The sequence below is a fragment of the Delftia sp. genome (assembly GCF_059499305.1).
The window spans coordinates 1-55,343 of the sequence record NZ_JCABYI010000013.1; the positions used below are offsets into that span (position 1 = coordinate 1).

At 68.3% G+C, this 55,343-nt stretch carries 52 protein-coding genes and 2 pseudogenes (1 of these 54 running past the window's edge); 24 read left to right on the plus strand and 30 right to left on the minus strand.

Annotated features, from left to right (window positions below; translation table 11 throughout):
* The 6 genes and pseudogenes from AC5I49_RS09260 to AC5I49_RS09285 all read right to left on the minus strand — a co-directional run.
* Positions 1-1,308: cache domain-containing protein (locus AC5I49_RS09260; protein ID WP_495789236.1), on the minus strand; the 1,308-nt coding region annotated here is incomplete at its 3' end.
* Between the two features lie 24 nt (positions 1,309-1,332).
* Positions 1,333-2,172: a substrate-binding periplasmic protein gene (locus AC5I49_RS09265; RefSeq protein ID WP_016450588.1), complete on the minus strand. Its 840-nt coding sequence runs from the start codon at positions 2,170-2,172 to the stop codon at positions 1,333-1,335.
* Between the two features lie 9 nt (positions 2,173-2,181).
* Entirely contained in the window at positions 2,182-2,946 is a 765-nt protein-coding gene (locus AC5I49_RS09270; RefSeq protein WP_016450587.1) for an HD-GYP domain-containing protein, read from the minus strand.
* Positions 2,946-3,317 carry a response regulator transcription factor gene (locus tag AC5I49_RS09275; RefSeq protein WP_017404901.1) on the minus strand — a complete coding sequence of 124 codons (372 nt, stop codon included), beginning with the start codon at positions 3,315-3,317 and terminating at the stop codon, positions 2,946-2,948. The genes AC5I49_RS09270 and AC5I49_RS09275 overlap by 1 nt, the downstream gene beginning before the upstream one ends.
* A gap of 211 nt (positions 3,318-3,528) precedes the next feature.
* Positions 3,529-4,779, minus strand: coding sequence for an HD-GYP domain-containing protein (locus tag AC5I49_RS09280; protein ID WP_016450585.1), 1,251 nt, complete (start codon positions 4,777-4,779; stop codon positions 3,529-3,531).
* 307 nt (positions 4,780-5,086) lie between these two features.
* Positions 5,087-5,207: pseudogene (locus AC5I49_RS09285) on the minus strand (methyl-accepting chemotaxis protein); the annotation flags it as partial.
* Between the two features lie 516 nt (positions 5,208-5,723).
* Here AC5I49_RS09285 and AC5I49_RS09290 point away from each other — a divergent pair.
* From AC5I49_RS09290 to AC5I49_RS09330, 9 genes and pseudogenes are all read left to right on the plus strand, one after another.
* Positions 5,724-6,200: a chemotaxis protein CheW gene (locus tag AC5I49_RS09290; protein ID WP_495789237.1), complete on the plus strand. Its 477-nt coding sequence runs from the start codon at positions 5,724-5,726 to the stop codon at positions 6,198-6,200.
* A gap of 69 nt (positions 6,201-6,269) precedes the next feature.
* Positions 6,270-8,030 carry a methyl-accepting chemotaxis protein gene (locus AC5I49_RS09295; protein ID WP_313284263.1) on the plus strand — a complete coding sequence of 587 codons (1,761 nt, stop codon included), beginning with the start codon at positions 6,270-6,272 and terminating at the stop codon, positions 8,028-8,030.
* 153 nt (positions 8,031-8,183) lie between these two features.
* Entirely contained in the window at positions 8,184-8,861 is a 678-nt protein-coding gene (locus AC5I49_RS09300) for a phosphoglycolate phosphatase (protein WP_034348084.1), read from the plus strand.
* 147 nt (positions 8,862-9,008) lie between these two features.
* Positions 9,009-9,338: pseudogene (gene speD, locus AC5I49_RS09305) on the plus strand (adenosylmethionine decarboxylase); the annotation flags it as partial.
* 27 nt (positions 9,339-9,365) lie between these two features.
* A complete protein-coding gene (speE, locus tag AC5I49_RS09310) occupies positions 9,366-10,304 on the plus strand; it encodes a polyamine aminopropyltransferase (RefSeq protein ID WP_392459034.1) in 939 nt (312 codons plus the stop codon).
* 244 nt (positions 10,305-10,548) lie between these two features.
* On the plus strand, positions 10,549-11,241 hold the full coding sequence (locus AC5I49_RS09315) for a hypothetical protein (RefSeq protein WP_016450790.1): 693 nt from the start codon (positions 10,549-10,551) through the stop codon (positions 11,239-11,241).
* Positions 11,242-11,411: 170 nt separating this feature from the next.
* On the plus strand, positions 11,412-11,912 hold the full coding sequence (locus AC5I49_RS09320; protein WP_495789238.1) for a hypothetical protein: 501 nt from the start codon (positions 11,412-11,414) through the stop codon (positions 11,910-11,912).
* The gene (locus tag AC5I49_RS09325; RefSeq protein WP_017407765.1) at positions 11,890-12,576 is read left to right on the plus strand and encodes a response regulator transcription factor; all 687 of its coding nucleotides are present in this window, start codon (positions 11,890-11,892) and stop codon (positions 12,574-12,576) included. The genes AC5I49_RS09320 and AC5I49_RS09325 overlap by 23 nt, the downstream gene beginning before the upstream one ends.
* A complete protein-coding gene (locus AC5I49_RS09330; protein ID WP_016450792.1) occupies positions 12,545-13,960 on the plus strand; it encodes a sensor histidine kinase in 1,416 nt (471 codons plus the stop codon). Before AC5I49_RS09325 ends, AC5I49_RS09330 begins: the two co-directional genes overlap by 32 nt.
* Here the strand turns inward: AC5I49_RS09330 and AC5I49_RS09335 are convergent.
* Entirely contained in the window at positions 13,935-14,531 is a 597-nt protein-coding gene (locus AC5I49_RS09335; RefSeq protein ID WP_012202680.1) for a chalcone isomerase family protein, read from the minus strand. The genes AC5I49_RS09330 and AC5I49_RS09335 overlap by 26 nt on opposite strands.
* A 982-nt stretch (positions 14,532-15,513) precedes the next feature.
* On the opposite strand from AC5I49_RS09335, the gene AC5I49_RS09340 reads away from it, so the two are divergent.
* Positions 15,514-15,828, plus strand: a complete 315-nt coding sequence (locus AC5I49_RS09340) for a hypothetical protein (protein ID WP_043791354.1) — start codon at positions 15,514-15,516, stop codon at positions 15,826-15,828.
* A gap of 48 nt (positions 15,829-15,876) precedes the next feature.
* On the opposite strand, the gene AC5I49_RS09345 is transcribed toward AC5I49_RS09340, so the two are convergent.
* From AC5I49_RS09345 to AC5I49_RS09355, 3 genes are read right to left on the minus strand one after another with little or no spacing between them, the layout of a single operon-like run.
* Complete coding sequence (locus AC5I49_RS09345; RefSeq protein WP_126311079.1) at positions 15,877-16,857, minus strand: CBASS cGAMP-activated phospholipase; 981 nt, start codon at positions 16,855-16,857, stop codon at positions 15,877-15,879.
* Positions 16,857-17,306 (minus strand): hypothetical protein, encoded by a 450-nt coding sequence (locus tag AC5I49_RS09350; RefSeq protein ID WP_016449524.1) that lies wholly within the window; start codon positions 17,304-17,306, stop codon positions 16,857-16,859. The genes AC5I49_RS09345 and AC5I49_RS09350 overlap by 1 nt, the downstream gene beginning before the upstream one ends.
* Positions 17,303-17,698 carry a hypothetical protein gene (locus AC5I49_RS09355; RefSeq protein WP_013804688.1) on the minus strand — a complete coding sequence of 132 codons (396 nt, stop codon included), beginning with the start codon at positions 17,696-17,698 and terminating at the stop codon, positions 17,303-17,305. Before AC5I49_RS09355 ends, AC5I49_RS09350 begins: the two co-directional genes overlap by 4 nt.
* Positions 17,699-18,055: 357 nt before the next feature.
* Here AC5I49_RS09355 and trpE point away from each other — a divergent pair, with 357 nt between their 5' ends.
* Positions 18,056-19,555: an anthranilate synthase component I gene (gene trpE, locus AC5I49_RS09360; protein WP_016449525.1), complete on the plus strand. Its 1,500-nt coding sequence runs from the start codon at positions 18,056-18,058 to the stop codon at positions 19,553-19,555.
* Entirely contained in the window at positions 19,552-19,902 is a 351-nt protein-coding gene (locus tag AC5I49_RS09365) for a chorismate mutase (RefSeq protein WP_016449526.1), read from the plus strand. Before trpE ends, AC5I49_RS09365 begins: the two co-directional genes overlap by 4 nt.
* Before the next feature lie 13 nt (positions 19,903-19,915).
* On the opposite strand, the gene AC5I49_RS09370 is transcribed toward AC5I49_RS09365, so the two are convergent.
* The 10 genes from AC5I49_RS09370 to AC5I49_RS09415 form a co-directional block, all read right to left on the minus strand.
* Positions 19,916-21,163, minus strand: a complete 1,248-nt coding sequence (locus AC5I49_RS09370; protein WP_278535311.1) for an acetate/propionate family kinase — start codon at positions 21,161-21,163, stop codon at positions 19,916-19,918.
* Positions 21,160-22,620: a bifunctional enoyl-CoA hydratase/phosphate acetyltransferase gene (locus AC5I49_RS09375; protein ID WP_495789239.1), complete on the minus strand. Its 1,461-nt coding sequence runs from the start codon at positions 22,618-22,620 to the stop codon at positions 21,160-21,162. Before AC5I49_RS09375 ends, AC5I49_RS09370 begins: the two co-directional genes overlap by 4 nt.
* A complete protein-coding gene (locus AC5I49_RS09380; protein WP_495789240.1) occupies positions 22,617-24,926 on the minus strand; it encodes a DUF3141 domain-containing protein in 2,310 nt (769 codons plus the stop codon). The genes AC5I49_RS09375 and AC5I49_RS09380 overlap by 4 nt, the downstream gene beginning before the upstream one ends.
* A 116-nt stretch (positions 24,927-25,042) precedes the next feature.
* Entirely contained in the window at positions 25,043-25,576 is a 534-nt protein-coding gene (locus tag AC5I49_RS09385) for a hypothetical protein (RefSeq protein ID WP_016453976.1), read from the minus strand.
* A 53-nt stretch (positions 25,577-25,629) separates the two neighbouring features.
* On the minus strand, positions 25,630-26,760 hold the full coding sequence (locus AC5I49_RS09390; protein WP_495789241.1) for an ABC transporter permease: 1,131 nt from the start codon (positions 26,758-26,760) through the stop codon (positions 25,630-25,632).
* A gap of 1 nt (position 26,761) precedes the next feature.
* Positions 26,762-29,518 carry a ribosome-associated ATPase/putative transporter RbbA gene (gene rbbA, locus AC5I49_RS09395; protein ID WP_495789242.1) on the minus strand — a complete coding sequence of 919 codons (2,757 nt, stop codon included), beginning with the start codon at positions 29,516-29,518 and terminating at the stop codon, positions 26,762-26,764.
* Positions 29,515-30,606: an HlyD family secretion protein gene (locus tag AC5I49_RS09400; protein WP_012202692.1), complete on the minus strand. Its 1,092-nt coding sequence runs from the start codon at positions 30,604-30,606 to the stop codon at positions 29,515-29,517. The genes rbbA and AC5I49_RS09400 overlap by 4 nt, the downstream gene beginning before the upstream one ends.
* Before the next feature lie 17 nt (positions 30,607-30,623).
* The gene (locus AC5I49_RS09405) at positions 30,624-32,099 is read right to left on the minus strand and encodes an efflux transporter outer membrane subunit (RefSeq protein WP_074923575.1); all 1,476 of its coding nucleotides are present in this window, start codon (positions 32,097-32,099) and stop codon (positions 30,624-30,626) included.
* A 33-nt stretch (positions 32,100-32,132) separates the two neighbouring features.
* A complete protein-coding gene (fabI, locus tag AC5I49_RS09410) occupies positions 32,133-32,900 on the minus strand; it encodes an enoyl-ACP reductase FabI (protein WP_016449534.1) in 768 nt (255 codons plus the stop codon).
* A gap of 15 nt (positions 32,901-32,915) precedes the next feature.
* Complete coding sequence (locus AC5I49_RS09415) at positions 32,916-33,080, minus strand: hypothetical protein (RefSeq protein ID WP_155294163.1); 165 nt, start codon at positions 33,078-33,080, stop codon at positions 32,916-32,918.
* 380 nt (positions 33,081-33,460) lie between these two features.
* Here AC5I49_RS09415 and AC5I49_RS09420 point away from each other — a divergent pair, with 380 nt between their 5' ends.
* The 8 genes from AC5I49_RS09420 to trpC all read left to right on the plus strand — a co-directional run bounded on the left by AC5I49_RS09420 (position 33,461) and on the right by trpC (position 42,673).
* Positions 33,461-34,957 (plus strand): hypothetical protein, encoded by a 1,497-nt coding sequence (locus AC5I49_RS09420; protein WP_495789243.1) that lies wholly within the window; start codon positions 33,461-33,463, stop codon positions 34,955-34,957.
* Positions 34,958-35,124: 167 nt separating this feature from the next.
* Positions 35,125-36,237: a hypothetical protein gene (locus AC5I49_RS09425; protein WP_061288985.1), complete on the plus strand. Its 1,113-nt coding sequence runs from the start codon at positions 35,125-35,127 to the stop codon at positions 36,235-36,237.
* 22 nt (positions 36,238-36,259) lie between these two features.
* The gene (locus AC5I49_RS09430; protein WP_495789244.1) at positions 36,260-37,504 is read left to right on the plus strand and encodes a toxic anion resistance protein; all 1,245 of its coding nucleotides are present in this window, start codon (positions 36,260-36,262) and stop codon (positions 37,502-37,504) included.
* Between the two features lie 2 nt (positions 37,505-37,506).
* Positions 37,507-39,117, plus strand: coding sequence for a vWA domain-containing protein (locus AC5I49_RS09435; protein ID WP_495789245.1), 1,611 nt, complete (start codon positions 37,507-37,509; stop codon positions 39,115-39,117).
* A gap of 28 nt (positions 39,118-39,145) precedes the next feature.
* The gene (locus AC5I49_RS09440) at positions 39,146-39,769 is read left to right on the plus strand and encodes a hypothetical protein (RefSeq protein ID WP_495789246.1); all 624 of its coding nucleotides are present in this window, start codon (positions 39,146-39,148) and stop codon (positions 39,767-39,769) included.
* A gap of 398 nt (positions 39,770-40,167) precedes the next feature.
* Positions 40,168-40,755: an anthranilate synthase component II gene (locus AC5I49_RS09445; RefSeq protein WP_012202700.1), complete on the plus strand. Its 588-nt coding sequence runs from the start codon at positions 40,168-40,170 to the stop codon at positions 40,753-40,755.
* Between the two features lie 29 nt (positions 40,756-40,784).
* Positions 40,785-41,819, plus strand: a complete 1,035-nt coding sequence (trpD, locus tag AC5I49_RS09450; protein WP_013804671.1) for an anthranilate phosphoribosyltransferase — start codon at positions 40,785-40,787, stop codon at positions 41,817-41,819.
* Positions 41,820-41,869: 50 nt separating this feature from the next.
* The gene (gene trpC, locus AC5I49_RS09455) at positions 41,870-42,673 is read left to right on the plus strand and encodes an indole-3-glycerol phosphate synthase TrpC (protein WP_016449540.1); all 804 of its coding nucleotides are present in this window, start codon (positions 41,870-41,872) and stop codon (positions 42,671-42,673) included.
* On the opposite strand, the gene AC5I49_RS09460 is transcribed toward trpC, so the two are convergent.
* Together AC5I49_RS09460 and AC5I49_RS09465 are read right to left on the minus strand one after the other, a co-directional pair.
* Positions 42,670-42,993, minus strand: a complete 324-nt coding sequence (locus tag AC5I49_RS09460) for a helix-turn-helix domain-containing protein (protein ID WP_016449541.1) — start codon at positions 42,991-42,993, stop codon at positions 42,670-42,672. The two genes, trpC and AC5I49_RS09460, sit on opposite strands and share 4 nt — an antisense overlap.
* 5 nt (positions 42,994-42,998) lie before the next feature.
* A complete protein-coding gene (locus AC5I49_RS09465; protein ID WP_495789247.1) occupies positions 42,999-44,327 on the minus strand; it encodes a type II toxin-antitoxin system HipA family toxin in 1,329 nt (442 codons plus the stop codon).
* A gap of 233 nt (positions 44,328-44,560) precedes the next feature.
* Between AC5I49_RS09465 and AC5I49_RS09470 the strand changes: the two genes are divergently transcribed.
* Positions 44,561-45,292 carry a uracil-DNA glycosylase gene (locus AC5I49_RS09470; protein WP_017405881.1) on the plus strand — a complete coding sequence of 244 codons (732 nt, stop codon included), beginning with the start codon at positions 44,561-44,563 and terminating at the stop codon, positions 45,290-45,292.
* On the opposite strand, the gene AC5I49_RS09475 is transcribed toward AC5I49_RS09470, so the two are convergent.
* Complete coding sequence (locus AC5I49_RS09475; protein ID WP_209799429.1) at positions 45,286-47,316, minus strand: alkyl sulfatase dimerization domain-containing protein; 2,031 nt, start codon at positions 47,314-47,316, stop codon at positions 45,286-45,288. The genes AC5I49_RS09470 and AC5I49_RS09475 overlap by 7 nt on opposite strands.
* Positions 47,317-47,405: 89 nt before the next feature.
* On the opposite strand from AC5I49_RS09475, the gene AC5I49_RS09480 reads away from it, so the two are divergent.
* The gene (locus AC5I49_RS09480) at positions 47,406-48,119 is read left to right on the plus strand and encodes a Crp/Fnr family transcriptional regulator (protein ID WP_016449545.1); all 714 of its coding nucleotides are present in this window, start codon (positions 47,406-47,408) and stop codon (positions 48,117-48,119) included.
* A 27-nt stretch (positions 48,120-48,146) separates the two neighbouring features.
* Here AC5I49_RS09480 and AC5I49_RS09485 read toward each other — a convergent pair whose 3' ends face one another.
* From AC5I49_RS09485 to AC5I49_RS09500, 4 genes are all read right to left on the minus strand, one after another.
* A complete protein-coding gene (locus AC5I49_RS09485; RefSeq protein WP_279613712.1) occupies positions 48,147-48,278 on the minus strand; it encodes a hypothetical protein in 132 nt (43 codons plus the stop codon).
* Entirely contained in the window at positions 48,268-48,816 is a 549-nt protein-coding gene (locus tag AC5I49_RS09490) for a GTP-binding protein (RefSeq protein WP_244387648.1), read from the minus strand. The genes AC5I49_RS09485 and AC5I49_RS09490 overlap by 11 nt, the downstream gene beginning before the upstream one ends.
* Positions 48,809-49,468 (minus strand): hypothetical protein, encoded by a 660-nt coding sequence (locus tag AC5I49_RS09495; protein ID WP_495789248.1) that lies wholly within the window; start codon positions 49,466-49,468, stop codon positions 48,809-48,811. Before AC5I49_RS09495 ends, AC5I49_RS09490 begins: the two co-directional genes overlap by 8 nt.
* A 471-nt stretch (positions 49,469-49,939) precedes the next feature.
* Entirely contained in the window at positions 49,940-50,860 is a 921-nt protein-coding gene (locus tag AC5I49_RS09500) for a LysR family transcriptional regulator (RefSeq protein ID WP_026062511.1), read from the minus strand.
* Between the two features lie 153 nt (positions 50,861-51,013).
* Between AC5I49_RS09500 and AC5I49_RS09505 the strand changes: the two genes are divergently transcribed.
* Together AC5I49_RS09505 and AC5I49_RS09510 are read left to right on the plus strand one after the other, a co-directional pair.
* Complete coding sequence (locus AC5I49_RS09505) at positions 51,014-52,021, plus strand: Bug family tripartite tricarboxylate transporter substrate binding protein (protein ID WP_495789249.1); 1,008 nt, start codon at positions 51,014-51,016, stop codon at positions 52,019-52,021.
* A 172-nt stretch (positions 52,022-52,193) separates the two neighbouring features.
* Positions 52,194-53,795: a gamma-glutamyltransferase family protein gene (locus tag AC5I49_RS09510; RefSeq protein WP_061289004.1), complete on the plus strand. Its 1,602-nt coding sequence runs from the start codon at positions 52,194-52,196 to the stop codon at positions 53,793-53,795.
* A gap of 22 nt (positions 53,796-53,817) precedes the next feature.
* Here the strand turns inward: AC5I49_RS09510 and AC5I49_RS09515 are convergent, their stop codons facing one another.
* The 3 genes in view from AC5I49_RS09515 to AC5I49_RS09525 are tightly spaced (each overlapping or abutting the next) and all read right to left on the minus strand, a layout consistent with a single transcriptional unit that may run on beyond the window.
* Positions 53,818-54,459 (minus strand): nucleoside/nucleotide kinase family protein, encoded by a 642-nt coding sequence (locus AC5I49_RS09515; RefSeq protein ID WP_495789250.1) that lies wholly within the window; start codon positions 54,457-54,459, stop codon positions 53,818-53,820.
* Complete coding sequence (locus AC5I49_RS09520; RefSeq protein ID WP_017405890.1) at positions 54,456-55,325, minus strand: sugar phosphate isomerase/epimerase family protein; 870 nt, start codon at positions 55,323-55,325, stop codon at positions 54,456-54,458. Before AC5I49_RS09520 ends, AC5I49_RS09515 begins: the two co-directional genes overlap by 4 nt.
* A protein-coding gene (locus AC5I49_RS09525) for an ABC transporter permease (RefSeq protein WP_495789251.1) crosses the window boundary here: on the minus strand, positions 55,322-55,343 show its 3' portion. It continues 1,016 nt past the right edge of the window; 22 of the gene's 1,038 nt are visible here — the last part of the coding sequence; its start codon lies beyond the right edge, outside the window — the gene reads right to left on this strand; it ends in the stop codon at positions 55,322-55,324. The genes AC5I49_RS09520 and AC5I49_RS09525 overlap by 4 nt, the downstream gene beginning before the upstream one ends.

The following is a 55,343-nucleotide window of genomic DNA, read 5'->3' on the forward strand; positions in this document are numbered from 1 at the left end:
GTCGCAGAGTATTTCCCGGTGGCCCGGCAGCTGGAACATGGCCTGGCAGTTGCGCAGGGCCAGCTTGGCCTGTGGGTCGAGCAGGGCATGGATCTGCGGCCTGCAGGCTTCGCGCGCGATGCCTTCCAGCGGCTGCCCCAGCGCCTCGACGCTGGGCTGCCCGGTCCATTGCTCCCAGCGTGCGTTCACGAAGGTCAGCCGGCCCTGGATGTCGGTGCGAAAGATCAGCTCCTGCACGCTGCGCATGAGCACAGCCATCTCATGCTCGCTGCGGGCCAGGCGCGCCTGGGCCTTTTCCATGGACTGCTGGGACGACTTCTGGACCCTGCGGGTCTTGAGCACCGACCCGCTCAGGCCCAGCACCAGGGCAAGAAGCGCAAGGCCGGCAACGAAGAAGGCGAATGCCTTGTCGCGCCAGCGCGCGACCACCTCCGAGTAGGGCTCCTCCACCACCAGCAGCAGAGGCCAGTTGCGCACGGTGCGAAAGGACACGACCTCATGGGAGCCGAGCATGCCGGCGCCGACGTAGGAGCCGAATTCGCTGTGCGGCAGCCATTGCCGGAACAGCGGTGTCTGCAGCACGGCGGTCGCCTGCACGCCGGTGCCCGCATTCGTGCTGGCCAGCGCCTGGCCGTCGTAGCTCAGCAGCATGGCCTCGTAGCTGAGGGACTCCAGCGTGGACTGGTAGAAGTTGGCCAAGGCATCAGGATTGATCAGGGCCACCAGCACGGCCGGTGCGCCGTTGTCGCGCTTGAATGCGAGGACCTGGGGCAGGTAGCGGACGCCCCGCGGTGTCGCATGCGGTGTCGCTGCCAGGGAGGAGAGGCTGCGGCCGGTGACCAGGCGTCCCAGCTGGACCTTGCCCGGGACCGGAGCCGATGCCCTGTCAGGCAGCAGCTTGTGCAGCTCGATCTGCAGACCGGCCTCGCCCGCTTGCGTGCTCGCCAGGATGCGTCCTTTGCCATCGAGCAGCGCCATGCTGCGCAGAACCGGCAACTGGCCGACCACTTGCGCCAAGGCCGCCTCGCGCGCTGCGCCGGGGCTGTCGGCGGACAGGATGACCGGGTTGTTGGCCAGGCTTGCCAGGGCGACCTCGCCGGTCTCGAAGGTCTTGTTCGTCTGATCCTGCAGCACACGGGCCAGCAACGCCGCCTGGGCCTTGCTCTGCTCGGCCTCGGCATGCAGCTGGCTCCAGACGAACAGCACCAGCCCGGCAAGCACGCACAGGGCAAAGGTCAGCACCAATGCCTTGAGGTGGGCGCTGCGCCTGGCCCCCAGAAAATGATGCGTGCCGGCTCGGCCAGACATGATGAAGGCGCTCCATCGGAGGGTTCAAGGCGCGACGATGGCGCTCAGCCCGTGGTTGCGCGCTGCCCGGGCCAGGCGGCCGTCTCGCCGGATGTCGGAGACGAACTGGTCCAGGCGCGCCAGCCACTGGGCGTCGGCAGGACTGGTTGCATAACCGTAGGGAAGCACGTGGAACGGCTTGGGCGGTGCGATCAACCGGGCCCAGTCGGAGCTGTCGAGCAGCCGGCGGCTGTAGGGGTAGTCGGTCATGAACACATCCACGCGCCCTGCCATGAGCTCCTTCTCGCGGGTCTGGGGCGGCTCGATGGACACGATCTGCGCATGCTTGAGCGTCTCGCGCATCACGGGCTCCATGAAGGTGCCGCGCTGCACGGCGACCTGCACGCCGGGCTGGTCGATGTCCGCCCAGGACTGCACGGCCTGATTGCTCTTGGTGGTGACGCCGTAGATGTCGCTGTTCAGATAGGGCTGCGTGAAGCGCAGCTGCTTTTGCCGCTGGGGGAGTATGCCCACGGCGAACATGGCGACATCGCAGCGCGACTCCAGCAGGTCAGGTATCAGCCTGGGAAAGGAGGAATCCACATACTGCAGCCGTACGCCCAGCTCCCTGGCCAGCTCCGCCGACAGCTCTGCATCCACGCCCGTCAGCCGGCCCGTGCGCGGGTCGCGGAAGGTGATGCCGTAGTAGTCGGGCCATATGCACACACGCAGGGCGCCCGTGGATGCAATCCGCTCCAGCACCTCGCCAGCTGCGGCAGAGCCGGACCATGGCACCAGACACAGCAGCAGTCCGGCAACGGCTGCCAGGCGGGCCAGCACGCGCCTTGGGGACGGTGCGCCGAAACATGTCGATGATGGATGCATGGCGGGCTTTCAGGGTGTGTCGATCAGATCGGTGAAGGACGGGGACTGCCGGGTCAGCGCCAGGCGCAGCGCATCCAGCTCTTCGATGTTGTCCATGAACGCGTCGACGATGCCGGGATCCAGGGCCTTGCCCCGTTCCGCCGCGATCATCTCCAGGGCCCGTGCTCGCCCGAACGCCGGCCGGTACACCCGGTCCATGGTGAGCGCGTCGAAGATATCGACGATGGAGGTGATGCGCGCCGACAGCGGGATGTCCTCGCCTGCCAATCCCTGCGGGTAGCCCTTGCCGTCGAAGCGTTCGTGGTGGCTGGCGGCGATTTCGGCCGCCATCTGGAACACCGGGATGCGCGACTGGCCCAGCAGATGCGCGCCGATCTCGGCATGCCGGTTCATGACCAGGCGCTCCTGCGCATCCAGCGGGCCCTGCTTCTTGAGGATGGTGTCCGGAATGCCGACCTTGCCGATGTCATGCATCGGGGCCGCCTTGCGCAGCAGGCTGGCGAATTCGATGCGGCAGCCCAGGCGCAGGGCCAAGGCCTCCGACAGGTAGCCGATGCGGATGATGTGCGAGCCGGTGTCGTCGTCCTTGAACTCGGCGGCCATGGCCAGGCGCAGCAGGGTCTCGTGGTGCGCGCGTGTCACTTCCTTGAGCAGATCGTTGCGCTCGCGGTACATGCGGCCGAAGTCCTGGATGAGCTGCTCCATCTGCTCCACGGCCGCAGGATCGAAGCGTCGCGATGGCTCCCGGGGGGAGGCGGTCTGGTACTGGGCCATCAGTCGATCCTCTCGAGCTTTTCGATCGTCTCCAGCAGCTTCAGGGTGCTGAAGGGCTTGACCAGGTATTCGTCGGCTCCGGCCAGCAGGCCCGCCTTGCGGTCCTCGGCGCTGCCCCGGGCCGTCAGCAGGATGACCTGCGTATGCAGCAGTTCGTAGGAGCGCTTGATGCGGCTGCACACCTCCAGGCCGTCGAGCGTGCCCGGCATCATGATGTCGAGCAGGACGATGTCGGGCCTGAGCCTCTCGGCCATCGCCCAGGCCTCGTCGCCATCGCAAGCCTCTATGACGTCAAAGTCGCTGAATTCCAGTGTCATGCGCAGCAGCTTGCGGATGTCGGCATGGTCCTCGGCGATCAGTATCTTTTGCATGGGGAGATCTTTCATGCCGCAACAAAGGTGTGGGCCGGCATGTGAATCATAAATATCAATTCAATCAAATTTTATTGAATTTATCTATCAAATCTGTTGCCAGGCCTGCACGCCCGTGGGCGCCGGATGCTGCCGCCCGCAGCGGGGCGGGTTCCGGCCCCAGGCCGGGAACAGGTCTTTTCCCCCTGTGCGGGAGCCGGCAGCCCCGCCTTTATGTGGCCCGTTCCCAGGCCGGGTCTTTCCACAGGGCATCGAGGTCGGTGAAGCCCCATTTCGCGGGGTCTTCCCGACTGGCTATCTTCTCCTGGCACCCGGGCCGGGCCAGGTCAACGGTCTCCGGTGCCATCCGCATGCCGCTGGCCGTGGAATAGAACACCTTGACCTGCGGACAGGTCAGGGACTGGCGGCCAGGGTCCACGACCACCCCCAGCCTGCCCGTTGTCAGCCGCACCAAAGAGCCCACCGGGTAGATGCCTATGCTTTTGACGAAGGCCTGGAATACGGTCTTGTCGAAGTGCCCGGCGCTCCATTCGGCCATCTTGTGCACCGCCTCGGCAGGGTCCCAGCCACGCTTGTAGGGGCGGTCCGAGGTGATGGCGTCGTAGACATCGCAGACCGCGCCCATCTTCGCGAACAGGCTGATGTCCTCGCCGCGCAGCCCGTGGGGGTAGCCTGTGCCATCCACCTTCTCATGATGGTGAAGGCAGACGTCCAGCACCACCGGATCATCGACGCCGCCGGCCAGGAGCAGCTCCAGGCCTCGCGCCGGATGCTCGCGGACCTCGGCAAACTCCCTGTCGGTCAGGCGCCCCGGCTTGTTCAGGATGGGGGCGGGGATCGCCATCTTTCCAATATCGTGCAGCAGCCCCGCATAGCCCGCCTGGCGCACCTGCTGCGGTGGCAGGTCGAGCTGGCGTGCCAGCACGATCATCAAGGCGCAGACCGCCACCGAGTGCATGTAGGTGTAGTCGTCGCTGCTCTTGAGCCGGGCGATGCTGACCAAGGCGCACGGGTTGCGGATGATCGACTCGGACACCTCGGCGACCACGGAGCGGGCCTCGTCCTGGTTGATCTCCCTGCCCATGCGCGCCTCGCGGAACATGGCGGTGATCGCCTGCCTGGACTGGCGGCAGATCCGGGCGGCCCGCTTCACCTCCTCATCGAAGGCAACGGGCCGCAGCTCGCACTCCAACTCGGCCAGTTGCGAGATCTCGGACAGTTGGGCGTCGATCACGGTGTCCACCTGCTCGCGCGAGCAAGACGGCTCGTCTTGCGCGACATCCAGGCCCTTGGCGGTATCGATCCACACTTCCTGGATGGGGGCGTGCAGGATCCTCGCCAGGTCGGCAGGGTCTTCCAGCCTGAAGCGGCTGCGCCAGAACGGATGCTCCATCCAGCTGCCGCAAAAGCTCTCCAGAAACATGCCCAGCCGCAGCTGCCGCACACTGATGCGCTTGATCATGAACAAGGGCCCCGCAACGGTTCACATGAATACGTCATCTTGCCGCCATTTCCTTGCTTCTGTACGGATCCAGGTCAGAAGGCCGCCCATTCCTCCTCCTTGACCTGCGGTTGTGCACGGGCCGGCGATACGCGTGCCTGAATGGCCGGCAGCGCTTGCCTGGGCCCCATGGCCTGGACGTTGGCGGCACGCGGCGCGGCGGGGTGGCTTGCCCCATGCTCGGGGTGCATCCTGAACGTGGAGACGATCTGCGCCAGAGAAGCGGCCTGCTGCTCCAGGCTGCCCGCAGCGGCCGAGCTTTGCTGCGTCATGGCACCGATCAGCTCCTTGATTTCGCGGGCCGCCGTACCCGAGCGCTGTGCCAGCGTGCGCACCTCGCTGGCGACCACCGCGAAGCCCCGGCCCTGCTCGCCGGCCCGCGAGGCCTCCGAGATGTCCTTCATGGCCAGCACATGGGTGGAAGGCAGCCAGTTGGTGCCCAGGTCGTTGGCATGGAACTGGACCCGGGCGATCTGCAGTGAGCCGATGGCCGCGACCGTGCTCAGCAGCAGCAGGAGCAGGGTGAAGGCAGCGATGAGCCGTGTGCGGATGGACAGAAGGCGAAGGAACATGGTGGTGGGGCTCCCGAGAGGTGGCTAGGAATTTTGATCAATATGATGCAATTGATAATTTACCAAGCTTGAGTTCATCTCGGGGGATTGAATTTATCAATTCAGTTTCGCCAGGCCATTGCTCCGGGATCTGCTGCGCCGAGCCGCCACGCAGTCCTCTACCCCCCTTGGACAAGCCGTCGCCACAGCCCGCAGCGCTTGGCGACGCGTTCCGCCTGGCTCACGTGTCGAAGCATCAACACCCCCAAAAATGTAACAACCGGTTGTGCTGTTCTTTTCTCTCTGTTAAATTTTTATCAAATTCATCAAATAAATTTGATTGGAGTGATGAAGATGCCACCTACACTGACAACCGACACCGCCAGGCAATGGCTTTCCTTCCTTGTGGACGATGAGGAGTTCGGCATCGACCTGCTGCAAGTGCAGGAGATCCGGTCCTACGAGTCGCCCATGCGCATTGCCAATGGCCCCGCCTACTTCAACGGCGTGCTGGAACTGCGCGGGGAGGTCATTCCCGTCATCGATCTGCGGCTCAGGCTGGGGCTCGCGCCCAAGCCGTACGACGCCTGCACCGTGACCATCATGCTGCGCCTGCCTGGCGGAGTGACGGGCATGGTGGTGGAGGGTGTCACCGACGTGGTGACGCTCATGCCGCAGGACCTGCGTGCCGTGCCCGCCATGGGCGGGGGCCTGGTCAATGACTGCCTGCTGGCCATGGGCGTGCTCGAGGAGCGTTCGCTGCTGCTCATCGATGCCGACAAGCTCCTGGTGACGGCCACGGCAGCCCTGCCGGACTGCGCTGTGAGCTGAGCCATTTGCTCCGGCACACCTCTTTCCCGCCTCTACGCCGCAATTTGCCAACCCAACTGGAGACGCGCCATGAATCCCCGCTTCTGGACGGTCAAGACCAAACTTTCCGTGGCTTTCACCTGCCTGGCACTTCTCACCGTAGTGGTGTCCCTGCTGGCATTGCAGGCGCTGCGCGAGGCGAACCTGAATCTCGTGCACTTCGTCGAAGGCATCAACGCCCGTGCACACCTGGCAGAGAGGGTTCGCACAGCCGTGGACCGCAGGGCGATCGCGGCGCGCAACCTGGTGCTGGTGACCTCGCCTGCAGACCTGGCGGCGGAGAAGGATGCCGTGACCTCCGCGCACACCGACGTCAACACCTCGCTGGCCGAACTCCAGGCCAAGATGGCTTTGAAGGATGTTGCGGCCGATGCACGCGATCTGGTTGCCAAGATTGTGGGCGTGGAGCAGCGCTATGGACCGGTTGCGACCGATATCGTGGCCCTGGCTCTGCAAAACCAGAAGGAGGCAGCGATCCGCAAGATGAACGAAGAGTGCCGGCCCTTGCTGGCGCAGCTGATCGAGGCCACCCGCCAGTACAGTGAACTGACCCGCATCCGTTCACAGCAGATGATCGAGGAGGCCGCGCAGGCCTACGCGCACCGCAGAAACATGCTGATCGCCGCCAGCGTCACGGCCTTTGTCCTGGCCGTGCTGATGGGGCAGCTGATAGCACGCGGCCTGACGCGCTCCCTGGGCGCAGAGCCGGCGCAACTGGGCGATGTCGCCCGGCAGATCGCCCAAGGCAATCTCAGCCCTGAACTGCTGCGCCACCAGGCCCCCGAAGGCAGCGTCCAGGCATCGCTCAATGCCATGCTCCAGAGCCTGGCCTCGGTCGTGCAGGACGTGCGCAGCAATGCCGACGGGGTGGCGGGCGGCAGCACGGAGATCGCCAACGGCAATGCCGACTTGAGCCAGCGCACGGAACAGCAGGCCAGTGCCTTGCAGGAGACTGCAGCGTCGATGGAGCAGCTGTCGACCACCGTCAAGCAAAACGCGGACAACGCCAGGCAGGTCAATCAACTCGCCCTGGGCGCAAGCCAGGTGGCCACCAAGGGCGGCGGCTCGGTGCAGGAGGTCGTCAATGCGATGCAGGACATCAGCGAAAGTTCGCGCCAGATCGGCGAAATCGTGGGCGTGATCGACGGCATCGCGTTCCAGACTAACATCCTGGCGCTCAATGCCGCAGTCGAGGCTGCGCGCGCAGGCGAGCAGGGCAAAGGCTTTGCCGTGGTGGCCGGTGAGGTGCGCAACCTGGCGCAGCGCAGCGCGCAGGCCGCCCGGGAAATCAAGCAGCTCATCGCCACCAGCACCACACGGGTCAAGCAGGGCACCGAGCTGGCCGACCAGGCTGGCGCCACCATGGCGCAGGTGCTGCAGTCCATCCAGCGCGTGACCGACCTCATGGGGGAGATCAGCAGTGCCAGCGATGAGCAAAGCGCGGGGGTGGCGCAGGTCGGCAAGGCCGTCAGCCAGATGGACCAGGTCACGCAGCAGAATGCGGCGCTGGTGGAGGAAAGCGCGGCAGCGGCGGCCAGCCTCAGAACGCAGGCACAGCAGCTGGTTCAGGCCGTGTCGATCTTCCAGCTGGGCGGCCAGGCGGCACAGCCTGCCTCGACACCGCCGCTGTCGCAGCCGACGGTGCAGGCGCGCAATCCGGCACCCGCGAAAGCGGCGCTCCCCGCCCGCCAGGCTGCCCGGCCCGTGCTGCGCCCCGTGAGCCCGGTGAGCCCTGCGCACAAGCAGGCGCAGGCGCAAGCGCAGGAGCAGGACGACTGGGTGTCGTTCTGATCAACGGCCCCTTGCGTGCCGCCGGGGGGCGCGGCCGCCGCCATGCCGGGTCTGCCAGGAGCCGCAGGGCCCAAGTCCAGGGCCCGTGCAAGTTCTGATATTTTCAGCGCTGTTCCTGCGCAGGCAGCCCCCGGTTATCGATACTCCATGGCCATGATTGCAAACCTTATTCCGTTGAACCCCACGCACCTGGATGCCGCCATCGTCGATCTCGACGGCACCATGGTCAACACCCTGGGCGACTTCGCCGAAGCCCTCAACCGCATGCTGGCGGACCTGCAACTGCCGGCCATCGCCCCGCAGGCCATAGAGAACATGGTGGGCAAGGGCTCGGAGCACCTGATCCGATCGGTGCTGGCCCATGTGGGCGCGGCCGACGTGGACGCCGCCTATGACCAGGCCTGGACACGCTACGAACACCATTACCTGCAGCTCAACGGCCAGTTCGCCGATGTCTACCCGGGCGTGCTCGAAGGCCTGCAGGCATTGCGCGCACGCGGCCTGCGGCTGGCCTGCCTGACCAACAAGCCGCTGTCCTTCGCCCGGCCGCTGCTGGAGCAAAAAGGCCTGGCACCGCTGTTCGAACAGGTCTTCGGCGGCGATTCCTTCGAGCGCAAGAAGCCCGACCCGCTGCCCCTGCTCAAGACCTGCGAGGCCCTGGGCACCTCCCCGGCACGCACGCTGATGCTGGGCGACTCCAGCAACGACGCCCAGGCCGCGCGCGCCGCGGGCTGCCCAGTGGTGCTGGTCAGCTACGGCTACAACCACGGCCAGCCCGTGCGCCAGGTCGATGCCGATGGCTTCGTCGATGCGCTGACCGAACTGGCCTGAGCCGCGCAGCCTCCAAAATTGTTGGAAAAAGAATGGGATTTGGTGATGGTTAACGCACTTTGACGGTGCGATTTATGTTTTTGCTAGAGTCGTCTGCTTTGCCATCCTGGCCGCGATCCGGCCACAGACAAGGAGGAAGCACGCGACATGCACGGACTGCACCTGACCGCCGATCTCTACCAATGCCAGGGCGACGAGCGCCATATGCTCGACGCCGATGCCATCGCCGCCCTGTGCCGCGCACAGACCGCGCAGGCCGGCCTGACCCTGGTGGAGGACCGCTGGGTCAAGTTCCCTGACTACCAGGGGCAGCCCGGCGGCGTCACCGGCACCGTGCTGCTGGCCGAATCGCACCTGGCCATACACACCTGGCCCGAGACCGGCTGCGTCACCGTCGATGTCTACGTCTGCAACTTCTCCGCCGACAACTCGGGCAAGGCCCGCGCGCTGATGGAGGGCGTGATCGCCGCCTACGCGCCGGGCCGCGTGGTGCGCCAGCATCTGATGCGCGGCGACATCGGTCCCGGCGCCCAGGCCACGGCGGCGGCCGATGAGGGCGATTGGGCGCTGGAGGCGCTCACGCCCCATGCGCGCTTTGGCTGGCGCGCCACGCGGCGCGAAACCGTGCAGACGCGCCATCAGGAGCTGGAGCTGCTGCACACGCCGCAGTTCGGCAAGGTGCTGCGACTGGATGGCCGCTTCATGACCTCCGAAGGCGAGGAATTCTTCTACCACGAGGCCCTGGTCCACCCCGCTGCCCTGGCCCACCCGGCGCCGCGCAAGGCGCTGATCCTGGGCGGCGGCGATGGCGGCGCAGCCGAGGAACTGCTCAAGCACCCGTCCATGGAGCAGGTGGTGGTGGCCGAGCTGGACGAGGCCGTGGTCCAGGCCGCGCGCACGCACCTGCAGCAGGTGCATCGGGGCGTGTTCGATGACCCGCGCCTGCAGCTGCGCATAGGCGACGGCATGGCCATGGTGGAGCGCACCGAAGAACGCTTCGACCTCGCCCTCATGGACCTCACCGACCCCGACACGCCTGCCAGCGCGCTGTACTCCGACCAGGCCCTGGCGCGCATGAAGCGCGTGCTGGCGCCGGGCGGCGCCCTGGTGCTGCACCTGGGCAGCCCCGTCTTCCATGGCGAGCAGGTGGCGCGGCTGGTGGCCAGCCTGCGCGAGCGCTTTGCCATCGTGCGCTGCTACGGCCTCTACATCCCCCTGTACGGCGCCTACTGGGGCCTGGCCGTGGCCTCCGACACGCTGGATGCGGCGGCGCTGCCCCCCGCCCAGCTGCGCCAGCGCCTGGCCGAGCGCCGCCTGCCCGACCTGCGCTACTACAACGCCGAAGTGCACCCCGCACTGTTCGCGCTGCCCAACTATTACCGCGATCTGGTGCAGCCCGCGCCCCTGGCGGCGCTGCCCCCGCGCGCGGTCCGCGTCGCCTGAGCCCAGCCCGTTCTGGCAACGGGCCGAGCCCGGCCCGCCCTGGCCGGGCTGCGGTGGCAACTGCGCGCCCGGCAGGGCAAATTTGACACAGTGCTGCAATCTGGTGGCAAGTCTGCTGTAATGAAAAACGGCGGGAAGGCCCGTGCGCCCGCCATTTTTCCGGCTTCCTGGTAAGTATTTCCGGGATATTGCGTGCTTGCAAAAACCATATCAACAGATAAAGCGCCAGACGCCCTGTATCAAAATGACTGCTTCCCTTTCAAAAACAAGAATATCCGCGTCCAAATACCATGATGATTCCTTGCTGCGGCTTTGGAATTGGGCTTTGTTGGCAGGGCTGGTATTGAGCTTTCCCCTGAGCTTTGTATTGCCGCAAAGCCTGAGCTGGGAAAATGGATTCCTGGAGAATATCCAGGCCGTGACCCTGCTGCTGGGCATGGTGGCGGCCCTGGTTGCGGCGCGGCGGCAAAAAGGCTCCTTTGCAGCGCCACTGTGGTGGATCGCCTCCCTGTTCTGGCTGGCCTTTCTGGGGCGTGAACTGGCCTGGGGCGCGGCTTTCCTGCCCAGCCTGGAGGCTGGCAAGTGGGGGCCGGTGATCAGCTCCCAGGTGCTGTGGTACCGGCCCGCCGTCAAATGGGTGGTGGGCGCCATGCTGCTGCTGTGCTGCTATTGGTTTGTGCGCCACGGTGTCTGGAACAAGGTCATCAAGCGCCTGGTGCGCGAGAAGGCGCTGCCGATATTCAGCCTGGCGACATTTGTCGCGGCCATGGTGATATCCACCAATGCGGAAGGTCATGGTTTCATTGTCCTGCAGCAATGGTTTGATTATCAGGTGATCGTGCTGGAGGAGCTGGTGGAGACATTTGGATATATGGCACTGTGGCTGGCACAGTGGGCGCTGGTCAGGTATGTTGCTGGCTGGCAGGAAGATATTTGAGCCAATATTGATCAAGCCGGCCGCCTGCATATTCCCGGTGTAATGGGGCAGATTCAGGGGCCGGTAAGTCGCCAGTAAGACGCAATCGGGGAGCATGGCCGTTTTCCCCGCAGGTTTGCCGCTCTCGCGGCGGACCGACGGAGCCTGAAACGACAGAACGTGCCATCGCAATGCAAGCCTCCATCTACCAGGACGTGATAGGTATCCAGGCGGCGGGCCAGGCGTATTCCCTGGGTTCGCGCTTCCAAGAATGCAGCCAGCACCGTGCCGTGCGGCTGGAGACGATCTTCGAGTTGCTTATCCTCAAGTTCCGCGAGGACCTGCTGCAGGCGCTGGCCGAGGAGCCTCCAGGCCCCGCACGCCACCTGCGCGCCTATATCCGCTGCGTCTGCGACCATGCCCTGTCCCGCCAGCGCGGCCAGAAGACGGCCGCACAGTTGCTGACCCGCGCAAGATTCCAGAACATATGGTTTGATTTCGTGGATGCGGCCTGCGCCGACGATCTGGTGCCCGAGGACAATGCCCTGCAATGCCGCGCCATGGTCGAGGACCTGTGGGTCATCCATGTGCTGGTCGAGCCCATGGCGCCCCAGCGCATCACCGGGATCAGGGAGCATCTGCTGTCCCTGTGCGGCAACGACGGAAACCATGAATCGCATCGCATTAATTGAGGACCATGCCAGGCTGGCCACGCTGGTCAGCCGCTCGCTGGCCAACTCCGGCATAGAGACCGATGTCTTCCACCAGATCTCCACGGCCTGGCTGGCCCTGCAGGACATCGACTACGGCGTCATCGTCATCGACCGCGGCCTGCCCGATGGCGACGGCCTGCAACTGGTGCAGCGCCTGCGCGCCGCGGGCCGCTCCACGCCCTGCCTGATGCTCACGGCCCGTGACGCGCTCAGCGACCGCGTGGGCGGCCTGGAAGCCGGTGCCGACGACTACCTGACCAAGCCCTTTCCCATGGAAGAACTGATTGCCCGCGTGCGCGCCCTGCTGCGCCGCCCGGCCCTGGTGCAGGAGCTGGCGCCGCAGCTGGGTGACATCAGCATCAACCCGCAGCAGGCCTGCATGCACTGCGCGGGCTCGGCCATCGCGCTGCCGCCGGCGGAGCTGCAGATCATGCTCAGCCTGGTGCGCAAGGCCGGCGCCACGGTGCGCCGCTCCACGCTGGAGGCGGCGGCCTGGGGCATGAGCAGCGTGGTCACGCCCAACGCCCTCGATGTGGCCCTGCACCGGCTGCGCCGCAAGCTGGCTGCGGCCGGCTCATGCATGGAAATCGTCAACATCCGGGGTCAGGGCTATGCGCTTCGCGAACCTTTGCTGGCCCGGTAGCCTGCGCTCGCGGCTGCTGGCCGTCTATGGGTTGAGCATGGTGTTCAGCGCGCTGCTGGTGGGCGCGCTGGTGATCCTCGTCGCCAAGCCCTTCGACAGCTATGCGCTGCAGCGCGGCATGGGGCATGCGGCCGAAAAGCTGGCCGAGTGGGTGAGCTTCGATGCCAAGGGCGTGCCCCAGGGGTTCAGCGAGCGTGAACTCAAGGCCTGGATGCTGACCAGCCTGGGCGAGGAAATGCAGCTGCGCATCACCGACGCCCGCGGCCGCGTGGTCTTCGCCCCCAACGGCGAAATGCAGCCGCTGACGCAGACCGGCCGGGGCTTCGACCCCGAGCTCAAGGCCTTTGCCTACGAGCGCGGCGGCGTGGTCATGCGCGCGGGCACGGCCACGCTGGTCCACGACGGCACGACGTGGCACGTGCAGATAGCCGTCAGCGACCGCATGGTGGACTGGCTGCGCGAATCGGTGGGCCTGCCCGCGCTGTGGCGGGGCATGGTGGCCATCGGCGTGGTCTTCCTGGTCGTGTTCCTGTTCTCCACGCACCGCACGCTGCAGCGCATGCTCAGGCCGCTGGGCGTGGCCGCGCAGGATGCCCAGCGCATCACTCCGCAGACGCTGGGCACGCGCCTGCAGCCCAAGGACCTGCCGCGCGAGTTCGCGCCCCTGGTCGAGGCCTTCAACCATGTGCTGGACCGGCTGCAGGCCGGCTTCAGGAACCAGCAGGAATTCCTGTCCATGGCCGCGCATGAGCTCAAGACGCCGCTGGCCCTGATGCGCGTGCAGATCGAACTGGAGCCCGAGGACCGGCGCAGCCCCGAGCTGCTCAAGGACGTGGACCACATGGCGCGCCAGGTCCAGCAGCTGCTGCACCTGGCCGAGGTCTGCGAACACCAGCGCTACCGCATGGAAGACATTGCGCCGGCCGACATCATTGGCGAGGTCTGCGACTTCATGGCCCGCGCCTCCGAAAAATGCGGCGTGCACATCCACTGCGAGGTCAAGGACGGCTCGCCTGCCTGGCGTGCCGACCGGGGCGCGCTGTTCGTGCTGCTCAAGAACCTGATCGAGAACGCCGTGCAGCACAGCCCGCAGGGCGCCACCGTCACCGTGAAGGCCTGCGGCCTGGGCTTTTCGGTGCTGGACCAGGGCCGTGGCGTGCCGCCCGAGGACCTGCCGCGCATCTTCGAGCGCTTTTGGCGCAGCAGCGAGCGGCGCGACCTGGGCGCAGGCCTGGGCCTGCCCATCTGCCTGGAGATTGCGCGCGCCCATGGCTGGACGCTCACGGCCCTGCCCGGTGCCACGGGGCTGGAGATCCAGGCGCGCTTTGCCGGGCCGGTGCAGGAGCCCGCGCAGCCGTTCAACCGCCCAGCAATGCCTTCTTGAGCTGCTCGTCGGCCGGGTGCGGGCCCAGCCAGATGCCCAGCAGCGCCTGGAAGAACTCGGGCTCCTGGAAGGGCGCGCCCTGCGCCTGGCCCTTGACGAAGACCTGGGCGCCCTGGCCCGGCACCCAGTCCACCGAGAAGTTCTCGCCCGGCAGCAGCTTCTTGTGCTGCGTGAAGATGTCGCTCATGCGCAGCACGCCGGGCACCAGGCGCGAGAAGCGGGCGCGCTCCATGTTGTCCTCGATGCCGCGCGCGAACAGCTTGCCCAGCTCGGCCGAATCGATCTCGCGCAGCATGGTCACGCTCACGCGCTTGGGGCCGGGCAGGGCCGCGATCTCCTGCAGGCTGGCGGCCGGCTTTTCCAGGTACAGGCCCGCCGTGTAGACCTTGAAGATGGCCTTGTAGCGAATGCCCGCGCCATTGAGCTGCAGCGTCTGGCCGCCCACCCCCGCCTGGGCGGGATAGGCCACGCCCGCGACGGTGCGCGGCGGCTCCTGGGCAGTGGCGGCCAGCGGCATCGCCAGCGCCATGGCCAGGGCGGCTGTCTTCATCCAGCGGGGCAAGGCGGTCATGGTGTCTCCTGCGCGGGGGCTGTGGCCCGGTTGCGGTTTGTTACGTCCGGGCGACATGTTGTGGGGATCGGGTGGGGGTGGCAACAGGGTTTTCGCTGGCCGATGGAGGGTGGCTATCATCCTGCTCGGTCCGCTTTCTTGTCGTGGGTGTATGCCCACGTTCCTGCGGTTATGGACGGGATGGGGCTACCCGCAAGGGCGTCCGCACGTCGCAATGCGTGTTCTTAACATCCCGTCCACCTGTCTGTGCGTTGCACCGCTGATTCTGTTTGCAAGCCCCTGTCGGGGCGTTTCTTTTCGAGGCCGGGTTTCGGCCCGGCGGCCGACTCACTTTCTTGTCTCGCTACAAGAAAGTGAGCAAAGAAAAGCGCCCGAATGTCCGCGACCCCTTCGCTGCGCTGCGGGGCAACCTGCGCCGGGCTGCCTGCGGGGTTCGCTGCGGAACTCGCTGCGTTCACTGCGTGAACTTCGCTCAGACAACCGCAGCGAGTCAGATGACGAAGCAGTCCTGTCCTTCGGCAGGACTGCAACCCCGCAGGCAGCCCGGCGCAGGCGCGGCCATACGGGGAGTGGGTTCGGGCCTTCGCTTCGCTCGGCCTGGAGCGCTGGGGCGTTTGCCGTCTTGAAAGCCTCTATCATTGCGGCGGCCCCCTGTTCAGGGGCTGGTGCGTAAGAACACCTGCGTGTAAAGCGGTGCGGCCTCCCCGTGAGCGAGGCCTTGTCACGTCTGAATTGTCGGATCGTGGGTGCATGCCCACGTCCCTGCGGTTACGGGCGGGATGGGGCTACCCGCAAGGGCGTCCGCACGGCTTTGCACGTGTTCTTAACATCCCGTCCACCTGTCTGTGCGTAAGAACACGGGCCGGTGGTTTTGTTCTCTCGCAAAGGAGTACGAAATCATGTACGGCATTTCCATTTTTGCCTTCCCCTCCACCCATCAAGCGCCCCATGCTGGCGCGTCTGCCGTGGGAGGGGTTGCGCCATGAGTACCGCTTCCACAACCCTGACCCCGCCTACGCCGCAGCAGTTGAGCCATGCCGTGACCGAGATCGGCCGGCTGACGCTGCAAGGCAGCAGCGAGGTGTACTCGCTGGGCCAACTGGCGCTGGCCTGGCTGGAGCGGCCCGAGGGCCATCGCAATCTGGAGGTGGTGGCCAATGCGCTGCAGGCCATTTGCGGGGCTGCGCAGCGGATGGAGGAGCTGGTGGAGGACGAGGTGAGCTACGTGCATTGCCTGCAGGAGGATCCGGCGTATCTGCGGCGGATGGCTGCGGCTTCAGCGGCGTTTGAGCGCTGATTCTCTTTGCAAGCCCTGTCGGGCCTTCGCTTCGCTTGGCCTGGGGCTTCAGCCCAGGACGTTCTTCAGCAGCGTCTTTTCCTGCTCCATGAGGGCGGCTATGCATTCGTCGCCCAGGGCCTGCAGCAGACGGGTGCTGTCGGCGTTGGCGATGTCCAGGCCCAGGCGCTTTTGCTGGGCTGCGGGCTGCGTGAAGTTCAGGCGCAGGTAGCTGCTGGTGCCCAGTTCCTGGCGGGCCGCCTTGACGGCCTGGACCTCCTGGGCGGCCATGACCAGTTCCAGCAGGGGCTTGACCAGGGTCAGCCCGCGCCGGGGCATGGCCACGGGGTCCTGGCCCTGCTGGGGGTTGGCGGTGCCTACGCTGATCATCACGATGTCGGCCGCTGGCCCCCAGAGCTGGCGGGCGGCCTGCAGGGCCAGCAGGTCGGGCGCGTTGGCGGCGAGTCCGCCGTCCACGAAGACATGGCCTGCTGCGGCGTGCGCGGGAAAGTAGGTGGGGGCGGCCGATGAGGCCAGCATGGCGTCCATCAGCGTCAGGCCCAGCCGGTCCCTGTCGGGCAGGGCGCCGCTGGCCAGCACGTGCAGCTGCGATGAATTCCAGTTCACGGCGGGCAGCAGCAGCGGCACCTGCAGTTGCCCCAGGGCGGACTGCTCCGCTTGCGGCATGGCCTCCTTGATCGCTGCGCGCAGCGGGGCGCTGTCATAGAGCGCCTTGCCCATGGCCTGGCGCAGGCCGGGCAGCCATTTGGAGGGAAAGATGGCGGGGCCGTGGTCCAGCAGCAGTTGCTTGATGCGCGCGGGCTGGCAGCCGCTGGCCAGGGCGGTGGCGATGATGGCGCCGATGGAGGTGCCGGCGAACAGGTCCACTTTCTCCAGCAGGTCGCCGTTGCCGAATTCGCGGTGGATGCGCTCCAGCACATGGGCGCTGAAGAGGCCGCGATAGCCGCCGCCCGACAGGCTCAGGACGACCCGGCGCCGGCGCAGGCCCTGGCGCACCGCGCTGGACAGGGGCGGTACGTCGAAGTCCATCACAGCGCGTGCACGGCAACGCCCCGGGCGGCGGCCTGCGTCAGGTAGAGGTTGGCGGGCTCGGTGTAGCAGACCTTGAGCAGGTCGGCCGTGGCGATGAGCAGCCGCAGGTCCTGCGCCAGCGGCGCCGTGCCCTGCGGGCCCTGGCTGTCCAGCGGCGCGAAGTTGCGCCATTCGATGAAGCGCTCCAGCACCTTGTTGTCCACGCTGGTCAGCATGGAAGCGCCTTCGGCGCGCAGATTGGCGTACAGCGCATCGAGCAGGGAGAACCACTCGTTGCGGTCGCGCAGGTCATGGAATGCCTCGGCCACGGCCGCCTTGGCGATGGCCATGGACAGGTCGCTGACGATGCAGTCCAGCGGCCGGATGGTGGAGAACCATTGCAGGGTTGCGGGCTCCTGGTTCGCCATCCACAGCAGGCAGCGGGGGCCCAGCAGGTAGCGGCTCATGGCGCGCGCCGGGCGGGTACGTCGATATCGCCGCGCGCCCCGGACATCTGCGCAGCGGACAGGTCCACGGCCTGGCGCGGCAGCGGCAGGGACCGGCAGATGTCGGCCACAGTGCGGGGGGCGCGTTCGTTGGCGGACAGAGCCACCATGTGCTCCTCGCTGACGATCACGTAGCGCTTGCGGCCCTGGGAGATGAGGGCCACCCCGTCGTGATCGGCCTGTTTGAGCACCGCGCCGTACTGCGCCTTGAAGACCGAGATCGGCATGGGCGTGGTGTTGCGCGGCATGGCCGATCCGACCTGGTGGCTCAGGTCCCGCAGGGCGCGGTTCAGCGGGTCGCGCTCGCCCTCGGGCAAGGCAGCGTCGGTGCGGGCGGAGAAATGGGACGGCATGATCGACCTTTCTGGTCAGGTTGTGCTGCCATTGTTGGTCAGGCTGACCAGGGTGTCAATTGTGGCCATGGCAGGCCCCTGCGGCGCCCCCGCAAGGGGCCGGCCCGCACTTGTACCTAGCCGCGTCTGCGCTACACTTGCCCGCTATGTTCATTCATCGCATGTTCATTGCAGGTTGTGGAGACCGGGGAGCCTGGCCCTGGCGCAAGCCTGTCCAACTGAACAGCTGAAGCACCCGGGGCGCGACCCGGCGTGCACCCGAGGCCCCACGGGCCAATCGAATGAATCGGCGCAATCCATGCGCAGCCCGCACCCACATCAGGTCTGCCAGCGCCACGCAATCCGGAGTCTTTCCCCGTGATCACCGAACTCGAATTCAAGAGCCTTGCTGCGCAGGGCTACAACCGCATCCCTCTGATGGTCGAGGCGTTTGCGGATCTCGAAACCCCCCTGTCCCTCTACCTCAAGCTGGCCCATGCGGGCGGTGACGGCAAGCACAGCTTTTTGCTGGAGTCCGTGGTGGGCGGCGAGCGCTTCGGGCGCTACAGCTTCATCGGCCTGCCTGCACGCACGCTGCTGCGCGCCAGCGGCTTCGGCGATGCGGCATGCACCGAGGTGGTGACCGATGGCCAGGTGGTGGAGACGGCCAAGGGCAATCCGCTGGATTTCATCGCTGCCTACCAAAAGCGCTTCAAGGTGGCGCTGCGCCCGGGGCTGCCGCGTTTTTGCGGCGGGCTGGCCGGCTACTTCGGCTACGACGCCGTGCGCTACATCGAGAAGAAGCTGGAAGATTCCTGCCCGCCCGATACGCTCAACTGCCCCGACATCCTGCTGCTGCAGTGCGAGGAGGTGGCGGTGATCGACAACCTGTCGGGCAAGCTGTACCTGATCGTCTATGCCAACCCCGGCGAGAGCGAGGCCTATACGCGCGCCAAGAAGCGGCTGCGGCAGCTGAAGGATCTGCTGCGCTACTCGGTCAGCGCGCCGCAGATCAAGGCCGGCGAGAGCCATCCGGCCCAGCGCAGCTTTGCCAAGGAAGACTACCTGGCGGCCGTGGAGAAGGCCAAGGAGCTGATCGCCGCGGGCGACTTCATGCAGGTGCAGGTGGGCCAGCGCATCCACAAGCGCTTCACGGCCAGCCCCTTGAGCCTGTACCGCGCGCTGCGATCGCTCAATCCCAGCCCCTACATGTACTACTACCACCTGGGCGATTTCCATGTGGTGGGCGCCAGCCCCGAGATCCTGGTGCGCCAGGAGAACACGGACGAGGGCCAGAAGGTCACCATCCGCCCGCTGGCCGGCACGCGCCCGCGCGGCGCCACGCCCGAGGCCGACAAGGCCACCGAAAAGGAGCTGGTGGCCGACCCCAAGGAACGCGCCGAGCACGTGATGCTGATCGACCTGGCGCGCAACGACATCGGCCGCATCGCCAAGACGGGAAGCGTGAAGGTGACCGAGGCATTTGCCGTGGAACGCTACAGCCACGTGATGCACATCGTCAGCAACGTGGAGGGCATTCTGCGCGACGGCATGGACAACATGGATGTGTTCAAGGCCACCTTCCCGGCCGGCACGCTGACGGGCGCGCCCAAGGTGCATGCCATGGAGATCATCGATCAGCTGGAGCCGACCAAGCGCGGCATCTACGGCGGCGCCTGCGGCTACCTGAGCTTTGCGGGCGACATGGACCTGGCCATTGCCATTCGCACGGGCGTGATCAAGGACGGCACGCTCTACGTGCAGGCCGCCGCCGGCGTGGTGGCCGATTCCGTGCCCGAGATGGAATGGAAAGAGACCGAGCACAAGGCGCGCGCACTGATGCGCGCGGCCGAGCTGGTGGAGGAAGGACTGGAATGAGCACGGACCGCGCCAAGCAGGCCATCGACCTGGTGCAGCACTGCACCGACATGCTGGATGTGCGCCGCAATGTGGATGCGCTGGACGATGTGCTGGTGCCGCTGCTGGTCACGCGCATGGGCTACATGCAGCAGGCCGCGCGCATCAAGGCCGATGCGGCCCAGGTGCGCGACGAGGGCCGCATCGAGGCCATCGTGCGCCGCGTGCGCGAGCGCACGGCCGCCGAGGGCGGCCAGCCCGACATGATGGAGGCGGTGTACCGCCACCTCATGGAGGAATGCATTGCCTACGAGCACCGCGAGTTCGCGCGGCTGCGCGAAGGCGGTGCGCAGGACGATCGTTCCTAGGGCCTGTTCACACTCATGCGGGGATCGCGTTGCCCGGCAGCCAGCGCAGCGCATGGCGCGCCGCCACCCATTCCTCGTTGGTGGGCTCCACGCCCACGGTGACGGCGCTGCCGGTGGCCGAGATCACGGCCGCATCGCGCGCATTGGCCTCGGCGTCCAGCCGCAGGCCCAGAAAACCCAGGCCCTCGCACACGCGCCGCCGTATCTCGGCGCTGTGCTCGCCCACGCCTGCGGTGAACACCAGCAGGTCCAGGCCGCCCAGCACGGCGACCAGGGCGCCGATCTCGCGCACGATGCGCCGCACGTAAAGCGCCAGCGCATCGCGCGCACGCTCGGCCTGGGCATCGGCGCCCGACTCCAGCGGCAGCAGCACGCGCGGCTCGGACGAGGTGCCCGAGACGCCCAGCAGGCCGGACTCGTGGTACAGGATGCGGCCCACTTCCTGCAGGCTGAGCTTTTCGATTTCCATCAGGTAGATCACGGCGCCGGGGTCCAGCGCGCCGGTGCGTGTGCCCATCATCAGGCCATCCAGCGCCGAGAACCCCATGGTCGTCGCCACGCTTTGCAGGCCCTGCATGGCGCACAGGCTGGCGCCGCTGCCCAGGTGGGCCACCAGGGTGCGCCCGCGCGCCAGGTCGCCATGGCGCTCGGGCAGGGCGGTGGCCATGTATTCGTAGGACAGGCCGTGGAAGCCGTAGCGGCGCAGCCCGCGTTCCCAGGCCGCATGCGGCAGGGGCAGCAGTTGCTCGACCTTGGGCAGCGTGTGGTGGAAGGCGGTGTCGAAGCAGGCCACCTGCACCAGTTCGGGCCGCTCGCGCAGCAGGATGTCCATGGCCTCCAGCGCAAAGGGCTGGTGCAGTGGCGCCAGCGGGATGAAGGCCTTGAGATCGGCCAGCACGCCGGCATCGACGCGCACGGGCTCGAAGTAGCGGCTGCCGCCGTGCACCACGCGGTGGGCGACGGCGGCCACGCGGGCGCCGTCCAGCTGCGCCAGGCGCGCTGTGATGCGCTCGCGGATCAGCTGCAGCGCGGCGCGGTAGGGGTGGGCGGCATCCAGGGCAATGGCAAAGGGCGGCACGCCGCTCTCGCCGAAGTCGGGCGCGGGCCCGCCTATGCCCTGGACCTTGCCGTTCCACAGCGGCTTGCGCGGCAGCGGGCGCTGTGCACCGTCGAAGACGGCGAACTTGATGCTGGACGAGCCGCAGTTGAGCACCACGACCAGTTCGCGGGCGGGGGAGGATGCGGTGTGGGCAGGGATCATGGCGGCGAGTTCCGGTAGCGGTGGGCCAGCAGCAGGGCGATGGCGCAGGAGGCGATGCGCGAGGCGCGGCTGTCGGCGCGGCTGGTCAGGATCACGGGCACCTTGGCGCCCATGACGATGCCGGCGCTGGCCGCCTCGCCCATGTACATGAGCTGCTTGGCCAGCATGTTGCCGCTTTCCAGGTCGGGCACGACCAGGATGTCGGCCTGGCCCGCCACGGGCGAATCGATGCCCTTGGTGCGCGCGGCGGCCATGGACACGGCGTTGTCGAAGGCCAGCGGCCCGTCGAGCACGCCGCCTGCGATCTGGCCCCGGTCGGCCATCTTGCACAGCGCGGCGGCGTCCAGCGTGGCCGGCATGTGCGGGCTCACGGTCTCCACGGCGGCCAGGATGGCGACCTTGGGCTCGGGCACGCCGATGGCATGGGCCAGGGCGATGGCATTGCGCACGATGTCGGCCTTTTGCTGCAGGTCGGGCGCGAGGTTGATGGCCGCATCGGTGACGATGAAGGGGCGCGGGTAGTGCGGCGTCTGCAGCACGAAGCAGTGGCTCACGCGGCGCTTGGTGCGCAGGCCGGCGGCGGCGGCCACGACCTCGGCCATGAGTTCGTCCGTGTGCAGGCTGCCTTTCATGATGGCCTCGACCTCGCCGCAGGCGGCCAGCTCGGCGCCGCGCGTGGCGGCGGCGTGGCTGTGCGGCACGTCCTCGATGCGCAGGCCGCCCAGGTCCAGCCCGTGCTCGGCCGCCACGGCCTCCAGCCGCGCGCGCGGGGCCACCAGCACGGGGTCTATCAGGCCTTCGCGGCGCGCGTCCAGCGCGGCCGAGAGGCTGGTCTCGTCGCAGGGATGGACCACGGCCACGCGGATGGGCGGCAGGCCGGCCACATGGGCCAGCAGGCGCTGCAGGCCGTCGCGTCCACCGGCCTCCAGGCGGATCTCGGGCAGGCTGGTGCGCTGGCGCTCGATGTGGCGCGCAGGCGCATGCACGGTGGCCTGGCCCTCGATCACGGCGGCGCCATGCTGGTTGGTGCAGGCCACGGCCAGCGTGACCTGGCGCTGCTCGGCCTGCTTGGCCAGCACTTCCACGCGCACGGTCAGCCGGTCGCCTGCGGCCAGCGGTGCCAGAAAGCGCAGCGTCTGGCCGACCAGGGTGGTGCCGGGGCCGGGCAGGCGCGTGCCCAGCACCGAGGCCAGCAGCATGCCGCCCCACATGCCGTGGGCGATCAGGGCCGTGTCGTCATCGTCGGCGCCGGCAACCGTGCCGGCACCGGCACCGGCACCAGCGCCGTCGGCCACGGCCGCGCCCGACAGGGCGGCGAACAGGCGCAGGTCCTGGGTGCTCAGCGTGCGTTCCAGGCTGGCGCTGTCGCCCACGTCCAGTTCGTCAAAGCTGTGGTTGCGCAGCAGGGCCAGGTCTTCGGGCGGCAGGGCCGCATGGGAGGCAGGGGAGAGGTTCATCGCTTCTTTCGGGTACCTGTGTGCGCGCGGCTGGCCGGTGCGCGCGGGGTGGGCCTGGCGGCCGGGGCTTCGGGTGGGGCCGCTTCCTTGGGTGCCTCCCTGGCCTGCGCCACCTCCAGCGCTTGCACGAAATGCGCCATGGCCTGCAGCAGGCGCTGGTGCTCGGCATCGCTGAGGTTGCCTCCCTGGTTGGCCAGCTCGTCCACCGTGGTCATGCCCCAGCGGATGTCGGCCGCCGGCGAGGCGGCCAGCAACTGGGTGATGGCGGCCATGGCGGCGTCGGGCTCGCGCTGCATCAGCAGGGCCTGGCGGCGCACGATGCGGCGGAACTGCGCCATGTCGGGCGGCACGCCGCCCAGGTGGTCCTGCAGCAGCCGCCAGGCGTGGCGGAAGTGGCGTTCATCGGCCTCGCCGCGTGCGCGCAGCACGTGGAACAGGGCGCGGATGACGGCCTCGTACAGCCCGCCCTGGGCCACGCTTTCGTGCAGCCGCGCCAGCTCCTGGCACATGTACTGGCAGTGCTCGGGCGATTCGCCCGGGTGCGGGCGCGGCGGGCCGTCGTCCTGGCGGCTTTGGCCGGCCAGGGCCTGCACCAGAGGCGAGCCATAGATGGCGTGGAACAGCCGCGCCTGCATGGCGTCGCGCTGGTCGCGGTAGGTGTCCAGCATATGCACCACGGCCTGCGACATGGCCTGCTGCGCCTTCAGGAAGGGGTTGTCGGGCTCGACGGGGTGGCGGTCCTCGCGCGCCTGCTCGGCGGCCTGGGCCACGGCAGGGGCCAGCGGGTGGGAGTCCGACCAGTATTCATAGCCCACGCGCAGCGGATGCATGGCCTGCAGCCAGCGCGCCGACAACGGCGTGGACAGGGCCTGCACCCAGGGCTGCACGGTGTTGCGGTACAGGGCGAGGTTGATTTCGGAGACGCGGGCGGCGGCGGCAAAGTGGCGCTCGCTTTCGGGGTCGGGCCGGACGATGTCGCGCACCTCGGCCAGGTCGCTGCGGCGGATCTTCATCAGGTAGGCGTCGTCGGTCAGGTCCTGTGCCGGCACACCGGCCGGGCGGTCGGCGATCTCGGCGCGGTAGATGCCGGCGGGCAGCAGGTCGATGATGTCGATGTGCGCCGCGAACTCGCGGTGCTCCTTGCGGCCCACGGCGCCCGAGACAAAGATGCCCAGGTGGCCGATGCTGTCATGCGTGGCGAAGACGATGGTCTGGTCGTGGGCGGCGATGTCCTCGTCATCACGGTACAGGTCGGTGATCCAGCCCAGGGCCTGGCCCGGCGGCGTGATGTTGTCGCCATGCGAGCAGAACACCACGATGGGCGAGCGGATGTTGCGCAGGTCGATGCGCACGCCGTCCGAGGTCGTCAGCTCGGCCGTGGCCAGCCGGTTGCCGATGAACAGGTTGTCCACGATGTACTGCATCTCGCGGCCTTCCAGGAAGACATGGCCGCCCCAGTACTTCTCGAAGCCCAGGTAGCGCGGCCCCTCGGTGTCCACGTCGGCATAGACCTGGTACTGCTTTTCCCACAGCGTGTTGGCGGGGTTGAGGTTCTCGAAGTTCTGCACCAGCCAGGCGCCGTCGAAGCGGCCCGCACCCAGGTCGCTGGTCAGTGCCGTCACCCAGCTGCCGCCCATGAGGCCGCCGCCGTAGCGCATGGGGTTGTCTCCGGCCCAGTACGACAGCGGCGCACCGGCCACGATGATGGGCCCGAACAGCTCGGGCCAGACGGCGGCCGTCATGAGGATCTGCCAGCCGGCCTGGCAGTTGCCGATGACGGCGGGCTTGCCCCGGCTCTCGGGGTGAAGCTCGGCGACCTTGCGCACGAATTCGGCCTCGGCGCGCATCACGTCCTCGACGGTCTGGCCGGGCACGGGATCGGGCAGGAAGCCCACGAAGTAGCAGGGATGGCCGGCCTTGAGGGCGGCGCCGATCTCGCTGTCGGGCTTGAAGCCGCCGATGCCCGGGCCGTGGCCCGCGCGCGGATCGACGACGATGAAGGGGCGCTTGGCCGGGTCGATGACCGTGCCCTCCATGGGCGCGATGCGTGCCAGCCCGTAGTTGACGGGACGCGGCAGCTCCAGACCGGACATCACGATCTCGGCCTGGAAGCTCAGCACATTGGGCACTTCCTCGGCCAGGTGGGCGCGGTACTGGTTGCCGCGCTGGCGCCGGATGTCGGCATACAGCAGCGTGCGCTGCCAGGCATCGGTGGCGTACTGTGCAGCTGCCTGGGGCAGCTTCAGCGGATCGCCCCACAGTGCCCCCACGTCCACGGTGCCGTGGCTATCGAGGTGCTCGTTCATCTGGCCCACTCCTTTAACGGGCATGTCCTGCCCCCTGCTTGCAGATTGCGTGTGAATGGCCGCCAAACGGCCCCGCGCCTGCGGGACCGTGCGGCTTGTGTCAGTCCCTGGGCTCTTCAGCCGTGGGCGGCAGCGTCCCGGGCCGTTTCGGCGGCAGCCGCTGCAATGGGCTGCTGCGCCGCATGGTCGGGCGGGGTGACGGATGGGGTCACGGACTGGGCCATGGACTGCACGGCCGAGGTCCAGCGCGCCAGCAGGTCGCTCCAGGGCACGGCCGTGTCGGCCGCGCCCTGGGCGCCGCCGCTCAGCGTGGCTGCCACCTGCTGCTGCCAGTCGTGCACGGCCTGCTGCACGCCCTGGGCCAGGGTCATCTGGCTGGCCATGGCGGTCTGGGCCAGGGCCTGGGCATGGCCCATGCGCAGGTGGGCGTGGCGCCAGAAGGCCTGGGCGGGCAGGGTGGCCAGCTCCTGCCAGCTGCTGGTCTGCTGCACGCCCTCGATCTCGTTGCCGGTCTCGGCGATGCGCTCGGGGCCGTTGCGTGCGGCATGTTCCAGCCATTGCTGGCCGCTTTCCTGCAGCAGCCGGCTCAGGTGCAGCTGCAGTTCGAGCTGGGCCTTGAGCAGATGGAGGGGAATGGTCTGTGCGCTCATATGGAACTCCTTGCTGGTTGACGTGGAAAGATGCCTTGGCGGCGGAACGAAACTCAGGCCATCTGGCCGATGGTCTTGCGAAAGCGGGCGAGCGTGAGGGCGAACAGCACGGAGCCGATGGCGGCCAGTGCGAGAAAGGGCTTCCAGACCACGTCCAGCCCCGCTCCGCGGTAGAGGATGGCCTGCGACAGCTCGACAAAGTGGGTGGTCGGCGCGGCCAGCATGATGGTCTGCACCAGCTGCGGCATGCTTTCGCGCGGCGTCATGGCGCCCGACAGCAGCTGCAGCGGCAGCAGCACGAGCACCAGCAGCATGCCGAACTGTGGCATGTTGCGCGCCAGCGTGGCAAGGAAGATCCCCAGCGACGTTGTGGCGAACAGGCACAGCGCGGCCCCTGCCAGGAACAGCGGCTGAGAGCCTTCGATGGGAACGCCCAGGGCGCCGCGCACCACGAGGTTGAGCGAGGCAAAGGCGGTGACCAGCACGACCAGTCCCATGGACCATATCTTGGCCAGCATGATCTCGGTCGGTGTCACCGGCATGACCAGCAGGTGCTCCACCGTGCCGTGTTCGCGCTCGCGGATCAGCGCCGCGCCCGTGAGGATGATGGACAGCATGGTCACGTTGTTGATGATCTGCATCAGCCCGCCGAACCAGACCTTGTCCAGCGCGGGATTGAAGCGCGCGCGCACCACCAGGTCCACGGGCAGGGCGGTGGCGCCCCGAAAGTGCCGCACGAACTCGCTGACCTCGGCCGAGACGATCTGCTGCACATAGCTGTTGCCCGTAAAGGCCTGGCTCATGCGCGTGGCGTCCACGTTCAGCTGCAGCTCGGGCGCGCGGCCCGCCAGCACGTCGCGCTGGAAGTTGGGCGGTATGTTGAGCACGAAGGTGTAGGTGCCCGAGTCCATGCCCGGGTCCATCTGCGTGCGGTCGATCATGGCCGGCGGCGCGAACTGCGGCGGATAGAAGGCGCCCGCGATGCGCTGCGACAGCGGCGAGCCGTCCTCGTCCACGATGGCGATGGGCGCGTTGTGCAGGCTCTCGGGCATGGCCGTGGCCGCCGTGTAGATGGAGACCGTGAACACATAGGCGATGAGCACCAGCAGCACGGGGTCGCGCCACAGGCTCCACAGCTCCTTGACGCCCAGCCGGTAGATGTTGGAGAAAAGGCGGGTGCGCATGTCAGCTCTCCTGCTTTCTGGTCAGCGCAATGGCCAGGCCCAGGATCGCCGGCACGGACAGCAGCAGCGGCCCGAACGAGCCGGCCAGCTCCCGAAATCCCAGCGCCTTGCTGAACACGCCGCGGCTGATGGCGATCATGTGGCTGGCCGGATAGACCTCGCCGATGGCGCGGCCCACGCCCTCCAGCGAGGACACGGGATCGACCAGGCCTGCGAACTGCGTGGTGGGGATCAGCGTGCCGATCAGCACCAGGAACATCGAGGCGATCTGGCTGCGCGTCAGCGTGGAGGCCAGCAGGCCGAAGCCCGTGGAGGCGCCGCTGAAGATCAGCGCCGCCAGGGCCAGCGTGGCAAAGCTGCCCGTCACGGGCACGCCGAACAGGGTGACGGCCATCAGGCACATCAGCAGGAAGTTCAGCATGGCCAGCACCACATAGGGCAGTTGCTTGCCCAGCAGGAATTCGGTGCGCGTGACCGGCGTGACGTAGAGGTTGGTGATGGAGCCGCTTTCCTTCTCGCGCACCACGGCCAGCGCCGTCAGCATGGCCGGCAAAAGCAGCAGCAGCAGGGGCATGACGGCCGGCACCATGGCCGGCAGGCTGCGCACGTCGGGGTTGTAGCGAAAGCGCGTCTGGATGTCGATGAGGCCGGCCGGCGCCACGCCCAGGCGCTCGCGCGCCTGCTCGGTCAGCCAGTGCTGGTGGATGCCCTGCAGGTAGCCGCGCACGGTCTCGGCGCGCGTGGGCATGGCGCCGTCGAACCAGGCGCCCACCTGCACGGAGCCGCCGCGCAGCACATCGCGCGCAAAGCCCGGGGGGATCTCGATGGCCAGGGTCAGCTCGCCGCTGCGCATGCGGCGGTCCAGTGCGTCGTAGTCGGTCAGCGGCGGCTGCTCGATGAAGTAGCGCGAGCCCGACAGGCTCATCGCATAGCTGCGGCTGATGGTGGTCTGGTCGCGGTCCAGCACGGCAAAGCGCAGGTCCTCCACGTCCAGGCTGATGCCGTAGCCCATCACGAACATCAGGATCAGCGAGCCCACCAGGGCCAGCGTGGCGCGCACCGGGTCGCGCTGCAGCTCCAGCGCTTCGCGCCAGACATAGCTGAGCATGCGCTGGGCGCTGAAATGGCGGCGGCGCGCAGCGTGCGTTTCCACGGCAGCGGGGGCGGCCGGTGCGGCCTGCTGTTCCTCGGCCGGGGCCTCGCCGCCACCGGCCTCGACCAGGTAGCCGATGAAGGCTTCCTCCAGCGTGGCCGCGCCGCGCTTGGCTACCAGGCGCGCGGGCGTGTCGCTGTCCAGCACCTTGCCCGCATGCATCATGGACATGCGGTCGCAGCGCTCGGCCTCGTTCATGAAGTGGGTGGAGATGAAGATGGTCACGCGGTCGCGCCGCGACAGCTCCACCAGCAGGCGCCAGAAGCCGTCGCGCGCCACGGGGTCCACGCCCGAGGTGGGCTCGTCCAGGATGAGCAGCTCGGGCTTGTGCACCATGGCCACGGCCAGCGACAGGCGCTGGCGCATGCCCAGCGGCAGGGCGGCCGGCAGGCTGTGCTGTGCGGCCTGCAGGTCGAAGCGCTGCAGCATCTCGGCCACGCGCGCGGGAATGTCCGCCTCGGGCACGCCGAACAGGCGCGCATGCAGCACCAGGTTCTGGTGCACGGTCAGCTCGCCGTACAGCGAGAACGCCTGGGTCATGTAGCCCACGCGGCGGCGCGTGTCGATGTCGCGCGGGTCCACGGGCTGGCCGAACAGCCAGGCCTGGCCCTCGCTGGCCGGCAGCAGGCCGGTCAGCATCTTCATGGTGGTGCTCTTGCCGCAGCCGTTGGAGCCCAGGAAGCCGAAGATCTCGCCGCGGCGGATGCGGAAGGACACATGGTCCACGGCGACGAAGTCGCCAAATCGCATGGTCAGGTCCCTGGCCTCGATGGCGATGTCGTCCTCGCCGCCCTCGGGCAGGGGGGCGATGGTCACGGGCGCATGGCCGCGCTTTTTCTCTTCGGGCAGCAGGGCGATGAAGGCCTCTTCCAGCGAGCGGCTGGCCGTGCGCTGCAGCAGCTCGGCCGGCGTGCCCGTGGCCAGCACGCGGCCCTCGTCCATGGCCACCAGCCAGTCGAAGCGCTGGGCCTCGTCCATGTAGGCCGTGGCCACCAGCACGCTCATGCCGGGGCGCTGGCGGCGGATGCGCGCGATCAGGTCCCAGAACTGGGCGCGCGCCAGCGGGTCCACGCCCGTGGTGGGCTCGTCAAGAATGAGCAGGTCGGGGTCGTGGATCAGCGCGCAGCACAGGCCCAGCTTCTGCTTCATGCCGCCCGACAGCTTGCCGGCCGGCCGCTCCAGGAATTTGCGCAGGCCCGTGGCCTGGGTGAGGTCGTCGATGCGACGGCGCCGCTCGGCCGCGTCATGGCCGAACAGGCGCGCGAAGAACTGCAGGTTCTCCTCCACCGACAGCGTGGGATAGAGGTTGCGCCCCAGGCCCTGCGGCATGTAGGCCACGCGCGGGCAGACGGCCTCGCGGTGCCGGCGCTGGGCCATGTCGCCGCCCAGCACCTCGACGCTGCCTTCCTGGATCTGGCGCGCCCCGGAGATCAGCGCCATGAGGCTGGACTTGCCCACGCCGTCCGGCCCGATCAGGCCGACCATGCGGCCTTCGGGAATGTCCAGGTCGATGCCCGCCAGAGCCTCGACCTGGCCATAGCGCTGGTGCACGCCCTTCAGGCGCACGACCCAGCCGCTGGCGTGGGGCGTCGTGCTCTGGCTCATTGCGCGGGCTGGGCTGGCAGCTTGATGGCCAGGTTGGCGGGCCACTCATGGCTGGCATCGGTGCGCAGCCAGGCCATGCCGGGCACGCCGGTCTTGACCTGTTCCAGATGGCGGCGCAGCAGCTCCGGCGGGATCTGGGCGCGCACGCGGAACATCAGCTTCTGGCGCTCGCTGGCGGTCTCCACGGTCTTGGGCGTGAACTGGGCCTGGCTGGCGACGAAGGAGACGCGGGCCGGAATCACGTACTCGGGCGCGGCGTCCAGCACCAGGCGCACCTCGCTGCCCAGGGCGATGCGGCCGGCTGCAGTTTCCGGCACGAAGAAGGTCATGTAGACATCGGACAGGTCCAGCAGGTTGAGCACGCGCCCGCCTGCGCCCAGCACCTCGCCGGGCTGGGCCACGCGCAGCTGCACGCGGCCGTCGCGCGGGGCCTTGAGCACGCCGTCGTCGATGTCGGCCTGCACGCGCGCCACCGTGGCCGTGGCCGCCTGCACCTGGGAGCGCACGCCGACCACCTGGGCCTCGGCCGCCTTCACGGCGGCCTGGGCAGCGGCGGCCTGGGCACGCGTGGCGGCCAGCGCCGCCTCGCTGCCGCGCACGCGGGCGCGGTCGTCATCGAGCTCCTGCACCGAAGAGGCACCCTCGCGCGCCAGCGTTTCCGAGCGCTTGAAGCGGCGCTGCGCGGCGTCCACCTCGGTCTCGCGCTGCACGATCAGGGCCTGGGCGGCGGCCAGGTCGCTGCGGCGCAGGGTGACCTGGGCCTCGGCCGCGGCCACGCTGTGCTCGGCCTGCTGGCGCATGGCGTCGGCTTCCTGGCGCTGGGCGCGCAGGGTGTCGATCTGCATGCGCGCCACGGGCTGGCCGGCCTGCACGAAGTCGCCCTCGCGCACCAGGATTTCCTCCACGCGGCCGGGCAGCTTGGTGGAGATGTCGATCTCGGTGGCCTCGACCCGGCCATTGCTGCCGACGAAGCCCTCGCCCGGGCCCTTGGGCGTGAAGGTCTTCCAGGCCCACCAGGCCACGAGGGCCAGGACCGCCACGGCGGCGATCGGCACGATCTTGTTCTTCAGAGAGGTGTTCTTGTCCATGGGCGGGTCCGGATGCTTCAGGAATTCGGGGGATCGGCAGGCGTGGCCGGCACGGTGGCGGGCAGCGCGGCAGGTTCCGCGCCGCTGCCGCCGCCCAGGGCGGCATACAGGCCCACCTGGCTGGACAGCAGGGCGCGCCGCGCCTGCACCAGTTGCTGGCGTGCGGCCAGCAGGTCGCGCTGGGCGTCCAGCACCTCCAGGTAGGCGGCCGAGCCGTTGTCGTAGCGCAGCTGCGCCAGCCGCGCGCGCTCGGCCTGGGCCTGCACGGCGGTGCGCTGCACGGTGATCTGTTCGGACAGCCAGCGGCGCGCGGCCAGGCCATCGGCCACCTCGCGGAAGGCGGTCTGTATGGCTTTCTCGTACTGGGCCACGGCCATGTCGCTGCGGATCTCGCCCAGCTCCAGGTTGGCGCGGCGCCGGCCGCCGTCGAAGATGGGCAGGGACACCGTGGGCACGAAGGCCCAGGCGCGGCTGCCGCCGTCGAACAGGCCGTCGAGTTCGGCGCTGGCCGTGCCCCAGCGGGCGGTGAGCGCAATGCGCGGGAAGAAGGCGGCGCGCGCCGCGCCGATCTGGGCCCGGGCCGCGCGCAGCTGGTGCTCGGCCGCGGCAATGTCGGGCCGCGCCGTGAGCAGCTCCGAGGGCAGGCCCGGCCGCAGCTCGGCCAGCACCAGGGCGTCGTCAAAGGGTGCGGCGGCGGGCAGCGGACCCGGGTGGGCGCCGACCAGCTGGGCCAGGGCGTGCAGCTGCTGCGCGCGTGCCAGCTCCAGCTGGGCCAGCAGGGCCTGCGCCTGGGTCAGCAGGGTCTGGACCTGGGCCAGCTGCAGGCGCGAGCTGGCGCCCACGGCCTCGCGGCGCGTGAAGATGCGAAAGGATTCCTGGCGCGTGGCCAGCGTCTCGCGCGCAATGGCCACGCGCTCGTCCAGCTCGCGCAGGCCCAGGTAGCCGTCGGCCACCTGGGCGATCAGCGCGGTCTGCACGGCGTGGCGGCCCGCATCGCTGGCCAGCCAGGTCTGCAGGGCCGCGTCCTTGAGGCTGCGCACGCGACCCCACAGGTCCAGCTCCCAGCTGCTGAAGCCGACCTCGGCGCGGTACTCGCCGCTGACCACGGAGCGGCCCGAGAGGTTGAGATCGCCCGGCACGCGCGCCCGTGCGGCCTGGCCGCCCACGCCAATGGCCGGGAACAGCTCGGAGCGCTGGATCTGGAAGGCCGCGCGCGCCTCTTCGGCGCGCAGCGCGGCCACGCGCAGGTCGCGGTTGTGCTCCAGCGCGGTGGCGATGAGCTGGCGCAGCACGGGGTCGGTGAAGTACTCGCGCCAGGGCAGGCCGGCGGCGGCGACACCCTGGGCGCCCGCCTGCAGATGGGCAGGCCAGGCCTCGGGCGTGGGCAGGGGCGGCGGCTCGTGCGGCGGCGCCAGGGAGGCACATCCTGCCAGGGCGGCGGCCAGTGCGGCTGCCAGCGCTGCGGCGGCGGTTCGGGGGAATGGGAGGGTCATCTGCAGTGCTGCGGGGCGCCGGTGCGGCAGCCGCTAGTTGAGGATGTGGTGGCCGCCATCGACATACAGCGTGCAGCCCGTGATGGCGCGCGCCCCGTCCGAGGCCAGGAAGGCGCACAGCGGCCCCACGTCGTCGGGCTGCAATTCGCCGGCAATGGGCGAGCGGCGCACGCTGTCGGCCACGAGTTCATCGAACGCGGCAATGCCCGAGGCCGCGCGCGTGGCGATGGGCCCGGGCGAGACGGCATTGACGCGGATGCGCGAGGGGCCGAGCTCGGCCGCCAGGTAGCGCGTGGTGGACTCCAGCGCGGCCTTGACCGGGCCCATGATTCCGTAGTGCGGCATGACCTCGCTGGCGCCCAGGTAGCTCAGTGTCATGAGGCTGCCGCCGCTGGCGGCCATCAGCGGCTCGGCCAGGTGGGCCATGCGGATGAAGGAGTGGCAGGAGATGTCCATGGCCAGCGCAAAGCCCTCGCGGGAGCTGTCCACCACGCGGCCCTGCAGGTCCTTGCGCGGGGCGTAGGCCACGGCGTGCAGCACGAAGTCCAGCCGGCCCCAGCGCACGGCGGCGGCATCGAACAGCGCGCGCATCTGCTCGTCGTCGCCCACGTCCAGCGGCATGCGCAGCTCGGCACCGATCTCGTCGAGCAGGGGCTCCACATGCGCCCGGGCCTTGTCGTTCTGCCAGGTCGCGCCGATCTCGGCGCCCGCCGCATGCATGGCCCGGGCACAGGCCCAGGCAATGCTGTCGCGGTTGGCGATGCCGACGATCAGGCCTTTTTTGCCAGCCAATAGCGTCATCTCGAATGCTCCAGATCAGAAGGTCTGCCGGGAAACAGGCCGCCTTGGGGCGGCTTCGTCAGGAATCACGGGGCATGGCGCGGCATTGCCGACATATGCGCCACGGCGAATGTTTGTATTTCCTGTGACTACGAAGCTTTTGATAGCTTGTTTTGATGCATGCAAATCAAAGGTTTGCATGCCAATATCGTCTCCTGGTCTTTTTCATTCTATCTATGTTGCACTGCAGCGACCGATTTTGGCGATGCCGTTTCGTTATATCGATGCAGTTCACTCCATAGTCTTGACTCAGGTCAAAGAGGGCTGCCTCACGGGGAGAATGCCGCTTGCCGCCGGTTGCTGTGCCCAGTAGAGCAATGGTGTCTTTTTGCGCCAACAGCCGAGCATTCCCTGTATTGGCCGGATTTCAATGAATACAAGGTATTCACACCATATTGGTGCATGGGAGGTAAAGAAAACCGGAAATCTGCCGATGGTCCGTGGACAGAGAAAATCCCCGGCCTGCAAAGGCCTGGGGCCGCCATTCAGTCAAGACAAGACCGAAGGAAGACGATCAATCCATGACCAGCATTTCATCCACCGGCGCCAGCTTTGCCGCCAGCGCAGTGGGCATGCGGCCCACGGTGTCCGTGAGGTCGTCAGCGACCACGGCAGCCGCTGCACCCGCCGACCCGGGCACGCAGGTCACGCTGGGCCAGTCCACAGGGTCCAGCGTCATCTATGCCAAGCCGCAGCCCGTGGAACTGGGGCAGTTCAGGCTGACCCGGGCCTGGGCCTCGCAAGACAGGGACGACATCAGCACCCTGATGGCGCGCAACCTGGGCCTGGGCCCGTCGGCCAGCCTGGCCGACCGCTGGCGCGGCCTGGGCGGCGCCCTGCTGTCGCGCTTTGCGGCCACGCCGTCGGACTACCAGCAGACGGTGGCGGAGTACCAGGCTCCCACGGCGGCCGACTCCGTCGCAGGCAGCGCGGATGCGCAGGCCCTGGACAAGTCCGCACTGAGCGATGTGTCCGTGGGCGCTGCCACCGTGAGCCTGAAGATCCGCACGCAATCGGGCCAGACCGTGGAGCTGCGGATTGCCACGAACGACGGCAGCGAAGCGGGCAGCAGCAGCGGGCTGCGGGTCGAGGTCAAGAGTTCCGGCACCTTGAGCCAGGCCGAGAGCGCGGCCATTGCCCAGCTGGCCGACGGGCTGGACGAAGCGCTGGAAGGCCTGGGAAAGCCGGGCAAGCCCCAGCTGGAACTGGGCAAGCTGATGGACTTCGACCGCAGCGTGCTGTCCGGCCTGGACCTGGACATCAAGAACCCCAAGCCTTCGCAGCCCCTGTCCTCGTTCAGCCTGCATGTGGGCGCCGATGGCCGATCGGTGGCGATGAAGGGCGCGGCGGGCGAGCTGGCCGTCAACCTGGAGTCCGACGCCCCCGCAGGCGCCAGCGCGTCGCAGCGCCAGTCCGCGCTGGACCAGCATCTGAAGCGCTTTGATGCCGCCGCGCAGCGCGGCCGTGCGGATGCGGCGCTGGTGGACATGTTCAAGAGTGCCTTCAGTCAGCTGCACAACGCGCAGGCGCCGGCCGCGCCGGGCGCCATCGTCGCGCTCTCCGGGCTGGAGCGTTCCGTGCAGTCCCTGCAAAGCGGCCTGGCCGATTTCCAGGCCAGCTTCAGCGGTGATTTCGAGAACACCAATGAATTCGGTGCCGTGACCGAAATCGGCCGCGCCGAGTACCAGGTGGGCCAGAAGACCACCCGGCAGTCCCGCGGCAGGGAGGGCGAGTCGATCGCCCAGGTGGTGACCGAGTCCCTGAACGCCGAATCCAAAAAGGCGCGCAACCGCAGCATGCTGGATTTGCAGTCGGGCAACTATGACCTGACCAAGGTGCAGGACAGCCGCACCATCACCACGCTGATCGAGACAGCCGGCAAGCAGGTCACCGGCGCGCTGCGCAAGACGCAAGAGCGCCAGATGCAGACGTGGGACCAGCTGGTGGAGCACCGCACCCAGCAGCACCGCGAAACGCCCGGCGGGCGCAGCTTCACTGAGCAACTCGCGTTGAGGTAGTCGCGCTGAGATAGTCGCGTTGAGGTAGTCGCGGCGCGGGCCGGGCCGCGTGTCGTCGTTGTGTCACAAAACTTCCGTATAAGAAGTTTTTTTGAACAGAACATGACAACGGCCCGCGCGTTCATGACCGAATTTCATCTTGCCGTCATCCAGGGCGGAGCCTCTCAATGAACGCGCGCCGTGCTTTGGCGGCGGGGCTGGCGGCGCTGCTGCTGGCGGCCGTGGGCGGCGGCGTCTGGTACTCGCGCACGGCCCTGGTGCAGGACCGCCAGGCGCAGCTGACGCAGCAGCAGTCCGTGACGGCACGCGGCCTGATCGGCTCCGAGAAGGAAGCCTTCTTCCAGGACGAGCGCGTGCGCGACGTGCTGGCGCGCCACGGCGTGACGGTGACGGTGCAAAAGGCCGGCTCGCGCAGCATTGCCAACAGCTACGACCCCAAGCAGTACGACTTCGGCTTTCCCTCGGGGGCGCCGGCTGCGGCCCAGCTCAAGGCGGCGGCCAGGGCCGGCACGGTCTACACGCCGTTCTACACGCCCATCGTGTTCGCCAGCTGGCGGCCCATTGCCGAGATCCTGATCGCCAACGGCGTTGCGCAAAAGCAGGGCGACTTCTTTTACGTGACCGATCTGCCGGCCCTGCTGGCCATGGCCGGCAAGGGCACGCGCTGGCGTGACCTGAAGGCCTCCGGCGCCTTTGCCACCGGCAAGGCCGTGCTGCCCGCCAGCACCGATGTGCGCAGCTCCAACAGCGCGGCCATGTACCTGGCGCTGGCCAGCTATGTGCTCAACGGCCAGCAGGTGGTGCAAAGCCCGGCCGACCTGGAGCGCGTGATGCCGCAGGTGGCGCCGCTGTTTTTGCGCCAGGGTTTCCAGGAAAGCTCGTCGGCCGGCCCCTTCGAGGACTACCTGGCCCTGGGCATGGGCAAGGCGCCGCTGCTGGTGGCCTATGAATCGCAGCTGGTGGAGTTCCTGCTGCGCCACCCGCAGCGCAGGAGCGGCGAGATGGTGATGCTCTACCCGCAGCCCACGCTGTATTCCAAGCATGTGCTCGTGCCCTACACGCCTGCGGGCGATCGCGTGGGCCAGCTGCTCGAATCCGATCCGCAGCTGCGCGCATTGGCGCAGGAATACGGCTTTCGCACCGGCGGCGACACGCACGGGCCCGAGCGCTGGGCCGGGCAGGGCGTGCAGGCGCCCGCGCAGCTGGTGGATGTGATCGAACCGCCCAGCCAGGAGTGGCTGGAGCGAATGATCGTGGACATGGAGCAGCGCTTCAAATGACCGAACGTTCCAGGAGCAACCGATGAGCAACACCCCCCAGACCACCGCTGCCAGCGCCGCCGTGGCCGTGCCTGCGCAGGAGCAGGATTTCGTGCTGGAGCCGCCCGCGCCCGCCCTGCCCGTGCCCATCGAGTCGGCCAGCGGCAAGGTCCGCCTCAAGGCCGAGGAAGTGCAGCAGCTGGACGCGCACGTGGCGCAGTTCATCGACGACATCACCGCCAACGACAGCCAGTCGCCCGCCTTCAAGGGCGCGGTCGAGCGCATCCACGGCATGGGCAACAAGGAGGTGCAGGCCGCTGCCGCCGTCTCCAACCGCATGCTAGAGCGCCCCGTCAAGACGCTGAACAACGGCCTGTTCGACCAGGGCAGCCAGATCGGCCAGGGCCTGATCGACCTGCGCCGCCAGGTGGAGGCGCTGGACCCCTCGCGCCAGGACGACCTGTTCAAGCCGCGCAAGCTGCTGGGCCTGATCCCCATGGGCAACAGGCTGGTGGACTACTTCGACAAGTTCCAGTCCAGCCAGAGCCACCTGAACGCCATCATCGACAGCCTCAAGCGCGGCAAGGACGAGCTGCTGCGCGACAACGCCGCCATCGAGCAGGAAAAGGCCAACCTGTGGGGCCTGATGGAGCGGCTGGAGAAATACATCCACATCGGCAAGAAGCTGGACGCGGCGCTGGAGGCCAAGGCGGCGCAGCTGGACGCCAGCGACCCTGAAAAGGCCCGCGTGGTGCGCGAGGACATGCTGTTCTACGCACGCCAGAAGGTCACCGACCTGCTCACCCAGATGGCGGTGAACGTGCAGGGCTACCTGGCGCTGGACCTGGTGCGCAAGAACAACCTCGAACTGGCCAAGGGCGTGGACCGCGCGACCACCACCACGGTCTCTGCCCTGCGCACGGCCGTCATCGTGGCGCAGGCGCTGGCCAACCAGAAACTGGTGCTGGACCAGATCACGGCGCTGAACACCACCACGGGCAACCTGATCGCCGGCACCAGCGAGCTGCTGCGCGAGCAAAGCGGCAAGATCCACGAGCAGGCGGCCAGCAGCACCATCGACATCGCCAGGCTGCAGCAGGCCTTCGGCAACATCTACCAGACCATGGACGCGATGGCCGACTTCAAGGTCAAGGCCCTGGCCTCCATGCAGACCACGGTGGACACGCTGTCGCAGGAGGTGGACAAGTCCCGCGCCTATCTGGAAAAGAGCCGCCGCGAGGACGTGCGCGAGGCGCTGCAGGCGCCCGCCGGCGAGGTGGTGCTGTGAGCATGTTCCGGCGCCTGGCGGCCTGGTGGCTGCTGGGCCTGGCGCTGGCCCTGGCCGGCTGCGGCAAGTCGCCCGAACCCGCGCCGCAGGCCGCCGCAAAGGCCGATGCGCCCGCCGGTCCCCAGGGTGCATTCACCGTGCTGGCCGGCTCCGAACTCAAGGACGTGGCGCCCGCGCTGGAGCAGGCCGCCACGGCGGCGGGCGTGCCGCTCAAGCTCAGCTATGCGGGCACGCTGGAGATGGTCGAGCGCATCAATGCGGGCGAGCAGTACGACGCCATCCTGCCGCCCAATGGCGCCTATCCCGCGCTGGCGCTGGCGAACAAGCCGCTGGCGCGCGAAAAGCTTTTCTACTCGCGCGTGGCCCTGGGCGTGAAGGTCCCCGTGCTGCACAAGCTGGGCTGGGACAAGGCCCCGCCCACCTGGGCCGACATCGCACGCGCTGCCACCCAGGGCCGGCTGCGCTACGGCATGACCAATCCGGCCAGTTCCAACACCGGCATGAGCGCGCTGTTCGCCGTGGCCTCGGCCGTGGCCGGCAAGACCGAGGACCTGGACGCCAGGGAGGTCAACGCCAAGGTGCTCAAGGACTTTCTGTCGGGTCAGAAGCTCACCGCCGGCAGCTCCGGCTGGCTGGCCGAGGCCTTCGAGCGCGAGCCCGGCGCCGTCGATGCGCTGGTCAACTACGAGGCCGTGATCCTGCGCCTGAACGAGAAGCTGCCCGCCGCCGACCGCCTGACCATGGTCTACCCGCGCGACGGCGTGATCTCGGCCGACTATCCGCTGATGCTGCTCAACGCCGGCCGCCGCGCCGACTATGACAAGCTGGTCGCCCAGTTCAAGGCCCCCGCCTTCCAGGGCCAGCCGCTGCGCCAGGCCCAGCTGCGCCCCGCCAGCCCCGAGGCGCAGGCCAGCCCGGCCCTGCCCACGGCGCCCGTGGTGGAGCTGAGCTTTCCGAACCGGCTGGAGGTGATCGATGCCGTGCTCTCGGCCTACCAGAGCGATCTGCGCCGTCCGGCCACCAGCATCTTCGTGCTGGACGTGAGCGGCTCCATGAAGGGTGCGCGGCTGGCGCAGATGAAGGAGGCGCTCAAGCTGCTGTCCGGCGCCGAGGCCTCGGCCGCCAGCCAGCGCTATGCCGCCTTCCAGGCGCGCGAGCGCGTGCTGCTGATTCCGTTCTCGGGTTTGGTCGGCCAGCCCGCGCGCGTGCAGTTCGCGGCGGGCGACCTGCAGGCCGCAAGCGCCCAGGTGCTGGCCTATGCCGACAGCCTGGTGGCCGACGGCGGCACGGCCATCTACGACGCACTCACGCTGGCCCAGCAGCAGGCACGCCAGGAACTGCGGGCCGATCCCGAGCGCTTCGTCAGCATCGTGCTGCTGACCGATGGCGCCAACACGGCCGGCCGCGACTGGGCCGCATTCGAGCGCGAGCAGCGCATGGCGCGCGACGGCGGCGCGCCGCTGGTGCGGGTCTTTCCCATCATCTTTGGCGAGGCGCAGTCCGGCGAAATGCAGGCCCTGGCCGCGCTGACCGGCGGGCGCGCCTTCGATGCGCGCAACACCGGCAAGAGCGGGCTGCCGCTGGTGTTCAAGGAAATCCGGGGCTACCAGTGACAGCGCCGCCACCGATCGGACCCGCCTGATGCGCCGCCTGCAGCTTTTCTTCTACGGCAACGGCAACCTCGCCGGCCTGGCGCTGGCCCTGCTGGGGCCGGTGCTGCTGTTTGCCGGCGTGATCGGCGCCGGCTGGGGCTGGATCACGCTGGGGCTGTACGTCGCGGGCCTGCTGCTGGGCTGGGCCCTGCAGCCCGCGGGCGCCAGCTTCGAGAGGGCGCTGCAGCAGCACTGGAGCGCCGAGGACATCCGCGAACGCATCGACGAACTGGTGCAAAAGGCCCGCCCGATGCTCACGCCCGAGATGCAAAAGCACCTGGACAGCGTGCGCGGCTCGGTGCACGAGGTGCTGCCCTCGCTGGCCGAAGCCGGCCCGGTCTTCAACGACGGCCTGTTCACCGTGCGCGAGACGGTGCTGCAGTACCTGCCCGCCACGCTGTCGCACTATGCGGCGCTGCCGCCGCTGTTCCGTGTCACCCAGCCCGTGCAGGACGGCAAGACGCCCAGGCAGCTGTTGACCGAGCAGCTGGTGCTGCTGGCCGGGCAGATGCAGCAGGTGGTGGCCCATGTGGCGGCCAGCGACGCGCAGGCGCTGCTGGCCAATGGCCGCTTCTTGAAGCAGAAGTTCGACCAGCCGGATTTCCTGAAGTGAGGCGCCTGCAGGGTCGTCCCGCCACGCTGCGCGGACCCTGTGTTAGCATGCTCCGCCATGCAGCCTGCTGCATTCCCGTCTTCCAGACACCTGAACTCTCGATCCAAGACAGCCATGAACGGTACGCCCGTTTCGATCATCGTTGCACAGTGGTGGCGCTTCCAATAAGGAAGCGGCACGTCGTCGCGGTTGCGTACCGCACCTTGCCGCCGTGACGGCAGCAAGGCTCACTCAGCAGATGGCTCCCCGGCACGGCGGCTCCCAGAACCCAGGAGATTGCCCAGATGCCCTCAGATTCCCCCTTCCAGACCCAGGCAGCATTGCGCGCATTCCCGCGCCAGCCTTCGCTGCGGCATGCCCGTGCCACCCGTTTTTCCCTTTGAGACCCAGGAGCCGGTATGACCAGACTGCTGATGATCGACAACTACGACAGCTTCACCTACAACATCGTCCAGTACTTCGGCGAGCTGGGTGCCGATGTCACCGTGGTGCGCAATGACGAGGCCACGCTGGACGAGGTGATCGCCCTGGTCGAGCGCGAGAAGATCGACCGCCTGGTGATCTCGCCCGGCCCCTGCTCGCCGGCCGAGGCGGGCATTTCCGTGGCGGCCATCCAGCACTTCGCGGGCCGCCTGCCCATCCTGGGCGTGTGCCTGGGCCACCAGAGCATTGGCGCGGCCTTCGGCGGCGACATCGTGCGCGCGGGCCAGCAGATGCATGGCAAGACCAGCGTCATCACCACCGACCGCAAGGGCGTGTTCGCCGACCTGCCCGAGCAGTTCACGGTCAACCGCTACCACTCGCTGGCCATCGCGCGCTCCAGCCTGCCCGAATGCCTGGAGATCACGGCCACCAGCGAGGACGGCGAGATCCAGGGCGTGCGCCACACCAGCCTGGCCATCGAGGGCGTGCAATTCCACCCCGAGAGCATCCTCACCGAGCATGGCCATGCCATGCTCAAGAATTTCCTGGAACAGAAGGCCTGAGCAGGCCGGCACCCAACCGAGACACCGCAATGACCCAGATCACCCCCCAGGAAGCGCTGCAGCGCACCATCGAGCACCGCGAAATCTTCCACGACGAGATGCTGCACCTGATGCGCCTGATCATGCGCGGCGAGCTGTCGCCCGTGATGACGGCGGCCATCGTCACCGGCCTGCGCGTGAAGAAGGAGACCATCGGCGAGATCACGGCCGCGGCCGAGGTCATGCGCGAGTTCTCCAACAAGGTCCATGTGGAGGACAAGCGCCACCTGGTGGACATCGTGGGCACGGGCGGCGACGGCGCCAACACCTTCAACATCTCCACCTGCTCCATCTTCGTGATCGCGGCGGCGGGCGGCAAGGTCAGCAAGCACGGCGGGCGCAGCGTCAGCAGCAAGAGCGGCAGCGCCGACGCCATGGAGGCGCTGGGCGTCAACATCCAGCTCAGCCCCGAGCAGATCGCGCGCAGCATCGCCGACGTGGGCATCGGCTTCATGTTCGCGCCCAACCACCACCCGGCCATGAAGAACGTGGCGCCCGTGCGCAAGGAGCTGGGCGTGCGCACCATCTTCAACATCCTGGGCCCGCTGACCAATCCGGCCAGCGCGCCCAACATCCTCATGGGCGTGTTCCACGAGGACCTGGTCGGCATCCAGGTGCGCGCGCTGCAGCGCCTGGGCGCCGAGCACGCCATCGTGGTCTATGGCCGCGACGGCCTGGACGAGATCAGCCTGGGCGCGGGCACCCTGGTGGGCGAGCTCAAGGACGGCGTGGTGCGCGAGTACGAGATCCATCCCGAGGACTTCGGCCTGCGCATGGTGGGCACGCGCGCCTTCAAGGTGGACAATCCCGAGGAATCCAAGGCCATGCTGCTGGGCGTGCTCCATGGCGAAAAGAGTGCCGCGCGCGACATCGTCTGCCTGAACGCGGGTGCCGCCCTGTATGCGGCCAACGTGGCCTCCAGCATCGAGGACGGCATGGCCCGCGCCCAGGCGGCGCTGGACAGCGGCGCTGCCCTGGCCAAGCTCAACGAACTCGTGGCCTACACGGCCCGGCTGACGGCCTGAGCCGCGCAGCCCCCATCGACCACCGAATACAAGAAACCAAGGAAAGCAACGTGTCCGACATCCTCAAGCAAATCTGCGACGTGAAAGTGCAGGAAGTGGCGGCCGCCCAGAAGCGCATGCCCTTCGCGGACATGCGCCGCGACGCCGAAAGCCGCGTGCTCACGCGCGACTTCGTGGGCGCGCTGCGCGCCAAGATCGCCGCCGGCCAGGCCGGCGTGATCGCCGAGATCAAGAAGGCCAGCCCCAGCAAGGGCGTGATCCGCGAGGACTTCATCCCCGCCGACATCGCGCAAAGCTATGCCGATGGCGACGGCAAGGGCGTCAGCGCCGCCTGCCTCTCGGTGCTGACCGACAAGCAGTTCTTCCAGGGCAGCGTGGACTATCTCAAGCAGGCGCGCGCCAGCTGCCACCTGCCCGTGCTGCGCAAGGACTTCATGGTCGATCCCTACCAGATCTACGAATCGCGGGCCATGGGCGCCGACTGCGTGCTGCTGATCGCCGCCTGCCTGGACGACGCGCAGATGGCCGAGATGGAACAGATCGCCCACAGCCTGGACATGGCCGTGCTGGTCGAGGTGCACGACGGCGCCGAGCTGGACCGCGCCCTGCGCCTCAAGACCCCGCTGGTGGGCATCAACAACCGCAACCTGCGCAGCTTCGAGGTCAGCATCCAGACCACGCTGGACCTGCAAAAGAACGTGCCCGCCGACCGCCTGCTGGTCACCGAGTCGGGCATCGGCAGCCGCGAGGACGTCAAGGCCATGCGCGATGCCGGTATCCACGGCTTCCTGGTGGGCGAGGCCTTCATGCGCGCCAAGGAGCCGGGGGAGGCGCTGGCCAAGCTGTTTGCCTAAGACGCGTCGTTGTGCGGGCCGGCCGGTGAATCCGGGGTCCGCACGATGCGCACCACCCCGAGCTTGAGCCCCAGCATGGCCAAGATGCGGTTCATGGTCTGCACGCTGCCTTCGCTGCGCTCCTGCTCGATGTCCTGCAGCGTTCTATAGGAAACGCCGCAAAGCTTGGCCATCTCGGCCGTGGTCAGCCGCATGGTCTTCTTCAGATGCCGCACGGCCTGCGGCAAAGACCATTCGGGGTGGGCCAGCACATCGTCAATAGCCTGCCTGCGCAGCTCCAGCTGCTGGGCAATGGGAATGGGGGTGAAACGCTTGTCCATGGTCTTCAGCGCAGCGCAGCGAGCTCCTGCGCACGTGCCAGGAGGGCGGGACGCAGGTGGCCGAGAACCTCGGGCTCCAGCCCTAGCGCCAGACCGTCTGCGGCGATGCGCTCCAGCGCGGGAATCATGGCCTTGAGGCCTTTCACCAGTGGATCGCGCTGCAACGGATCCGACTGCGTGCCCCGGCGTTTTCGAGGGAGCTGCGCGGCCAGCGCACAGACGCTATCCAGCACACGGCCCCAATCGGGCCGGCCGCCCTGTTCATCCCGCCAGCGGATGCGTCGGGCAATGCCGTCCGGGTGGAGATACATGGGCGCAAAGTCGTACAGGGGCGTGAGCGCGATGCGGCCGTCGAAACCGCGCTGCACGGCGGTGTTGCGCGCGTGGTTGTCCTTGTTGCCCAGGGCCAGGTTGGCAATGTCGCGTTTGATGTATTCGAGCACTTCCTGCTGCGGGTGGCTGCAGTGCCGCATCAGCTCCAGGCAGACCGTGTCATGGTCGGGCACGGCTTCGAAGCCTGGCATGCCGGTCAGCGTGGCAATGCTTTCCTGCGCCAGTCGCGTGACCGCGCCCCGGTGCACCTGCCGGTCAAACCGTCGTATGAACAGCGCACGCTGGTGCAACTCCAGCGGTGCATGCACCCGCAGTCCCAGATCGGCGGCCAGACGCATATAGGTGGCCTCATGCCTGAGGATGCAGGCCAGCTGCGGGTCGGTGCCGCGTCCGAACTTGACGATGTAGTGCTGCACCGCCTGCTCGTCCGCAAGGGTGTGGTCCAGGTACAGCAGACCATCCTGGGCGCGTGTCAGCAGCACCTTGGGCCACTCGCCTTGTATCCCGGAGGACCCGGCAACAAACAGGCCATGCGAGGCAAGGTACTCGGAGAACTCGTCGCCGCGTTGCGCAACCTCCTCGTCGGTGAACCCGCGCATGCCTCCCCCATGGTTGCCCAGCCATTGCGCCGCTTCCTTGACGCGCAGGTTTCCTATGGGGTTACCTGCCCCGGCCAGCAGCAACTGCCAGTCGGCAACCGCACCTGCCAGGGGAGATTGGCCCAGGCGTTGCAGCAGCTCGCGCCGACCAAAGCCTTGAGGCAGCATGTCGATCAGAAAGACTGGCCAATGCACCTGCTGCAGGGGCTCCAGCCCCACAGGCCAACGGGCGCAAAGGGCGCGGGCATCGGTGGCGCCCGCATGCTGGACCGCCCAGTCCACGGTATAGCCCGAGTAGGTGCTGGCCTTCCAGCCTTCTCCTTGCGGCCCGCGCAGGTCCACGCTCGCGACGTCGTGCCAGGCGCTGCAGTGGTGCAGTTGTAGAGTGCAGTTTGTGGTCATTTACACGAAATTCTAGGTAAAGCATTGGACTGACTCAAGGTTTTTCGTATGTTTTTCCGTGTAACCATTGTCTGTCTTTGGGGAACCATTGGAGGCGGACGTACCTCCCCGCCGCAGGGAAAGGTATGCTTGCCGTGATCCAACAGGCATGGCGCTTGCGCCCATGCATTTCAGCTGTACTTTATTGAGGGAGGCTGCTGCCTCGGCATGTGGCGGCGGTGCCCCCATCCGCCATGGCCCTTCAAGACGACGCAATCGCCCCGGCGCAAGCCGACCAACTCCAATCCGCCGATCCCGCCGACTGGCCCGTTGCGCCCGACTGGCAGCCCCTGGTCGAGGACTTCTTCGCGGGTGCCACGGGCCAGCAGCTGCTGACCTTTCTGCACCAGCGCCTGGAAGCCGGCGCGGTGATCTTTCCGCCCCAGCCGCTGCGCGCGCTGGAGCTGACCCCGCCCGATGAGGTGCGCGTGGTCATCCTGGGGCAGGACCCCTACCACGGCCGGGGGCAGGCCGAAGGCCTGTCGTTCTCGGTGGCGCCGGGCGTGCGCATGCCGCCCTCGCTGCAGAACATCTTCAAGGAGATGCAGCGTGACCTGGGCGTGCCCTTCCCGCCGTTCCCCAACCCGGGCGGCAGCCTGGTCAAGTGGGCCAGGAACGGCGTGCTGCTGCTCAACACCTGTCTCACGGTGGAGGAAGGCCAGGCGGCCAGCCACTCGGGCAAGGGCTGGGAGCTGCTGACCGATGCGGTGATCCGGCACATCGCCCAGGGCACGCGCCCCGTGGTCTTCATGCTCTGGGGCAGCCATGCGCAGTCCAAGCGCGCCTTCATTCCGGCCGACCGGGGGCATCTGGTGCTGACCAGCAACCATCCCTCGCCTCTGTCGGCGCTGCGCCCGCCCGTGCCCTTCATCGGCAACGGGCACTTCGGCAAGGCGCGCGACTTCCGCGCCCAGCACGGTTACTGAGCGGCCCGCTCGGGGCGTGGCTCCACGATGGGGAACACGCTGTCGAAGCGGTCCAGCATGGACATGAGCGCTGTCACCTTGGAGGCGTCGCCCTCGATGCGCAGCTGGCCGCTCTTGATGGCCTCGGCCATCGTGGTCTCCTGACCTGCAATGGCGTCCAGCGTGGCGCGCGTCAGGCGCAGGCTGGCATGGGCGGAGGGCGCAAGGCCCGGGCTCTGGGTGAGGGCGCTGTTCTCCAGGTTCAGGCTGCGCTGCTCGCCGGTGTCGGTGAAGGTCCAGTTGAGCACGATGCGCTGGCCTGCGGCCTTGCCGGCGTCCAGCCGCACGCCCAGGTAGTCGAAGAACATCTCCAGCGGCAGGCTGCGCACCAGGTCGCGCGCGGCGCTGCCGGGCCTGGGAAGTTGGGGCACGCCCTGGCGCAGCTCCGCCGCGCCCTGCAGGAAGGCGTTGCGGGCCGTGGCCGATTCCATCTGGTAGCCCAGCTGCTCATAGGCATTGGCCGCCAGACGGCGCGCGGCCTGGTTGGCCGGGTCGGCAAAGACCAGCTGCGAGGCGATCTGCGCCACCCAGCGGTATTCGCCGCGCTCGTAGTCGGCCTGCGCACGGCGCAGCACGGCGTCGGCGCCACCCATGTATTCCACGGTCTTGCGCGCCGCGGGCACGGGCGGCAGCGCCTCCAGCTGGGCCGGGTTGCCTTCGTAGTAGCCCAGGTAGTGCTGGTAGATGGCGCGGATGTTGTGGCGCAGGTGGCCGTAGAAGGCATGTGTGGCGCCGTCGCGGGCCAGGGATTCGGGCATCTTCAGCATCTCGGCGATCTCCGAGCCCACGTAGCCGTGGTTCATGAGGCGCACGGTCTGGTCGTGCAGGTATTTGTAGGTGTCGCGCTGGCTGGCCAGCATGCGCTGCAGCCGGGGCTGGCCCCAGACCGGCCAGTGGTGCTGGGCGATCAGGATCTGTGCCTGGCCGCCATAGGCGTGCAGGGCGTCGTTCAGGTGGCGTGACCAGCCCAGCGCGTCACGCACCTGGGCGCCGCGCAGCGGCAGCAGGTTGTGCTGGGTGTGCACGGCGATCTCGGCCATGTTCAGCACCTTGAGCTGGGGGTAGTACATGATCATCTCGGCCGGCGCCTCGGCCCCGGGCGTGAGCGTGAACTCGATGTCCACGCCGTCGATGCGCAGGGTCTCGCGCGGCTTGTCGATCACGCGCGTGGGCGCGATCAGCCCCATGGTGCCGGGCGCACCCGCCTTGCCCAGCCCTGCGTCCACCTGTCCCCTGGCATCGCGCGGCAGCAGCATGCCGAACTGGTAGAGCGCGCGCCGGCCCATGGCATGGCCGGCGATCACGTTCTCGCCCACGGCCTCGGCCATGAAGCCCGCCGGGGCGATGACCTGCACGCGGCCAGCATCCACCTCTTCCTGGCGCACCACGCCGCGCACGCCGCCGAAATGGTCCACATGGCTGTGCGAGTAGACGACGGCCACCACCGGCTTGCGCGGTCGGTGCTGGTAGTACAGGTCCATGGCGGCCTGGGCGGTCTCGGTGTACATCAGCGGATCGACCACGATCAGGCCCGTCTCGCCCTCGATGATGCTCATGTTCGACAGGTCCAGGCCGCGCACCTGGTAGAGCCCGTCCGTCACCTGGAACAGGCCGCTGACGCGGTTGCGCTGTGCCTGGCGCCACAGCGCGGGGTGCACGGTGTCGGGCGCCTGGTCCTGCTGCAGGAATGCATAGGCCTGCATGCCCCAGATGGGCCGGCCCTGGGCATTGCGCACCACCAGCGCATCCGCCGAGGCGATCAGGCCGCGTTGCGCGTCCTCCATGGCCTGGGCGTCGTCCTGAGGCTGCTGCGCCAGCGCAGCCTGCTGGGCCGCGCGCGTGGCCGCGCTGGCTGCCTGTGGCCGGGCCATGTCGGAGACCGGCAGGCTGCTGCCTGCGCAGGCGCTCAGCAGGGCGGCGGCCAGGCAGGCCAGCAGGCGGCAAGGGCGCGCCAGCGCGCGGGGCAGGGGGTGTGAGGCTTGCATGGGAAGGTCTCCTGGCATGTGTTCGATGTCAGCGGCGAAAATACGCAGGCCCGCCGGCTGTGTCTGTCAGCCACCCGACATCCCTTTCCATGCAAGCTTCCCTCGCCTCTTCCTACCTGCCCACGCTGCGCGCCGGCCGCTGGTTCAGCGCATTGGCGCCGCAGTTTGCCGATTTGCTGCTGGCCCTGGCCCAGCCCCGCCGCCTGGAGGCGGGCGAAGCCCTGTTCCTGCGCGGCGATGCGCTGGAGGGCGGTTTGTTCGCCGTGGTCCGCGGTAGCGTCGGTTTCTCCGGTGTGGGCGGCCAGAGCGAGCAGGCGCGCGAGGCGCTGCTCACGCGCATGGGACCAGCCACCTGGTTTGGCGAGATCGCGCTGTTCGACGGTTCGCCGCGCACCCACGATGCCCACGCCATGGAGCCCAGCGTGGTGCTGCAGGTGCCGCGCCAGCCGCTGCTGGACTGGCTGCAGCAGCACCCCGCGCACTGGCATGACCTGGGCGTGCTGATGTCGGGGCGCATGCGGGCGGCCTTTGCGGCGCTGGAGGACCTGGCCCTGATGCCCGCACCCCAGCGGCTGGCGCGCCGCCTGGTGGCCATGGCGCGTGGCTACGGCGAGCGGCTGGACGACGTGCCGGCCCGGCCGCGCCTGGATATCACGCAGGAGCAGCTGGCGCGCATGCTGTCGATCTCGCGCCAGACCACCAACGTGCTGCTGCAGGGCCTGCAGGCGCGGGGCCTCATCCGGGTGCAGCGCGGCGAGATCGAGATCCTGCAATGGCAGGCGCTGTGCGCCGAGCGGTTCTGAGCGGCGCAGCCAGTCAAGGGCTGTTGTTCAGACCACCAGCGCATTCTCCACGTCCTGCACCTTGCGGCGCGCCAGCGCGAGATTGGCCTTGTCGAGCACCAGGTAGAGAAACAGTCCCTCGCGGTGGGCGCGCGCCTTCAGGGCGGGGTCATTCTGCATGGGGGCTGTCCTGCGACAGGGCTTCGATCTTCAGCAGCAGCAACTCGATCAGTGCCACCACCTGCGCGGGCTCGCGCACATCGGCCGGCACCACCGGGCACAGCAGGCCACGCGACTGCAGGTGCAGGGCAAATCCTTCGAGGTCGGGCCGGCCATGCCGGTCCATGCGGCACACGGCCACCACGCAGGCCGTGGTGCGCAGCGTGGCGGACAGGGCATTGATGTAGGTATCCAGGTCGCCCAGCGGGTCGGGCCGGCTGTTGTCGATCAGCAGGATCACCCCCAGCGCGCCGTGCGAGAGGATGTTCCACATGAAGTCGAAGCGCTCCTGGCCCGGCGTGCCGTACAGGTACAGCTTTTCGCCGTTGTCCAGGGTGAGTTCTCCGTAGTCCATGCCGGCGGTGGTCAGGGCCTTGTCCACTGCCGCATCGGTGTTGCGCACGTCGGTGCTTACCGGCGCGATCTCGCTGACGGCGCGTATGGCGGTGGTCTTGCCCGCGCCCGCGGTTCCGCAAATCAGGATCTTCAGCTCACTCATGCACGGAGGCTCTCGTCAATTGGGCAAGCCGCTGGCGGATGCGGCCGAGAATGCCCTGGGCAGGACCCGGGGCAGCGCTGCTGCGGGGTGCCGTGGCGGTCCAGCGCAGCAGGCCGATGGCATCGAGGCGGTTCAGGAAGGCCGCGCAGATCTCTGGCGCAAGGCCCGAGCGCCGGCACAGCGCCTGCAAGGTGGTCGGCCGGCCCGTCATCAACGTGGCCAGGCGCATGTGGTGCGCGCTTGTCAGCAGCCGCTGGGGGGGCCGGCGCAGCAGCTGCACCAGCATGTCGGTCGCCGCTGCCGGGTGGGGTGCCGCCACCATGCGTTGCCCGGACGCCGTCTGGCGCACGACCAGGGCGCGCAGGCCCATGGCATTGAGGCAGTCCTCCACCGCGTCGGCGCGCAGGGGCAGGCCCAGGTAGTCCCCCGTGGGGCGGGTGCTCTGGGGCTGGCGGCCCACGCGCAGCGTCACCCGGCTGGACGGCGGCTCGTGCACGCCTTCATGCAGTACCACCAGGTCGGCCGAGGATTCCGTCCATTCCCAGCGGTGCTGCGTGCGGTGGTCCACCAGCCGCACGAAGGAGCGGAACAGCCTGGCGTCGCGGTCATCGAGGCCGCGCAGCGTGAAGGTGAGCGCGGGACGCTCATCCATGCCGCATTGCCTTCAGCAATTGCAGCCGCAGCCGCAGCCGCAACCGCAGCCGCAACCGCAATTGCAGTTGCCGTGCCTGCAGGCTCCGGCCTGCCTGTTTCCTTGTGCCCATCACGTCGCCGTTTCCTATACTGAATGCGCCGCACGGCAAAGCAAGCCGCGCATGCCAATGATTTCAAAGGAGATGCGGGCGCATCATAGGAAGCGCTTGGAGCGGGAGCGGGCAGTTCGCCAGCGTGCTTCGGAATCGTCCGATATGTATCCGGATCAGTCCTATCGCATTGCGTTCCTGCAGCGAGACTTCAGACGCTTTGAGCGGTTTTTTGGTCGCTTCCGGATTTTCGGAGCCATGGCGGCGCTGAAAAACAGGAGTTATCTGGTTGTTGTAACCAAGACCTTGGAATGCATTGCAAATTCAGCAGGCTTGCCGTGTTTTGTGTCTGGGCGTTCCATGCCAGGGGGCCAGGTGGATTACCAGGAGGTTGGCAGCCTGAGCTGCAGCATTTCCAGGAAGGACTGCGCCGCATGCGGCAGCGTGCGGCCGGCCAGGGTCTGCACCTCGATGTCGCGCAGGTCCATGCCCCGGTCGCTGAGCGCCACGGCCACCAGTGCGCCTGTGGCCACCATGTGGCGCGCGGCGATCTCGCTGGCCACGGCCACGGCGGCGCCCTGGGCTGCAAAGTTCAGCAGGGTCTTGCCGTGGTTGCTCTCCATCACCGGCATCAGCATCAGGCCCTGGCGGCTGCAGGCGGCGTCCAGCAGCTGGCGCACGGCCGTGTCGGCCGGCGTGAGCGCCAGCGGATGGCGCACCAGCTGGGCCAGCGACAGGCGCCGCGCCTGCGCCAGCGCATGGCCGGGGGCGACCAGGGCCACCAGCGGCGCGGCCACGCGGCAGGCCACGGCAATGCCTTTTTCGGGCGCGCGGCTGAAGCACAGGCCGATGTCGGCCGTGCCGCTGCGCACGGCCTCGGGCACGGCGGGCGTGGGCAGCACCATGACCTCGAAGACGATGCCGGCGTGCTCGCGCTGGAAGGCCGCGCACAGGCGCGGCAGGAACTCGTTGGCAAAGGCGTCGGAGCTTGCGATGCGCACGCGGCCGCTGCGCAGCCCCTGCAGGGCCTCGATCTCGCCCAGCGCGCGCTCGGCATCCAGGCCGGCGCGGCGCACATGGTCGGCCAGGATCTCGCCGGCCGCATTGAGCACCATGCCGCGCGGGTGGCGTTCGAACAGCGGCGTGCCCAGCAGCCCCTCCAGCGCCGCGATCTGGCGGCTGATGGCCGAGGCCGCCACATGCAGCCGCGCCGATGCCTCGGTCAGCGATCCGCATTGCGCCACTTCATGGAAGTAGCGCAGCGCGGTGTCCTGCAGGAGAAGGTGGCGGGCGTCGGGCATGTCGCCCCCATTGTCATCAATTTGCCGCAGAGGCAACGCAGGTTTGCAAATTTGCTGATGGCGGCAAAGGGGCGAGGGTTCTACGATGGCCTGTTGCGGCGTTGCAGGGAGCAGCGGCTGCAGCTGTCCAACCCTCTGACCAGGAGTGTGCCCATGAAGGCATTGCCCAGCGTTTTACTTCCACGCCGCGCCCTCGTGGCTGCGGCCTGTGCCCTGGCTGGCGCCATGGCCCTGCCCGCCGTGGCACAGGGCCAGGCGTCCTGGCCCTCGCACCCGGTGCGCCTGGTCGTGCCCTTTCCGGCCAGCGGCGCCACCGACCTCGTGGCGCGCGTGGTGGCGCAGCGCATGTCCCAGGACCTGGGCCAGCAGCTGGTCATCGACAACCGCCCCGGCGCGGGCGGCACCATCGGCACGGGCGAGGCCGCCAAGGCCTCGCCGGACGGCTACACGCTGCTGTTCACCACCAGCAGCACGCATGCCATCTCGCCGCACCTGATGACCCGTCTGGCCTACAAGGCCGACAAGGATTTCACGCCCATTGCCGAGATCGGCGGCGCGGCCAGCATCCTGCTGGTCACGCCCTCGCTGCCCGTGCGCAACGTGCAGGAGCTGATCGCCTATGCCAAGGCCCATCCGGGCGCCCTCAACTACGCCAGCAGCGGCAACGGCACCATCGTCCACCTGAACGCTGCGGCCTTCGCGGCGCGCGCGGGCCTGCAACTGACCCATGTGCCCTACAAGGGCACGGCCCAGTCCATCACCGACCTGGCCGCTGGCCAGGTGCACCTGCTGTTCGACTCCATTCCCACCGGCATGCCCCATGTGGCCAGCGGCCGCCTGCGCGCCCTGGCCGTGACCGGCGACAAGCGCAGCGCGCTGGCGCCCGACCTGCCCACGGTGGCCGAGTCCGGCCTGCCTGGCTATTCTTCGGTCACCTGGTTCGGCGTCTATGGCCCGGCCGGCATGAAGCCCGAACTTGTCGCGCGGATCAATCAGGCCTTCAACAAGGCCATCCAGAATCCCGAGGTGGTGGCCAGCCTGGCCAAGCAGGGCGTGGAGGCCGCATCGCCCCGCACGCCCGCGCAGTTCGCTGCCATGGTGCAGGCCGACAGCGCGCGCTGGGCGCAGGTCATCAAAGACAACAAAATCACATTGGATTGAGTGAAGCACCCCCTGAGCGGCTTTGCCGCTTCCCCCTCTCCTGCGGGAGGGGGACGACGCCCTTGCTGCGGGGTGGCGCGGCCGGCGTAGGCCCTTGCTTGGCGTCCCTGAGCTGGGCCGTGCCTGCGGTTCCTCAAGCTATCGGTGGCGCGTTGGCGCTATGGAAATTGATATGACAAGCACTGTTACGGACTGGACACTTCCCTACGCCTCGCACCGCTCTTCGGTGCTGGGCCGCAACATGGTCTCCACCTCGCAGCCGCTGGCCGCGCAGGCCGGACTGTCCATGCTGCTGGCCGGCGGCAATGCGGTGGATGCGGCCATTGCCACGGCCATGGCGCTGACCGTGGTCGAGCCCACGGGCTGCGGCCTGGGCAGCGATGCCTTCTGCATCCTGTGGGATGGCAAGGAATTGCACGGCCTCAATGCCTCGGGCCGCTCGCCCGAAGCCTGGACGCCCGAGTACTTCGCCGCGCTGGGCGGCATTCCCGAGAAGGGGTGGAACGCCGTCACCGTGCCCGGTGCCGTCTCGGCCTGGGTGGAGCTGTCGCGCCGCTTCGGCAAGCTGCCGTTCGAGCAACTGGCCCAGCCCGCCATCCGCTATGCGCGCGACGGCTTTGCGGTCTCGCCCACCATCGCCACGCTGTGGGCGCTGGGCGGAGCCAAGCTCGGTGACCAGCCCGGTTTTGCCGAGTGCTTCCTGCCCGATGGCAAGGCCCCCAAGGCGGGCGAGGTGTTCCGCAGCGAAGCCCATGCGCGCACGCTGGAGGAGATCGCCGCCACCAAGGGCGAGTCCTTCTACCGCGGCGCACTGGCGCGCTCGATGGCCGAGCACGCCAAGGCCTGCGGCGGCGCCATGACCGAGGCCGACCTGGCCGCCCACCAGGCCGACTGGGTCGGCACGGTGTCGCAGACCTTTGGCGATTCGGTGATCCACGAGATCCCGCCCAACGGCCAGGGCATTGCCGCGCTGATGGCGCTGGGCATGCTGGATGCACTGGGCGTGGGCGCCGAGCCGCTGGACGGCGTGGAGTCCGTGCACCTGCAGGTCGAGGCCATGAAGCTGGCCCTGGCCGACCTGCACGAATACAACGCCGACGGCGACCACATGCGCGTCGAATCCGCCCATCTGCTGGACGCCGGCTACCTGCGCGAACGCGCGGCGCTCATTGACCGCGAGCGCGCCAGCGCGCCCACCTACGGCGCACCGCGCCCGGGCGGCACGGTCTACCTGGCGGCGGCCGATGCCAGCGGCATGATGGTCTCGTTCATCCAGTCCAACTACATGGGCTTCGGCTCGGGCGTGGTCGTGCCGGGCACCGGCATCAGCCTGCAAAACCGCGGCCACGGCTTCACCACGCAAGCCGGCCATGCCAACGAGGTCGCGCCACGCAAGCGCCCCTCGCACACCATCATCCCGGCCTTTGCGATGAACGCCGACGGCACGCCCCAGATGGCCTTCGGCGTGATGGGCGGCCCCATGCAGAGCCAGGGCCACCTGCAGATGGCCCTGCGCGTGCTGCGCTACGGCCAGAACCCCCAGGCCGCCGCCGACGCACCGCGCTGGCGCGTGACGGGCGGCAAGGGCGTGGCCGTGGAACCCGCCTTCGACGCCGAGGTCGTCGCCGCCCTGCGCGCACGCGGCCATGAGGTCACGGTGGAGGAAGGCCATGGCGTCTTCGCCTTCGGCGGCGCACAACTGGTGCTGCGCGACGGCGACCACTACATCGGCGGATCGGACCCGCGCAAGGACGGGGGCGTGGTGGCGTTCTGAGCGGGGGCTGTGTCCGGCAGCCTCACCCCCAGCGCAACACCCAATCCGCCCGCCCCCGCGTTGCCGCAATGCGGCGCGCATTGGGCTCGTCCACCTGCGCCACCCAGTCGCGTGCGGCCTGGGGGCTGCGGCCGTGGAGTTCGTGGCGGCGGGTCAGGCGTTCGATGCGAAGGCGGTCGTCCATGTCCACGTACCAGACCTCGTCCAACAGCGCGCGCACGGCATGCCAGTGTGTGCCTGGCGCATCCTGTTCCTCCATCAGCAGGTAGTTGCCTTCGGTGATGACCAGGGGCACGCCGGGCGCGATGGCGATGGCGCCTGCAATGGGCTCCTCGATGGCGCGCCGGAATTCGGGGGCGTAGACCGTTTCACCGGCCATGGGCGTGTGCAGGCGGCGCAGCAGCGCCACGTAGCCGGCCGAGTCGAAGGTGTCGGGCGCGCCCTTGCGCTGCGCGCGGCCCAGGCGCTGCAGCGCGGACTGCGCCATGTGGAAGCCGTCCATGGGCACGGCCGCCGCCAGCGGGCCCAGCTCCTGCAGCAGGGCGGAGCAGACCGTGCTCTTGCCTGCGCCGGGCGGGCCAGCCAGGCCCAGCAGGCGGCGGGGGCCGGAGCGTGCCAGCGCAAACGCACGCGCCAGGGCCTCGGGCGGCAGGATGGCCGTCATGCGCGTGCCTGCTGCGCGCTGGCCAGCCCGTCTGCCATGAAGCCGCGTGCGTGCAGGGCCAGGTCCATGCCGTCTTCCCACATCGGGCGCCAGATGGCCAGCGCGTTCGACAGCTGCTCGTTGACGATGGCCGACGAGAAGCTCTCGAAGGTGACGGTGCCCTGGTAGCCGATCTGCGCGAGTGCGCCGAAGAACTGCGCGAAGTCGATGTGGCCCGCGCCCAGGTAGCCGCGGTGGTTCTCGCCGATGTGCACATAGCCCAGCCGCTGTCCGCAGGCCAGCACGGGCGCGGCGAGGTCGGCTTCCTCGATGTTCATGTGGTAGGTGTCCAGGTGCACGCAGACATGGGGCTGGCCGACTTCGTCGATGAACTCCAGCGCCTGCGCGGCCGTGTTCAGCAGATTGCTTTCGTAGCGGTTGACCACCTCCAGGCCCAGCGTGACGCCGCGCTCGCCCGCGAAGTCGGCAATGCGCCGCACGGCCTCGATCGCGTTGCGCCGGCCCCGTGGCGTGCAGGGGTGGCCGTATTTCGCCATGGCGCCGTAGAGGATGCCGCCGAAATAGCGTCCGCCCAGGCGCGCCGTGATGTCCACGCCCTCTTGCAGCAGCGCCAGGCCGCGCGCGACCACGGCGGGGTCTTCGCTGGAGACATCGGCCTCGAAGGTCAGGCCCCGCGAGCAGCCCACGCCCAGGCCATGCTCCTGCAGCAGATCACGCGTGAGCGCCAGGTCCATGAGCCGGGGGCCGTGCAGGGACAGCTCGACCAGGTCGTAACCGGCCTGGCGCGTCTGCTCGATCACATGGCGGGTGGAGGCCGGCGACAGGTCGCCGGCCCAGACAAGGGCGTGGATGCCGAGGGGGTTCATAGGGGCTCCGGTTGGACG

Bases quoted from the DNA above. Each gene is read 5' to 3' on its own strand.
- AC5I49_RS09265 (WP_016450588.1), bottom strand. From the start codon at position 2,172: ATGCATCCATCATCGACATGTTTCGGCGCACCGTCCCCAAGGCGCGTG.
- AC5I49_RS09270 (WP_016450587.1), bottom strand. From the start codon at position 2,946: ATGGCCCAGTACCAGACCGCCTCCCCCCGGGAGCCATCGCGACGCTTC.
- AC5I49_RS09275 (WP_017404901.1), bottom strand. From the start codon at position 3,317: ATGCAAAAGATACTGATCGCCGAGGACCATGCCGACATCCGCAAGCTG.
- AC5I49_RS09280 (WP_016450585.1), bottom strand. From the start codon at position 4,779: ATGATCAAGCGCATCAGTGTGCGGCAGCTGCGGCTGGGCATGTTTCTG.
- AC5I49_RS09290 (WP_495789237.1), top strand. From the start codon at position 5,724: ATGCCACCTACACTGACAACCGACACCGCCAGGCAATGGCTTTCCTTC.
- AC5I49_RS09295 (WP_313284263.1), top strand. From the start codon at position 6,270: ATGAATCCCCGCTTCTGGACGGTCAAGACCAAACTTTCCGTGGCTTTC.
- AC5I49_RS09300 (WP_034348084.1), top strand. From the start codon at position 8,184: ATGATTGCAAACCTTATTCCGTTGAACCCCACGCACCTGGATGCCGCC.
- speE (WP_392459034.1), top strand. From the start codon at position 9,366: ATGCGCGGCGACATCGGTCCCGGCGCCCAGGCCACGGCGGCGGCCGAT.
- AC5I49_RS09315 (WP_016450790.1), top strand. From the start codon at position 10,549: ATGACTGCTTCCCTTTCAAAAACAAGAATATCCGCGTCCAAATACCAT.
- AC5I49_RS09320 (WP_495789238.1), top strand. From the start codon at position 11,412: ATGCAAGCCTCCATCTACCAGGACGTGATAGGTATCCAGGCGGCGGGC.
- AC5I49_RS09325 (WP_017407765.1), top strand. From the start codon at position 11,890: ATGAATCGCATCGCATTAATTGAGGACCATGCCAGGCTGGCCACGCTG.
- AC5I49_RS09330 (WP_016450792.1), top strand. From the start codon at position 12,545: ATGCGCTTCGCGAACCTTTGCTGGCCCGGTAGCCTGCGCTCGCGGCTG.
- AC5I49_RS09335 (WP_012202680.1), bottom strand. From the start codon at position 14,531: ATGACCGCCTTGCCCCGCTGGATGAAGACAGCCGCCCTGGCCATGGCG.
- AC5I49_RS09340 (WP_043791354.1), top strand. From the start codon at position 15,514: ATGAGTACCGCTTCCACAACCCTGACCCCGCCTACGCCGCAGCAGTTG.
- AC5I49_RS09345 (WP_126311079.1), bottom strand. From the start codon at position 16,857: ATGGACTTCGACGTACCGCCCCTGTCCAGCGCGGTGCGCCAGGGCCTG.
- AC5I49_RS09350 (WP_016449524.1), bottom strand. From the start codon at position 17,306: ATGAGCCGCTACCTGCTGGGCCCCCGCTGCCTGCTGTGGATGGCGAAC.
- AC5I49_RS09355 (WP_013804688.1), bottom strand. From the start codon at position 17,698: ATGCCGTCCCATTTCTCCGCCCGCACCGACGCTGCCTTGCCCGAGGGC.
- AC5I49_RS09365 (WP_016449526.1), top strand. From the start codon at position 19,552: ATGAGCACGGACCGCGCCAAGCAGGCCATCGACCTGGTGCAGCACTGC.
- AC5I49_RS09370 (WP_278535311.1), bottom strand. From the start codon at position 21,163: ATGATCCCTGCCCACACCGCATCCTCCCCCGCCCGCGAACTGGTCGTG.
- AC5I49_RS09375 (WP_495789239.1), bottom strand. From the start codon at position 22,620: ATGAACCTCTCCCCTGCCTCCCATGCGGCCCTGCCGCCCGAAGACCTG.
- AC5I49_RS09380 (WP_495789240.1), bottom strand. From the start codon at position 24,926: ATGAACGAGCACCTCGATAGCCACGGCACCGTGGACGTGGGGGCACTG.
- AC5I49_RS09385 (WP_016453976.1), bottom strand. From the start codon at position 25,576: ATGAGCGCACAGACCATTCCCCTCCATCTGCTCAAGGCCCAGCTCGAA.
- AC5I49_RS09390 (WP_495789241.1), bottom strand. From the start codon at position 26,760: ATGCGCACCCGCCTTTTCTCCAACATCTACCGGCTGGGCGTCAAGGAG.
- rbbA (WP_495789242.1), bottom strand. From the start codon at position 29,518: ATGAGCCAGAGCACGACGCCCCACGCCAGCGGCTGGGTCGTGCGCCTG.
- AC5I49_RS09400 (WP_012202692.1), bottom strand. From the start codon at position 30,606: ATGGACAAGAACACCTCTCTGAAGAACAAGATCGTGCCGATCGCCGCC.
- AC5I49_RS09405 (WP_074923575.1), bottom strand. From the start codon at position 32,099: ATGACCCTCCCATTCCCCCGAACCGCCGCCGCAGCGCTGGCAGCCGCA.
- fabI (WP_016449534.1), bottom strand. From the start codon at position 32,900: ATGACGCTATTGGCTGGCAAAAAAGGCCTGATCGTCGGCATCGCCAAC.
- AC5I49_RS09415 (WP_155294163.1), bottom strand. From the start codon at position 33,080: ATGCAAACCTTTGATTTGCATGCATCAAAACAAGCTATCAAAAGCTTC.
- AC5I49_RS09420 (WP_495789243.1), top strand. From the start codon at position 33,461: ATGACCAGCATTTCATCCACCGGCGCCAGCTTTGCCGCCAGCGCAGTG.
- AC5I49_RS09425 (WP_061288985.1), top strand. From the start codon at position 35,125: ATGAACGCGCGCCGTGCTTTGGCGGCGGGGCTGGCGGCGCTGCTGCTG.
- AC5I49_RS09430 (WP_495789244.1), top strand. From the start codon at position 36,260: ATGAGCAACACCCCCCAGACCACCGCTGCCAGCGCCGCCGTGGCCGTG.
- AC5I49_RS09435 (WP_495789245.1), top strand. From the start codon at position 37,507: ATGTTCCGGCGCCTGGCGGCCTGGTGGCTGCTGGGCCTGGCGCTGGCC.
- AC5I49_RS09440 (WP_495789246.1), top strand. From the start codon at position 39,146: ATGCGCCGCCTGCAGCTTTTCTTCTACGGCAACGGCAACCTCGCCGGC.
- AC5I49_RS09445 (WP_012202700.1), top strand. From the start codon at position 40,168: ATGACCAGACTGCTGATGATCGACAACTACGACAGCTTCACCTACAAC.
- trpD (WP_013804671.1), top strand. From the start codon at position 40,785: ATGACCCAGATCACCCCCCAGGAAGCGCTGCAGCGCACCATCGAGCAC.
- AC5I49_RS09460 (WP_016449541.1), bottom strand. From the start codon at position 42,993: ATGGACAAGCGTTTCACCCCCATTCCCATTGCCCAGCAGCTGGAGCTG.
- AC5I49_RS09465 (WP_495789247.1), bottom strand. From the start codon at position 44,327: ATGACCACAAACTGCACTCTACAACTGCACCACTGCAGCGCCTGGCAC.
- AC5I49_RS09470 (WP_017405881.1), top strand. From the start codon at position 44,561: ATGGCCCTTCAAGACGACGCAATCGCCCCGGCGCAAGCCGACCAACTC.
- AC5I49_RS09475 (WP_209799429.1), bottom strand. From the start codon at position 47,316: ATGCAAGCCTCACACCCCCTGCCCCGCGCGCTGGCGCGCCCTTGCCGC.
- AC5I49_RS09480 (WP_016449545.1), top strand. From the start codon at position 47,406: ATGCAAGCTTCCCTCGCCTCTTCCTACCTGCCCACGCTGCGCGCCGGC.
- AC5I49_RS09485 (WP_279613712.1), bottom strand. From the start codon at position 48,278: ATGCAGAATGACCCCGCCCTGAAGGCGCGCGCCCACCGCGAGGGACTG.
- AC5I49_RS09490 (WP_244387648.1), bottom strand. From the start codon at position 48,816: ATGAGTGAGCTGAAGATCCTGATTTGCGGAACCGCGGGCGCGGGCAAG.
- AC5I49_RS09495 (WP_495789248.1), bottom strand. From the start codon at position 49,468: ATGGATGAGCGTCCCGCGCTCACCTTCACGCTGCGCGGCCTCGATGAC.
- AC5I49_RS09500 (WP_026062511.1), bottom strand. From the start codon at position 50,860: ATGCCCGACGCCCGCCACCTTCTCCTGCAGGACACCGCGCTGCGCTAC.
- AC5I49_RS09505 (WP_495789249.1), top strand. From the start codon at position 51,014: ATGAAGGCATTGCCCAGCGTTTTACTTCCACGCCGCGCCCTCGTGGCT.
- AC5I49_RS09510 (WP_061289004.1), top strand. From the start codon at position 52,194: ATGACAAGCACTGTTACGGACTGGACACTTCCCTACGCCTCGCACCGC.
- AC5I49_RS09515 (WP_495789250.1), bottom strand. From the start codon at position 54,459: ATGACGGCCATCCTGCCGCCCGAGGCCCTGGCGCGTGCGTTTGCGCTG.
- AC5I49_RS09520 (WP_017405890.1), bottom strand. From the start codon at position 55,325: ATGAACCCCCTCGGCATCCACGCCCTTGTCTGGGCCGGCGACCTGTCG.